The organism is Pseudomonas sp. GW460-12-10-14-TSB1 (assembly GCF_017349775.1).
Taxonomy (GTDB): Bacteria; Pseudomonadota; Gammaproteobacteria; order Pseudomonadales; family Pseudomonadaceae; genus Aquipseudomonas; species Aquipseudomonas piscium.
Genome location: NZ_JACNAC010000008.1, coordinates 57,376 through 114,928 on the forward strand (window position 1 = coordinate 57,376; position 57,553 = coordinate 114,928).

Genomic DNA, 57,553 nt, shown 5'->3' on the forward strand with positions numbered 1-57,553 from the left:
CGCCACCAGGCTGTAGGTGCCGGCGCTGCTTTGTTCCAGTTGCAGGCCGGTGCCGCGCAGGGCTTCGCGCAGGGCGTCGGTGGCATCGAACTGGCCCTTGACCGGTGCCGAGGTCTTGCCGGCGGCCAGGCTCGGGTTGAGGCTCAGGGCCAGGCCGGCCTGGCTGGCGATCTGGTTCAGGGTGCTGGCCAGGGGCGCGGCCGGCAGGTTATAGGCGCGCACGCTGGACGCCTGTTCGGCGGCGATCAGCGGGGTGCTGGCCAGCGGGGCGCAGAGGGCAATGGCCACGGCCAACAGGCTGGGGCGCAACAGGGTGTCTAGCGAGCGGGACATACGGCGGCTCCTGGATGGAAACATTTCTCAATTGCCTATGTGCCGGACGAGATTCAAAAAGTGATAGGGCGGATTGAAAATAATTTCGATTCACGAAAAGGAGGGCGGTGTTTCGGGTCGGGACAGGCTGTGTCGGAGAGCGTTTTTACGAGCAATCGAGGGGCGATTGCCGTGAGAAAGATCGTCCCGACGCAGCGTTCTAAGGCTTGGCCTTGCTCTCGGCCCGCGCCACCAGGGTGACCCACCAGGGTGTGTGCCGCTCGATGGCCACGGGCAGGGTGGGCAGCAGCGCGCTCAGGGCCAGGTCGGTGTCGTGCAGCGGGAAGCTGCCGGTGATGCGCAGGTCGGCTACGTCGTCGGACACCCCCAGATGGCCGCGGCGGTAGCGCCCCAGCTCGCTGACCAGGTCCGCCAGGCGCGCGTTGTCCACCACCAGCATGCCGCGGGTCCAGGCATCGGCGCCGGGGTTCAGGGCCAGCAGCGGGCCGAGGCCGTCGCGGCGTATCAGCACCTGCTGGCCTTCCTTGAGGATCTGTTCGTCCTGGCCGGACTCCGGCCGTGCGGCCACGGCCGATTGCAACACGCTCAAGCGCGTGCCCTGTTCCTCGCGCTTGACCAGGAACCGCGTGCCCAGCGCACGCATATAGCCTTCGCGGGTCTCGACGATAAAGGGCCGGGCGTCGTTGTGGCCGGTCTCGATCAGGATTTCGCCTTCCTGCAACACGATGCGCCGCTGTTTTTCGTCGAAACGCACATCCACGGCGCTGTGGGTATTGAGGTTGATCAGCGTGCCGTCGGCCAGGCGCAGTGTGCGCTGTTCGCCGGTGGCGGTGCGCTGGTCGGCGAGCCAGTAATCCAACTGGCCGTAACGTTCGCCGGCGAACAGGGCCAGGCCCAGCAGCAGGGCGACGCTGGCCAGCCCGCTGCCGAGCTTGCGCACGCGGCGGCGGAGGCTGTCCCGCGATTGCAGCAGGGCGCTGCGGGCCGGGCCGCTGGCGACGCTGAAACGCTGGTCGAGCATGCCCAGCTGGCGCCAGGCGCGGGCGTGTTCTTCATCGGCGGCGTGCCATTTGGCGAATTCTTCGCGCGCCATCGGGTTGCCCTCGCCGGAGTCCAGCGACAGCTGCCAGGCAATTGCCGCGTCCAGTACCCGGGCGGACACCGGTTTGGCGTTGAGCGGGCTCATACCGGCTCACCGTACAGGGCGATGTAGCACTGGCGAATACCCTGGGCCAGGTACTGCCTGACCCGCGGCACGGACACGCCGAGGCGTTCGGCGATTTCCGCGTGGCCGAGGCCGTCGAGGCGGTTATAGAGGAAGGCGGCGCGGGCCTTGCTCGACAGCTTGCCCAGCAGGCGGTCGATGGCCTTGAGGTCTTCGAGGATCAACTGCTGTTCTTCCGGGGAGGGTTGTTCCTCCTCCGGAACCAGCATCAGCTCGGTGAGGTAGGCCTGTTCCAGCGCGGCGCGGCGGAAGTAGTCGAACAGCAGGCCCTTGGCGATGGCCACCAGGAACGCCCGCGGCTCGCGCGGGGCTTTCAGTTCGTCGCGGCCCAGCAGGCGGACGAAGGTGTCCTGGCTCAGGTCCTCGGCCCGTTGCGGGCAGGCCACGTTGCGTCGCAGCCAGGCCAGCAGCCAGCCGCGATGGTCGCGATACAACGCGCCAACGAGGTCACTGTGGGGGCTTTGGGCTGACGACACCTGGGGATTCCAATCGAGAAGTTGAAACTAACGAGAATTATTCGCGATTGTGGCAGGGCGCAAAGAGCCGCGCAATGGGCGCTGGTCGGCCGGGTGTAGCCAATGTTTGCGGGGGAATGCGGGAAACCCGGACTGTAGCCGCTGTCGCAGATCCGGCAACGCGGTCGGTCAGGCACGCCGCGTTATGCGGATTACGACTGCTGCGCAGTCGATCGCAGGCTGCGCCAGCGGCTACAAGGGGTTGGTTTTTGGGGTCAGAAGGAGTGCGTCTGTTGCCGGCGCTTCCATTGGCTGAGCCGCTGTTGCAGGTTCAGCGGGCTGTGGATCTGCTGCTGGCGGGCGCGGCTGAACAGGATCAGCGCCAGTTCGGCGGTGGCCTGGGCGTCGGCGGCGGCATGGTGGCGTTCGCCGGCCTGCAGCTTGAAGTAGCCCATCCAGTCATCCAGCCCGGCTTCGCGGATATGCGTATGCGGGCAGAGCAGCGGGGCCATCTCGGCGACGTCGAGGAACGGATGCTGCAGGCGATAACCCAGGCTGTCCTTCAGGGCCCGGCCGAGCATGTGCTGGTCGAACGGCGCATGGAAGGCCAGCAGCGGGCTGTCGCCGACGAACTCCATGAAATCCAGCAAGGCCTCCACCGGATCGCTGCCCGCGGCGATCGCACTCGGGCCGAGGCCGTGAATCAGCACGCTGGGACTGAGCTTGTGATCGGTACGCTGCAAGGTGCGTTCGAACTGCTGGCCGAAGTCGATGGCGCCGTCTTCGATCACCACCGCGCCAATGGACAGCACCTGGTCGCGGTTGAGGTTGAGCCCGGTGGTTTCCAGGTCCAGCACCACCCAGCGCTGTTCGCGCAGGCTGCATTCGCCCAGCGGCGGGGCGACGCGCAGGCGTTCGCGGCGTTGTTGCTGTTCGGCGTTGAGCGCCGCGTTGGCCGGGCGCAACCAGGCGAACAGGCTCATAACTGATACCTCAGCGCCAGGCTGCTCTGCAGGCGCTGGGCCTGGCGCAGCGACTCGCGCAGGATCCGCCGGTCCAGGTGGTTGAGGCTGTCCGGGTCGACGCGGTTGGAGTAAGGCAGGTTCTGCCGGGTCTGCAATTGGTGCTGTTGCATGCGGGTCTGCTGGATGAAGTGATAGGCCTCTTCATACGCGGCGCCGTCGAGGGTTTCGATGACTTCCTTGGCCACCAGCTGGCGCAGGCGCTCCAGGGTGTTGTTGGCGTCGATACCATTGGCCAGGGCCAGCAGTCGGGCACCGTCGACGAAGGGGGTGAGGCCCTGGACCTTGAGGTCGAGGGTGGCTTTTTCGCCGTTCTTCCTGGCCAGGACGAATTCGCGGAAACGCCCTACCGGCGGGCGCTGACGCAGCGCGTTCTCGGCCATCATGCGCTGGAACAGGCGGTTGTCGCCGACCTGGTCGAGGATGCCACGGCGCAGTTGGGCACAGCCTTGCTCGTCGCCCCAGACCACCCGCAGGTCGAAATAGATGCTCGAACCCAGCAGGTTCTCCGGCGTGGCCTCCCGGATGAAGGCGGCGAAGCGCCGTGCCCATTCGGCGCGGGACAGGCACAGCTCGGGGTTGCCGGCCATGATGTTGCCCTTGCACAGGGTGAAGCCGCACAGCGCCAGGCTCTGGTTGATCTGCTGCGCCAGGGGCAGCAGCTTGCCGCGGATCTGTGCCGCATGGGCCGCGTCGCGCGCTTCGAACAGGATGCCGTTGTCCTGGTCGGTGTGCAGGGTCTGCTCGCGCCGGCCTTCGCTGCCGAAACACAGCCAGCTGAACGGCACGCCCGGGTCGCCCTTGTCGGCCAGGGTCAGTTCGATGACCCGGCACACGGTGTGGTCGTTGAGCAGGGTGATGATGTGGGTGATCTGGGTCGAGGACGCGCCGTGGGCCAGCATGCGCTCCACCAACTGGCCGATCTCGCCGCGAATCGCCACCAGGTTGTCGATGCGTGGCGCGTTGCGGATGGTCCGCGCCAGGTGCACCAGGTCGACCCGCTGCAGGGAAAACAGGTCGCGCTCGGAAACCACGCCACACAGGCGCTGCTCTTTTACCAGGCAGACGTGGGCGATGTGCCGCTCGGTCATGGCGATGGCGGCGTCGAATGCGCTGTGGTCCGGCGACAGGGCGAACGGCGCCTGGGTCATGTGCCGTTCGATGCCCTGGTTGAAGTCGCTGGTGCCGTCGGCCACCACCTGGCGCAGGTCACGCAGGGTGAAGATGCCGAGCGGTGCTTTTTGTTCATCCACCACCACAATGCTGCCGACCTGCTGCTCGTGCATCAGGCTCACGGCTTCGCGCAGCGGGGTGGACGGGTTGCAGGTCACCGGGTGGCGCATCGCCAGTTCGCCCAGCCGGGTGTTGAGGGAGTACTGGGTGCCGAGGGTTTCCACGGCCTTTTGCTGGACTTGCTGGTTGACCTGGTCCAGCAGGCTGCTGACGCCGCGCAGGGCGAAATCGCGAAACACCGCGCAGAGGGCGAACAGCTTGATGAAGGCCGGCTTGTTCAGTTGCAGGCAGAAGGTGTCCTCGGCCGCCAGGTGTTCGGTGCGGGTGGCGCGCTCGCCCAGCAGCGCGGCGAGGGGGAAACACTCGCCGGCGGTGATCTCGAAGGTGGTTTCGGTACCGCCCTTGAGCGCGTGCTGGCGCTCGCCGACCACCCGGCCCTGCTTGACGATATAGAAGTGTTCGACCGGTCCGTCGGCGGGTTTGATGATGCTCTCGCCGGGGCCGTAGAAACGCAGTTGGCATTGCTCGACCAGGTACGCCAGGTGAGCGTTTTCCATCTGATTGAAAGGGGGGAACCGCTGGAGAAACTGCATCGTGCCGTGGATGTTCTGCAACACCGCGGTTTTCCCTGCCTGGGTGAAGGCATCCGCTTTACTCATAACCATTACCGCAGTCTTTTTGGATTTGTTGTGGTCGGGTCTTGGGTCATGGTCGGTCTCACGCTGCCAGGTGCCCATTGGACGTAAGTCTAGGTAGCGGGTTTGCACCTGTTAATTCGCTTCAAGCAGGTGTCAAAACCGTGAAAAAAGTACTTATCCGACCTCTTGGAAAAAAATCCGACGAAGTGCACATTGGAGGCCTGCTTAGCGATGTCTGACCACTGTGCTAGGGGATCGATTTGAATATGTAGAGAAAGCCATGTCCGACCACGATATTTTGAGTGATGCCGAGCGCGAGGCGCTGAACGCCGTGATGCTCGAGCCCGATCTGCCGCCGCAGCGCGTGTTGATCGCCGATGATGACAAGGATGCCCGTGAGTTGCTGTCGGAGATTCTCGGACTCGATGGTATTCGCTGCATGACCGCAGCCAGTGGCAAGGCAGCGCTTGAACTGTTGAACTCGAACAAATCGATCGGACTGCTGATCACCGATCTGCGCATGGCTCCCTGCAACGGCCTGGACCTGATACGCCAGGTGCGCGAATCGGAGCGGGCGGCGCTGCCGATCATTATCATTTCCGGGGATGCCGATGTGCGTGACGCCATCGCGGCCATGCACCTGAGCGTGGTGGACTTCCTGCTCAAGCCGATCGATACCAGCAAGCTGCTGGCGCTGGTCAAGCATGAGCTGGGCGTGGTGCGCTAAGTATGTGCCCCACGTCCCCCCTGTAGGAGCGAGCTTGCTCGCGATAGCTGCCTCGGCCCCAAACAAAAAAGCCCTGATCTTGCGACCAGGGCTTTTTCTTTTACCGCGTTAACGCCAGATCACAGGCCGTTGCGGGCCTTGAACTCGCGACGACGACGGTGCAGCACTGGCTCGGTGTAGCCATTTGGCTGCTTGGTGCCTTCGATCACCAGTTCGACCGCCGCCTGGAAGGCGATGTTGCTGTCGAAGTTCGGTGCCAGCGGACGGTACAGGGTGTCGCCGGCGTTCTGCCGGTCCACCACGGGCGCCATGCGCTTGAGGCTTTCCATGACCTGGGCTTCGGTAACGACGCCATGGCGCAGCCAGTTGGCGATGTGCTGGCTGGAAATACGCAGGGTGGCGCGGTCTTCCATCAGGCCGACATCGTTGATGTCCGGCACCTTGGAACAGCCGACGCCCTGGTCGATCCAGCGCACCACGTAACCGAGAATGCCCTGGGCGTTGTTGTCCAGTTCGTTCTTGATCTCTTCGGCCGACCAGTTGGTGTTGCTGGCCAATGGGATGGTCAGGATGTCGTCCACCGAGGCGCGGGCGCGCTTGGCCAACTCGGCCTGGCGGGCGAACACATCGACCTTGTGGTAGTGCAGGGCGTGCAGGGCCGCGGCGGTAGGCGAGGGTACCCAGGCGGTGTTGGCGCCGGCCAGCGGGTGGGCGATTTTCTGTTCGAGCATGGCGGCCATCAGGTCCGGCATGGCCCACATGCCTTTACCGATCTGCGCGCGACCTTGCAGGCCGGTGCTCAGGCCGATATCGACGTTCCAGTTCTCGTAGGCGCCGATCCACTTGGCGGCCTTCATCTCGGCCTTGCGCACCACGGCGCCGGCTTCCATGGAGGTGTGGATCTCGTCGCCGGTACGGTCGAGGAAGCCGGTGTTGATGAACACCACGCGCTCGCTGGCGGCCTTGATGCAGGCCTTGAGGTTGACCGTGGTGCGGCGCTCCTCGTCCATGATCCCGACTTTCAGGGTGTTGCGCGGCAGTTCCAGCACGTCTTCGATGCGCCCGAACAGCTCGTTGGTGAACGCGGCTTCTTCCGGACCGTGCATCTTCGGTTTCACGATGTACACCGAGCCGGTGCGGCTGTTGGTGCGCGAGGTGTTGCCGTTGAGGTTGTGGATCGCCGCCAGGCTGGTGACCAGGCCGTCGAGGATGCCTTCCGGCACTTCGTTGCCTTGACTGTCGAGGATTGCGTCGATGGTCATCAGGTGGCCGACGTTGCGCACGAACAGCAGCGAGCGACCGTGCAGCTTCACGCTGCCGCCGTTGGGCGCGGTGTATTCGCGGTCGGCGTTCATGGTGCGGGTGAAGGTCTGGCCGCCCTTGGCCACTTCTTCGGCCAGGTCGCCCTTCATCAGGCCGAGCCAGTTGCGGTAGATCACCACCTTGTCATCGGCGTCGACGGCGGCGACCGAGTCTTCGCAGTCCATGATGGTGGTCAGGGCCGCTTCCATCAGCACGTCTTTGACACCGGCGGCGTCGGTCTGGCCGACCGGGCTGCTGGCGTCGATCTGGATCTCGAAATGCAGGCCGTTGTGTTTCAGCAGGACCGCGGTCGGTGCCGCGGCATCGCCGTGGTAGCCGATCAGTTGGGCGTCGTCGCGCAGACCGCTGTTGCTGCCACCCTTGAGGGCGACCACCAGCTTGCCGTCGACGATCTTGTAGCCGGTGGAGTCGACATGGGAGCCGGCGGCCAATGGCGCGGCTTCGTCGAGGAAGGCGCGGGCGAAGGCGATGACCTTGTCGCCGCGCACCTTGTTGTAGCCTTTGCCTTTTTCTGCGCCGTCGGCTTCGCTGATGGCGTCGGTGCCATAAAGCGCGTCGTACAGCGAGCCCCAACGGGCGTTGGAGGCGTTGAGGGCGAAACGGGCATTCATCACCGGGACCACCAGCTGCGGGCCGGCCGTGCGGGCGATCTCGTCATCGACGTTTTGCGTCGTGGCCTGGAAGTCAGCCGCTTCTGGCAGCAGATAACCGATGTCTTGCAGGAAGGCTTTGTAGGCCACGGCGTCGTGGGCCTGGCCGGCGCGGGATTGGTGCCAGGCATCGATACGCGCCTGGAAATCGTCGCGTTTGGCGAGTAGGGCTTTGTTCTTCGGTGCCAGGTCGTGGATGACCTTGTCGGCGCCGGCCCAGAACTTGTCGGCGGTGAGGCCGGTACCGGGAATGGCTTCGTTGTTCACGAAGTCGAACAGGACTTTGGCGACCTGCAGGCCACCGACTTGAACGTGTTCAGTCATTGCTTGCCTCACTCTGCTCAGCTATTTCGCTTTTCAGCTCTTCAAATTAACAATGAAGCCTCTGGCCATTTAAACCACAAACCCCTCTACCAGTACATGCCATCGCTGGCGGCTGGGATGGTTCCAATCAACGGCTTGAAGCCTTGCTGACAGGGCTTTCAGGGTTGCGACTGCGCCTTGGCAGACATCGATCCAACGTTATGTAGTGCGCGCTGCGGCATACTACATGATGAATTGCGGTTGTGAAAATTAGACTAAATACGTCGTTCCGCGACTCAAGTTCGCTGAACGGTCACGCTGGGGAGCAGGATGTTCTCAAAAAACTATTGAATTGTTCCATATAAATCTAAGGAGTTGTACACGATTTATATTCCGACAGCCGGAGCGCGCCGTTTTCCTGCTTTGCGCTTTGCCTGTGGGCACAAGGGAAGCGGCAGGATGAGCCTTGCCTATACTTGATTTTCTATAACAAAAGTCCTGACAGAGGGTTGCGCCATGGACCACCTCGTACTCACCGTATTCGCCCCGGACAAGCCCGGACAGGTCGAGCGCATCGCCCAATGCATCGCCGCGCACGGCGGTAACTGGCTGGAGAGCCGCATGTCGCGCATGGCGGGCCAGTTCGCCGGCATCCTGCGGGTCGGCGTGCCGGCGGAAGCCTACGACGAGCTGGTGGACGCCCTGCAAGGCTTGGCGGCCCAGGGCATTCGGGTGCTGATCGCCGAAAGCGGTATCGAACAATCCTGCACCTGGAAACCGATCGCCATGGAACTGGTGGGCAACGACCGGCCGGGCATCGTGCGCGACATCACCCGCCTGTTGAGCGAGCAGGGGGTGAACCTGGAGCGGCTGGTAACCGAAGTGCGCCCGGCGCCCATGAGCAGCGAGCCGCTGTTCCACGCCGAAGCGATCCTGGCGGTGCCGCTGACCTTGTCCCTCGATGTCTTGCAGTCGCGCCTGGAAACCCTGGCGGATGATTTGATGGTGGAGTTGGTGCTGCGCAGCGAGGTGTGAACCTGAAAGGGCGGGTTATCCAGTTTTAGCGTGCATGCGCCTGTGGATAACCTGTAGAGAGCCGCCGCCAGCCCAGGCCGGTTAAGGCTTTGCGGAATCTGATCAAAAAACCAGCAGTTTCAAGGGCTTGTGCACAAACGGCGGGGATCACGCTGTGGATAACCTTGGGAAGGATAGATGCAGGCCACGCCAACCGTGGCCTGTAGAGGTTTGTACGTTTATTGATCAGCTGCGTTTGCGCAGGCTCAACCAGGCATCCACGCTGTACACCGCCAGGCCGGCCCAGATAAACATGAACGCTACCAATGTGCTCGACGACAGGTGCTCGCCGAACAGCAGTACCGCCTGCAGCAGCACCAGGGTTGGCGCCAGGTACTGCAAGAAGCCCAGGGTGGTGTAGGGCAGGTGGCGGGCAGCGGCGTTGAAGCACACCAGCGGTACCAGGGTGACGGGGCCGGCCGCCACCAGCCACCAGGCCTCGGAACTGGTCCAGAAGGCCGCCTGGGCACTGGTGGCGGTGGGGTTGAACAAGAGCCAGGCGAGGGCGATCGGCACCAGCATCCAGGTTTCCACCACCAGCCCCGGCAGCGCCTTGACTGGCGCCTGTTTGCGGATCAGCCCGTAGAAACCGAAGGTCAGCGCCAGCACCAGCGAGACCCAGGGCAGGCTGCCGACCTGCCACACCTGCTGCGCCACGCCGACCGCCGCCAGGCCCACTGCCAGCCACTGCATGCGTCGCAGCCGCTCACCGAGGATCAGCATGCCCAGCAGCACGTTCACCAGCGGGTTGATGTAGTAACCCAGGCTGGCTTCGAGCATGCGTCCGTTGTTCACCGACCAGACATAGGTCAGCCAGTTGGCCGCGATCAGGGTGCCGCTCAGGGCCAGGATCGCCAGGCGCCTGGGGTTGTCCCGCAGCTCGCGCCACCAGCCGGGATGCTTCCAGACCATCAGCAGCAGCGCACCGAACAGCGCGGACCAGAGCACCCGGTGGATGATGATTTCCACGGCGGGCACGTTGGCGATGGCTTTGAAGTAGATCGGGAACAGGCCCCAGATGATGTAGGCGCTCAGGCCCAGGATGTACCCGCGACGGGGGTTGGCGGCTTGCATGCAGAATCCTTGCTTAGGCAGCTAACTAAAGGCGGTGATTGTAAGGAGGTTTGTCAGGCTGTGTCTTTGTCGGTGTCATCCCGGTGACCCGCCGTTGTGATCGATCCGGGTTCTGTAGGAGCGAGGCTTGCCCGCGATCAAGATACCGCGGTGCATCAGACTCATCGCGGCGAGGCTATCGCGGGCAAGCCTCGCTCCTACAGGTCAGATAAAGGCTGGGTGTCAGAACAGCTTCAAGGGTTCTTCGTTGAGCGCCGCAAGTTGTTCGCGCAATGCCAGCACCTGGTCGCCCCAATAACGCTCGCTGCCGAACCAGGGGAAGCTGCGCGGGAAGGCCGGGTCGTCCCAGCGCCGGGCCAGCCAGGCGCTGTAGTGCATCAGGCGCAGGGCGCGCAGCGGTTCGATCAGCGCCAGTTCGCGCGAGTCGAAGTCGTGGAATTCGCTGTAGCCATCCATCAGCTCCGACAGCTGCCCCAGGCACTCCTGGCGATTGCCGGCGAGCATCATCCACAGATCCTGTACCGCCGGGCCCATGCGGCAGTCGTCGAGGTCGACGATATGGAACACCTCGTCGCGGCACATCATGTTGCCGGGATGGCAGTCGCCATGCATGCGGATGTTCTGGTGCGGAGTGGCCTGGTAGACCTCTTCCACACGCTTGAGCAGGTCGCGGGCCACCGACTCGTAGGCCGGCAGCAGGCTCTTGGGCACGAAGTCGCCTTCCAGCAGGGTGGTCAGCGAGTCGTGGCCGAAATTCTTCACCCCCAGCGCTTCGCGATGCTCGAACGGGCGGGTGGCGCCGACCGCATGCAGGCGGCCGAGCAATTGCCCCAGGCGATACAGCTGGTCGAGGTTGCCAGGTTCCGGCGCCCGGCCGCCACGGCGCGGGAACAGGGTGAAGCGGAAGCCTTGATGTTCGAACAGGCTTTCGCCCTGGTGAATCAGCGGCGCCACCACTGGCACTTCGCATTCGGCGAGTTCGAAGGTGAAGCGGTGTTCCTCGAGGATCGCCTCGTTGGTCCAGCGCTGCGGGCGGTAGAACTTGGCGATCAGCGGCTCGCCGTCTTCGATGCCGACCTGATAGACACGGTTTTCGTAACTGTTGAGTGCCAGAACGCGGGCGTCGCTGAGAAAACCGATACTTTCGACGGCATCGAGGACTAGATCAGGGGTAAGGGTTTCGAACGGGTGAGACATGCTGACTCCTGCGCGCAGCAGGCTGCTGCGTCCGGCCAAGCATGGTAGCGCACGAAGGATGGCAGGTGGTGACTGTGAGGGCGCTATCGTGGGCAAGCTTCGCTCCTACAGATCCTTGTAGGAGCGAGCTTGCTCGCGAAGCGGTCTATCAGGCGCCGACGATGCCGCCGTCTTCCCGGGTGATCACCATCACCGAGGAACGCGGCTTGCCGTTGGGCAGGTGCTCGGGGAAGGTCGAACCGCCGTTCTCGCCCGGATGCTGGATGCCCACGAACAGGCTGCGCTGATCCGGCGAGAAGGTGATGCCGGTGACTTCGCAGCCCACTGGCCCGACCATGAAGCGGCGGATTTCACCGGTGTCCGGGTCGGCACAGAGCATCTGGTTGTTGCCCATGCCGGCAAAGTCGCCAGCGTTGCTGGAGTCACCGTCGGTGAGGATCCACAACCGGCCAGCCTTGTCGAAACCCAGGCCGTCGGGGCTGTTGAACATGTTCTGCGGGGTGATGTTCGACGAACCGCCTTTCGGCTGGCCGGCGTGTACGGCCGGGTTGCCGGCGACCACGAACAGGTCCCAGGTGAAGTCCATCGAGCCGTGGTCGCCACGGCCGGTCTGCCAGCGCAGGATCTGCCCGTAGACGTTTTTCTCCCGCGGGTTCGGGCCGCCCGCTGGCTGGCCGTCTTCGCCGCGTTTGGAGTTGTTGGTCAGGGTGCAGTAGACCTGGCCGTCTTTCGGGCTGACCACGATCCATTCCGGACGGTCCATGCGCGTGGCCTTGACCACGCTGGCCGCCAGGCGGGCGTGGATCAGCACTTCGGCCTGATCGGCGAAACCGCTGCTGGCGTCGATGCCGTTCTTGCCATGGCTCAGCTCGACCCATTTACCCTTGCCTTTCGGGTGGTCCGGGTTGCCGTCGCCATTGTCGAAGATCGCCACGTACAGGGTGCCGTGGTCCAGCAGGTCACGGTTGGCCTTGGGGTTTCGGTGGTTGATGCGGTCGCGGCTGACGAACTTGTAGATGAATTCGCCACGCTCGTCGTCGCCCATGTAGACCACGGCGCGCCCGTCGCGGGTTTCGGCCAGGGCGGCGTTCTCATGCTTGAAGCGGCCCAGGGCGGTACGCTTGATCGGTTTGGATTGCGGGTCGAACGGGTCGATCTCCACGACCCAGCCGTGCCGGTTGAGTTCGTTGGGGTTTTTCGCCAGGTCGAAGCGTGGGTCGAACTGATGCCAGTTGATGTCGCGGCTGCTCGCCGAGGCGCCATAACGCTTTTGCGCGGCATCGAACGTCTGCTGGGCGTTGCTGCTGCCGAAGCAGTCGGTGAAGTTTTCTTCACAGGTCAGGTAAGTGCCCCATGGCGTCTTGCCGTTGGCGCAGTTCTGGAAGGTGCCAAGGACTTTCCTGCCGCTCTTGTCGGCGCTGGTTTTCATCAGCGTGTGGCCAGCGGCCGGGCCACTCAGGCGAATAGGCGCGTTGCCGTGGATGCGCCGGTTGTAGCGCGAGCCCTGGACGAACTGCCATTGACCGCTGCGGCGCTGCACTTCGATCACCGACACGCCTTCGCTGGCCAGGGCCTTGCGCACGTCTTCCGCCGACTGCGGCATGCCGCCGTGGGGGTAGAGGTAGCGGTAGTTGGTGTATTCGTTGTTGATCGCCATCAGCGCGCGATTCTTGTCGTCCGGGAAGGCGAACAGGCTCATGCCGTCGTTGTTGTCACCGAACTGCACTTCTTGGGCCGCCGCGGTGCCATTGCCGCTCGGGTCGAAGGCCGGGCCGTTCTTCTGCAGGGGCTGGCCCCAGCTGATCAGGACCGAGGACTTGTAGCCCGGCGGCAGGGTGATGGTGTCGCTGGTGGCGGCGGCAATGCCTTCAAAGCCCAGCAGCTTGCTGGAACCGGCGCTGACGCTGGCGGCCAGCACGCTGCGGCTCAGCAGGTTGCCACCGAGGAACATGGCCGCGCCGCACAGGGCACCGGCGCTGATGAAACCACGGCGGCTGAGGCCGACCATCTTCTCGAGGTCGGTAGGTTGGTCTTCTTCTAGTAGGCTCATCACAGGCTTCCTGCAGGGTTTTGCAGCCACCTTAATCAGCGTCGATGACGAACGTATTGCAGCGACGGACGCATTTCGCCGCTTTGTGTAGCCGCTGCCGTAGGCTGCGATAGGTCCGCAGGACCTCCTGCGAGATCAGAAGCGCCGCCCGCTGCGTCGGCATGCCGCCCAGATCGAACGCAGCCTCGCGTTGCTCGGCAGCGGCTACATGGGGCCGTGGATTATTCGGACTGGTTTACAGCGGCGTGCCGAGCAGCACATTGGACGGCGAGAACTGCACCCGCACCGGCTTGCCGGCGCTCAAGCCAAGGTTTCGCAGTTGCAGCGGTTCGGCCAGGGCGCAGAGGGTCTGGCCGCTGGGCAGGACGATGCGGATTTCGCTGGGGCCGTCTTCGGCGTCGAGGATCGCTTCCAGGGTGCCTTGCAGGCAATTGTGTCCGGGTGTTGCGGGCTGATCGATAGCCAGCAGTTCCAGCCAACCGGCCTTGATCAAGGCCACCACTCCGGTGCCGGGTTCCAGTTCCAGATGCAGGGTGCTGTCATGGGTGATCTGCGCCTGGATCACCAGGTCTTCCGCGAGCGCCAGGCGCACCAGGTCGTTGCGCCCTTGGGCTTCGACGGCCTGCACCGTGCCGTGCAGCTGGTTGCGGGCGCTGGTCCGGAGCATCAGGCGTCCCAGCAGATCGAGATCGGCGGCGTCTTCGGCGGCTTCCAGCACCTGGGCCTGCAACGCCTGCAAGCGCTGGTAGAGACGCAGCACCCGCTCGCCTTCGGCGGAGAGCCTGGCGCCACCGCCGCCTTTGCCGCCGACACTGCGTTCGACCAGGGGTTTCTGCGCCAGGTTGTTCAACTCGTCGATGGCGTCCCAGGCGGCCTTGTAGCTCAGGCCAGCGCTTTTCGCGGCGCGGGTGATCGAGCCCTGTTCGGCGATGTGCTGCAGCAGGGCAATGCGCTGCGGGCGACGGACGATGTGCTGGGTCAACAAGGTGGGCAAGGACATGGCTGAACGCTTTGAACGCTGGGAATGGAAAGGGAGTTTGCGGCTTGAGGGCCGAGAGTCAAGTTCAGTCGGGCTCGCCGGGTTTTGGCGTGCGTGCCAGGCAATAGACATCGACCCGTCGCGCCCCGGCCGTGAGCAGCAGCCGCGCCAGGGCGTGGGCGGTCGCGCCGGTGGTGAGCACGTCGTCCACCAGCGCCAGGTGCCGGCCACGGACCACTGACCCGGGCATCAGGGCGAAGGCGTGGCGCAGGTTGCGTTGCCGCGCCCTGGCATCCAGGCCTTGTTGCGATGGCGTGTCCTGGGTGCGTTGCAACGAGGTTTCGTCGCAGGGGATCTGCAGAATCTCACCCAGCCAACGTGCGAGCATCGCCGCCTGGTTATAGCCGCGCTGACGCAGGCGCTTGCGGGCCAGGGGCACCGGCAGCAGGGCGTCGGGTCGCATCAGGTCCTCGCTAAAGCGATGTTGCAGCGATTGCGCGAGAAGTTCGGCCAAAAGACGGCCAAAGGGCCATTTGCCGTTGTGCTTGAAACGGCTGACCAGGCTGTCGACCGGAAAGCCATAACGCCAGGGCGCCACCACCTGGGCGAAGGCGGGCGGCTGCTTGAGGCACTGGCCGCAGGTCAGGCCGGCCGCGGGCAAGGGCAGGGCGCATACCTGGCAATGATCGCCGAGCCACGGCAGTTCGGTTTCACAGGCGGTACAAATGGCTTGGGGCGTGTCGGTCGGCTCGTCGCAGAGTAAACAGGTCTGTTTGTTTTTTAACCAGATGTAAACCTGTCCTTGGTAATATGGTTGACACTGCATGGCGCTTCCTTAAATATGCCCAACATCCGTGTCGCGGCTGTGGGTATTCCCTTCCCGCCGCCGCTTGCCAAGCATAATCAAGGAATCGCCCATGAGCGCCAGCACCACCGCCAATCTGCGTCATGACTGGACTTTGGCTGAAGTCAAAGCCCTCTTCGTCCAGCCGTTCAATGACTTGCTGTTCCAGGCGCAGACGGTGCACCGCGCGCATTTCGACGCCAACCGCGTCCAGGTTTCCACCCTGTTGTCGATCAAGACCGGCGCCTGCCCGGAAGATTGCAAATATTGTCCGCAGTCCGGTCACTACAACACCGGCCTGGAAAAAGAAAAGCTGATGGAAGTGCAGAAGGTCCTCGAAGAGGCCGCACGCGCCAAGGCCATAGGTTCGACCCGTTTCTGCATGGGCGCGGCCTGGAAACACCCGTCGGCCAAAGACATGCCGTACGTGCTGGAAATGGTCAAAGGCGTGAAAGCCATGGGCCTGGAAACCTGCATGACCCTCGGTCGCCTGGACCAGGACCAGACCGAAGCGCTGGCCAAGGCCGGCCTGGACTACTACAACCACAACCTCGATACCTCGCCGGAGTTCTACGGCAGCATCATCACCACCCGCACCTACAGCGAGCGCCTGCAGACCCTGGCCTACGTGCGCGATGCCGGGATGAAGATCTGCTCCGGCGGCATCCTCGGCATGGGCGAGTCCCTCGATGATCGCGCCGGCCTGCTGATTCAATTGGCCAACCTGCCGGAGCATCCGGAGTCGGTACCGATCAACATGCTGGTGAAAGTGGCCGGCACGCCGTTGGAAAACTCCGAGGATGTCGATCCGTTCGACTTCATCCGCATGCTCGCCGTGGCTCGTATCCTGATGCCGAAATCCCACGTGCGCCTGTCCGCCGGCCGCGAAGCGATGAACGAGCAGATGCAGGCCCTGGCGTTCTTCGCCGGTGCCAACTCGATCTTCTACGGCGAGAAGTTGCTGACCACCGCCAACCCGCAGGCCGACAAGGACATGCAACTGTTCGCGCGCCTGGGCATCCAGCCGGAAGCCCGCGAAGAGCACGCCGACGAGGTGCACCAGGCCGCCATCGAGCAGGCATTGGTGGAGCAGAAGAGCAGCGAGCAGTTCTATAACGCTGCCGTCTGATCTGCTGCCTCTGTAGGAGCGAGGCTTGCCCGCGAATGGTTCACCGCGTGAGCCAGGGACACAGAGGTGTCTGGATTGCGGGCAAGCCTCGCTCCTACAAGGATGATGTTTCTTTTCTTGCCTGCGAGGCCTGCATGTCTTTCGATCTCCGCGCGCGTCTCGCTGCCCGTCGTGCCGAAAACCTCTACCGTCAGCGCCCACTGCTGGAAAGCCCGCAAGGGCCGCAAGTGGTGGTCGACGGCCAGCCGTTGCTGGCGTTCTGCAACAACGATTACCTGGGCCTGGCCAATCACCCGCAAGTGATCGAAGCCTGGCGCGCCGGCGCGTTCCGCTGGGGCGTGGGCGGTGGCGCTTCGCACCTGGTGATCGGCCACAGCACGCCCCACCACCAGTTGGAAGAAGCCCTGGCCGAGTTCACCGGTCGCCCGCGGGCATTGCTGTTCACCACCGGTTACATGGCCAATCTCGGCGCGGTCACAGCGTTGGTGGGGCAGGGCGACACGGTGCTGGAAGACCGCCTCAACCACGCTTCGTTGCTGGACGCCGGCCTGCTTTCCGGCGCGCGTTTCAACCGTTACCTGCACAACGATGCCGAGAGCCTGGCCAAGCGCCTGGAGAAAGCCACTGGCAATACCCTGGTGGTCACCGATGGCGTGTTCAGCATGGACGGCGACCTGGCCGACTTGCCGGCGCTGGCCCGCGAAACCCGGGCCAAGGGCGCCTGGCTGATGGTGGACGACGCCCATGGGTTCGGACCGCTGGGGGCCAACGGCGGAGGTATCGTCGAGCACTTCGGCTTGAGTCAGGAAGATGTGCCGGTCCTGGTGGGCACCCTCGGCAAGGCGTTCGGCACCGCCGGCGCCTTTGTCGCCGGCAGCGAGGAACTGATCGAAAGCCTGATCCAGTTCGCCCGTCCCTATATCTACACCACCAGCCAGCCGCCGGCCCTGGCCTGCGCCACCCTGAAAAGCCTGGAGTTGCTGCGCAGCGAACACTGGCGGCGTGAGCACCTGAACACGCTGATCCGCCAGTTCCGCCTGGGCGCCGAGCAGATCGGGCTGACCCTGATGGACAGCTTCACGCCGATCCAGCCGATCCTGATCGGCGACAGCGCGCGGGCGATTCGCCTGTCGCAGAGGCTGCGCGAACGCGGCCTGATGGTCACCGCGATTCGTCCGCCTACCGTGCCTGCGGGGAGCGCCCGCCTGCGGGTGACCCTGTCCGCCGCCCACAGTGAGGCTCAGGTCCAGCTATTGTTGAATGCACTGGCGGATTGTTTTAGCGAACTGGGACCGGAGCCAAGCCATGCGTGATCGACTGATTCTGCTGCCCGGTTGGGGTCTTGGCGTATCGCCGCTGGAGCCCTTGGCAGCGGCGCTGCAGGGGCTGGACGAACACCTGCGGGTCGAGATCGAGCCGTTGCCGGAGCTGGAGTCCAGCGACCTGAATGAGTGGCTCGACGAACTGGACGCCAGTGTGCCGGACAACGCCTGGCTCGGTGGTTGGTCACTGGGCGGCATGCTGGCTTCCGAGCTGGCGGCGCGTCGTGGCGAGCGCTGTTGCGGTCTGCTGACGTTGGCCAGCAATCCCTGTTTCGTGGCGCATGCCGAATGGGCGAGCGCGATGCCGGGGGAGACCTTTGACGGGTTTCTGGCCGGCTGTAACGCCGACCCGCGTGCCACCCTCAAGCGCTTCAGCCTGTTGTGCGCCCAGGGCGCCGAAGATCCACGCGGTCTGTCGCGCCTGCTGTCTGGCGGCGCGCCGCATACCTCGGGCGCGGTGTTGATGGCCGGTCTGGAGCTGTTGGCGCAGTTGGACACTCGCCATGCCCTGCAGGCGTTTCGTGGGCCGCAGTTGCATCTGTTCGCCGGGCTCGACGGCTTGGTGCCGGCCGAAGCCGCGGGGGAATTGCTGGCGTTGTTGCCCGATGTCGAAATTGGTCTGATTGAACAGGCCAGCCACGCGTTTCTTCTGGAGGATCCCCACGGTGTGGCGGGGGCGATCCAGGCTTTTTTGCATGAGTCCGGTGATGACTGATCTGTCCCTTCCCAAACTGCCCGGCAGCTTGCCCGACAAGCGCCAGGTGGCGGCTTCCTTTTCCCGCGCGGCATCCAGTTACGACAGCGTGGCGCAACTGCAGCGCGACGTCGGTAACGAGTTGTTGAGCCGCTTGCCGCAAGACCGCGAGCCTGGCCGCTGGCTGGACATGGGCTGCGGCACCGGTTATTTCAGCCGTCTGCTGGGCGAGCGTTTCCAGGCCAGCGAAGGGCTGGCGCTGGACATCGCCGAAGGCATGCTTGAGCACGCCCGTCCGCTGGGCGGGGCGCAGCATTTCATTGCCGGCGATGCCGAGCGTTTGCCGTTGCAGGGGCAGAGCTGCGAGCTGATCTTTTCCAGCCTGGCGGTGCAGTGGTGCGCGGATTTCCGTTCGGTCCTCAGCGAGGCGCATCGGGTGCTGAAGCCGGGTGGCGTGCTGGCATTTGCCAGCCTGTGCGTCGGTACGTTGTACGAATTGCGCGACAGTTGGCGTCAGGTCGACGGCATGGTGCATGTCAACCGCTTCCGTGAGTTCAGCACTTATCAACAGCTGTGCGCGGCGAGCGGTTTGCATGTACTCAGCCTGGAGACCCGCCCTCATGTGCTGCACTACCCAGATGTGCGCAGCCTGACCCATGAGTTGAAAGCGCTGGGGGCACACAACCTCAACCCAGGACGGCCCGGTGGGTTGACAGGGCGGGCGCGGATCAAGGGCCTGATCGACGCTTATGAACAGTTTCGTCAAGCGCAGGGACTGCCCGCGACGTACCAGGTGGTCTACGCCGTATTGGAGAAGCCGCTATGAGCCAAGCCTATTTCGTTACCGGAACAGACACCGATGTTGGCAAGACCACCATCGCCGCTGGCTTGCTGCATGCCGCGCGCCTTTCGGGGCTGAGCACGGCGGCGGGGAAACCGGTGGCTTCGGGCTGCGAGCTGACCCCCAAGGGGCTGCGTAACGCCGATGCCTTGGCCCTGTTGGCCGAATGTTCGTTGCCGTTGACCTACGACGAGGTCAATCCACTGGCCTTCGAACCGGCGATCGCTCCTCATCTGGCGGCTCGCGAGGCCGGCGTAGCGTTGACTGTGCAAACCTTGCTGGCGCCCATGCGCCAGGTGCTGGCCAAGGGGGCGGACTTCACTCTGATCGAAGGGGCCGGCGGCTGGCGTGTACCGCTGGCCGACCAGGACAACCTGTCCGACCTGGCCATGGCCCTGGATCTGCCGGTGATCCTGGTGGTGGGCGTGCGTCTGGGCTGCATCAACCATGCCCTGCTGACAGCCGAGGCGATTGCCCAGGACGGTTTGCAGCTGGCGGGCTGGGTGGCGAACATCATCGAGCCGAAGACTTCGCGGCTCGAGGAGAACCTCGCCACGCTGGCGGAGCGTTTGCCCGCACCTTGTCTGGGCCGGGTCCCAAGATTGAAGACGGTCAGCGCCGAAGCGGTGGCCGAGCATCTGCAACTGGACCTGCTTGACTAGATTTTGCCTATGGTAAGGCACTGTGCCATTAGTGTTTTTGACGGGTCTTTTCCTGGCGCGTCTGGTTCAATAGCCACTGTTCATTCTTTGCAGGGTCGAGTTCTCCCATGGAAATTTCCGGGAATACCGCTTTCTACGCCGGCCTGAGTACCGTGCAGACCGGGCAGAACCGTGTCGATCAGGCTGCCAGCCAGATCGCCAGCACGACCATCGAACGTTCTGTCACCAGCCAGTCTTCCGAAGTCCAGGTCGAGCGCTTGCGATCCGTCGACCGCAGCCAGCAATCGGACCTGGCCAGCAACATGGTCGAGATGTCCATGGGCAAGCTCCAGGCGGAGCTGGGTGTGAAAGTCGCCAAGGCCGCCGATGAAGTGCTCGGTACGCTGATCGACACCTACGCTTGACCCTCCTTCGGTAGCCCTGCCCGTTTTTGTGGGCAGGCTGACCCGCGCAAAAATCTCCTGCACAGCCTCATCTTCCGTCTTGCTGGCCTGCCAGCTCCTACACTCAATTTAGCTTCCAAATATTTCACGGCATTCGCTGTGGGCCTTTGCGTGCAAGGCTTGCAGAGGAGCGATGACGAACGGTGTTTGCGTGGTGCTTGACAAGGTTTGGGCGTAAACGTATGTTTCAAACAACTGTTTGACCGCCACAATAAATCAACGCGGTCGTTCATTCCCGGTTACATCAGCAGAGGTTTATCGCTATGCCTGACTACAAGGCCCCCTTGCGTGATATTCGCTTCGTTCGTGACGAGCTGCTCGGCTATGAAGCGCACTATCAGAGCCTGCCGGCTTGCCAGGACGCTACTCCAGACATGGTTGACGCCATCCTCGAGGAAGGCGCGAAGTTTTGTGAGCAGGTACTGGCCCCTCTGAACCGTGTGGGTGACCTGGAAGGCTGCACCTGGAGCGAGTCCGGCGTTAAGACCCCGACTGGCTTCAAAGAGGCTTACAAGCAATTCGTCGAAGGCGGCTGGCCAAGCCTGGCTCACGATGTCGAGCATGGCGGTCAAGGCCTGCCGGAGTCCCTGGGCCTGGCTGTCAGCGAAATGGTCGGCGAAGCCAACTGGTCGTGGGGCATGTACCCAGGCCTGTCCCATGGCGCGATGAACACCATCTCCGAACACGGCACGCCTGAGCAGCAAGAGGCTTACCTGACCAAGCTGGTATCCGGCGAGTGGACCGGCACCATGTGCCTGACCGAACCGCACTGCGGCACCGACCTGGGCATGCTGCGCACCAAGGCCGAACCTCAGGCCGACGGTTCCTACAAAGTCACCGGCACCAAGATCTTCATCTCGGCCGGTGAGCACGACATGGCCGACAACATCGTCCATATCGTTCTGGCCCGCCTGCCGGATGCGCCGGCTGGCACCAAAGGCATCTCGCTGTTCATCGTGCCGAAGTTCCTGCCGAACGCCGATGGCACTGTCGGCCAGCGCAACGCCGTGAGCTGTGGTTCCCTGGAACACAAGATGGGTATCCACGGCAACGCCACCTGCGTGATGAACTTCGACGCGGCCACCGGTTTCCTGATCGGCCCGGCGAACAAAGGCCTGAACTGCATGTTCACCTTCATGAACACCGCTCGCCTGGGCACCGCGCTGCAAGGCCTGGCCCACGCCGAGATCGGTTTCCAGGGCGGCTTGAAATACGCTCGCGATCGTCTGCAAATGCGTTCCCTGACTGGCCCGAAAGCGCCGGACAAGGCCGCTGACCCGATCATCGTGCACCCTGACGTACGCCGCATGCTGTTGACCATGAAGGCTTTCGCCGAAGGCAACCGTGCCATGGTCTACTTCACCGCCAAGCAGGTCGACATCGTCAAATACGGCGTGGACGAAGAAGAGAAGAAGAAAGCCGACGCACTGCTGGCCTTCATGACTCCGATCGCCAAGGCCTTCATGACCGAAGTCGGCTTCGAAGCCGCCAACCACGGTGTGCAGATCTACGGTGGCCACGGCTTCATCGCCGAGTGGGGCATGGAGCAGAACGTTCGCGACAGCCGCATTTCCATGCTGTACGAAGGCACCACCGGCATCCAGGCGCTGGACCTGCTGGGCCGTAAAGTGCTGATGACCCAAGGCGAAGCTTTGAAAGGCTTCACCAAGATCGTCCACAAGTTCTGCCAGAGCAACGAAGGCAACGAGTCGGTCAAAGAGTTCGTCGCACCGCTGGCTGCACTGAACAAGGAATGGGGCGAGCTGACCATGAAGGTCGGTATGGCTGCCATGAAAGACCGTGAAGAAGTCGGTGCCGCGTCCGTGGACTACCTGATGTACTCCGGTTATGCCTGCCTGGCTTACTTCTGGGCCGACATGGCGCGTCTGGCTGCCGAGAAGCTGGCTGCCGGTACCACCGAAGAGGCGTTCTACACCGCCAAGCTGCAGACCGCGCGCTTCTACTTCCAGCGCATCCTGCCGCGTACCCGCACTCACGTTGCGGCCATGCTGTCGGGTGCCAACAACCTGATGGACATGAAAGAAGAAGATTTCGGCCTGGCTTACTAAGCCTTACCGAGGTCCATTCAGAAGCCGCTTCTCCTTCGGGAGAAGCGGCTTTTTTATGCGCGGGATGAATCTGAAAATAATCCGACTAAAACGTTAAGAAGAAGCCGATCCCTGCCGTTACAGAGGTGGCAATGTGACACGTGTCACATTTGTCGTGTTTTACTGCGCCTGATGAAGGCATAGTGCCATCTACTGTTTAGCCGCGTCGGAGCTTTACCCTTGCCGCGTTCTTCAGCTGTACGTTTCAGCCATTTTCTACCCTCATTGTTACTCTTGCTTGCGGGGCTCGCGGCTGCCTACGTCAAGGATCTCAACGTCTTCTTCACCTCACTGTTCAACGTCTTGCCTACCTTGGTGCTGTTGCTCGGCGGTGCCTACTGCGCGGTGTATCGGCGTCAGCGTGAACTGTTCCTGATGGTCACGGTGTACATCGCCTATTTCCTGCTCGATACCCAGACCGACTATTACCGCGACAACGGCAAGGTGCGCGAGGATGCGGCCGTGGTGTTCCACTTGGTCTGCCTGCTGCTGCCGCTGCTGTTCGGCCTGTTCGCGGCCTGGCAGGAGCGCACCCACCTGTTCCAGGACATGGTGGCGCGCTTTGCCGTACTGCTCGCCTTTGGCAGTGTGGCGCTGGGGTTGGAGCAGAGTTATCCCCAGGCGTTGCTGGCCTGGCTGGCGGAAATTCGTTGGCCGGCCCTGCATGGCGCCTGGATGAGCCTGATCCAGTTGTCGTACCCGGTGTTTCTTGCGGCCTTCCTGTTGCTGGCGATCCAGTACTGGCGCAACCCGCGCCCGCTGCATGCGGCGCAGTTGGTGGGGTTGCTGGGCTTGTTCTGGATGCTGCCCAAGACCTTCATCCTGCCCTTTACCCTGAACATCATGTGCAGCCAGGTGATGTTGATGATCGCCGCGGCCGTTGCCCATGAGGCGTATCAGATGGCCTTCCGCGACGAGCTGACCGGCTTGCCGGGCCGCCGCGCCTTGAACGAACGCATGCAGCGCCTGGGCCGCAACTATGTGCTGGCGATGAGTGATGTCGATCACTTCAAGAAATTCAACGACACCCACGGCCACGATGTGGGTGACCAGGTGCTGCGCCTGGTCGCCAGCAAGCTGTCGAAAGTCAGTGGTGGCGGTCGCGCCTACCGTTATGGCGGCGAGGAGTTTGCAGTGGTGTTCGCCGGCAAGACCCTCGAGGAATGCATGCCGCACCTGGAAGTCATTCGCGAGACCATCGCCAACTACAACATCCAGTTGCGCAATCAGGAGAACCGCCCCCAGGACGACCAGCAAGGGCGTCAGCGCCGGGGCGCGGCCGGGGCGTCCAGTGTGTCGGTGACCGTCAGTATCGGTGTCGCCGAGCGGCAGATGGAGCACCGCACGCCGGAAGAGGTGCTCAAGTCTGCCGACCAGGCGCTGTACAGCGCCAAGGGCGCGGGGCGTAACTGCGTCATGGCCTTCGGTCAGAACCGCCGTGGCGCAGTGCGCATGGACACCGCTGCGGGTTGAGTGATAACGGCGCATTCAGCGTCTGGACTGTGATTGGCAGGTCTTATGAGCGGCAGTAGGTTGGATCGATCTGCTGCCGGAGAAACCACCATGCCCGAGTACAAAGCTCCCCTGCGCGACATGCGTTTTCTGATCGATCACGTCTTCGACTTTCACGCCAGCTACGCCACTCTGGGGGCCAGCGATGCCAGCCCGGACATGGTGGCCGCGATTCTCGAAGAAGGGGCGAAGTTCTGTGAGAACGTGCTGGCGCCGCTGAACCGCTCCGGCGACGAAGAAGGCTGCCATTTCGACAATGGCGTGGTCACCACGCCCAAAGGCTTCAAGCAGGCTTTCGCCCAGTATGTCGAAGGCGGCTGGCACGGCCTGGCGGCGGACCCAAACTACGGCGGCCAGGGCCTGCCGCATTCACTGGGACTGGTGATCAGCGAGATGGTCGGCTCCAGCAACACCTCCTGGGGCATGTACCCGGGCCTGACCCACGGTGCCATGTCGGCGATTCACGCCCACGGCAGCGAAGAGCAGAAGCAGACCTACCTGAGCAAGCTCACCGCCGGCCAATGGACCGGCACCATGTGCCTGACCGAAGCCCATTGCGGCACCGACCTGGGCATCATCAAGACCCGTGCCGTGCCCCAGGCCGACGGCAGCTATGCGGTCTCCGGCAGCAAGATTTTCATCTCGGCCGGCGAGCACGACATGAGTGAAAACATCATCCACCTGGTGCTGGCCAAGCTGCCGGATGCGCCGGCGGGCACCAAGGGCATTTCGCTGTTCATCGTGCCCAAGTTTTTGCCCAACGCCGAAGGCGAGGCGGGCGAGCGCAATGCTGTGAGTTGCGGCTCCATCGAACACAAGATGGGCATCAAGGCTTCGGCCACCTGCGTGCTGAACTTCGATGGCGCCAAGGGATTTCTGATCGGTGAGGCCAACAAAGGCCTGAACTGCATGTTCACCATGATGAACCACGCGCGTCTCGGTACCGGAATGCAGGGGCTGTGCCTGGGCGAGGCAAGCTTCCAGGGCGCGATCAAATACGCCAACGACCGCCTGCAGATGCGCTCCCTGACCGGGCCGAAGGCGCCGGACAAGGCCGCCGACCCGATTATTGTCCACCCCGATGTGCGGCGCATGCTGCTGACTATGAAGGCCTTCAACGAAGGCAATCGCGCCCTGGCCTATTTCACCGCGCAGTTGCTGGATGTGGCGCACTTGGCCGCTGATGAAACCCAGCGTCAGGATGCCGAGAACCTGTTGGCCTTCCTGACACCGATCTGCAAGGCCTTCATGACTGAAACCGGGCTGGAAGTGACCAACCACGGCATGCAGGTGTTTGGCGGTCATGGCTTCATCCGCGAATGGGGCATGGAGCAACTGGTGCGCGACTGCCGCATCGCCCCGATCTATGAAGGCACCAACGGCATCCAGGCCCTGGACCTGCTGGGGCGCAAGGTGCTTGGCAGCCAAGGCAAGCTGCTGATGGGCTTCACCAAGATCGTCCACAAGTTCTGTGCGGCCAATGCCGAGCATCCACAGCTCAAGGGGCATGTGGCGCAGCTCAATGGGCTCAACCAGCAGTGGGGCGCGTTGACCACCAAGGTCGGGATGGCGGCGATGAAGAACCCCGACGAAGTCGGCGCTGCGGCGCTGGATTACCTGATGTACAGCGGTTACATCATTCTCGCCTACCTGTGGCTGCGCATGGCGTTGGTGGCCCAGGCCCGGCTGGATGCCGGTGAAGAGGATGCCGATTATTGCCAGGCCAAGCTGGTGACCTGCGAGTTCTACTTCAAGCGCCTGCTGCCGCGCACGGCGGCCCATCAGGCAGCGATCGAGGCGGGCAGCGACTGTCTGATGAAGTTGCCGGCGGAGCTGTTTGCACTCTAGGTTTTCATGTAATCGTCCATCGCGGGCAAACCCATTCCTGCAGACTTTTGCGGGGGTGGGTTTGTCTGCGATTTGGCGTGACTAAAAATTACATAAAAGTCATGAGTTGACCCTATGTGTCGCAAAAGTTGTTCGGGTACACTCGAGGTTTCGTAAATGGGGCCGTTCGGGCCCACTTGTTTAGATCTTGCGAGGTTTGCCATGGCTGACTACAAAGCGCCCCTGCGCGATATGCGCTTCGTCCTCAATGAAGTTTTCGAGGTCGCCAAACTCTGGGCCGAACTGCCTGCTCTGGCCGACACTGTCGACGCTGAAACCGTCGAAGCGATTCTTGAGGAAGCCGGCAAGGTCACCGGCAAAAGTATCGCCCCGCTGAGCCGCGGCGCGGATGAAGAGGGCTGCCACTGGAGCGACGGCGCGGTCACCACGCCCGCAGGTTTTCCACAGGCCTATCAGACTTATGCCGAAGGCGGCTGGGTCGGCGTCGGTGGCGATCCGACCTACGGCGGCATGGGCATGCCCAAGGCGGTATCGGCCCAGGTCGAGGAAATGGTCAACTCGGCCAGCCTGTCGTTCGGCCTCTATCCGATGCTGACCGCGGGCGCCTGCCTGTCGATCAACGCCCACGCCAGCGAAGAATTGAAGGCGGCCTACCTGCCGAACATGTATGCGGGCGTCTGGGCCGGCTCCATGTGCCTCACCGAGCCCCATGCCGGCACCGACCTGGGGATCATCCGCACCAAGGCCGAACCGCAGGCCGATGGCTCCTACAAGGTCAGCGGTACCAAGATCTTCATCACCGGCGGTGAGCATGACCTGACCGAGAACATCATCCACCTGGTGCTGGCCAAGCTGCCGGACGCACCGGCGGGGCCGAAGGGCATTTCGCTGTTCCTGGTGCCGAAGTTCCTGGTCAACGTCGACGGCAGTCTGGGCGCGCGCAACCCGGCGAACTGCGGGTCGATCGAACACAAGATGGGCATCCAGGCCTCGGCCACCTGCGTGATGAACTTCGACGAAGCCGTCGGTTACATCGTCGGCGAGCCGAACAAAGGCCTGGCGGCGATGTTCACCATGATGAACTACGAACGTCTGGGCGTCGGTATCCAAGGCCTGGCCTCGGGCGAGCGTTCCTACCAGAACGCCGTGGAGTACGCCCGCGATCGCCTGCAAAGCCGTTCGCCCACCGGCCCGCAAGCCAAGGACAAGGTCGCTGACCCGATCATCGTGCACCCCGATGTGCGTCGCATGCTGCTGACCATGAAGGCCGCGAACGAAGGCGGCCGTGCGTTCTCCACCTATGTGGCCATGCAGCTGGATACCGCCAAGTTCAGCGAAGACGCTGTAGTACGTAAGCGCGCGGAAGATCTGGTGGCCCTGCTGACGCCGGTGGCCAAGGCCTTCCTCACCGACCTGGGGTTGGAAACCACGGTTCACGGCCAGCAGATCTTCGGCGGCCACGGCTACATCCGCGAGTGGGGCCAGGAACAGCTGGTGCGCGATGTGCGCATTACCCAGATCTATGAAGGCACCAACGGCATCCAGGCGCTGGACCTGGTCGGGCGCAAGATCGTCGGCAGCGGCGGGGCGTTCTACAAGCTGTTTGCGGACGAGATTCGCCATTTCACTGCGACCGCCAGCGCTGATCTGGCCGAGTTCACCAAGCCATTGAATGATGCGCTGGATAACCTCGACGAACTGACTGCCTGGCTGCTGGATCGGGCCAAGACCAATCCGAACGAAATCGGCGCGGCCTCGGTCGAATACCTGCAAGCGTTCGGATACACGGCGTACGCCTACATGTGGGCGTTGATGGCGAAAGCCGCGCTGGGCAAGGAGTCGCAAGACGATTTCTACGCCAGCAAGCTGGGAACCGCGCGCTTCTACTTCGCCCGTCTGCTGCCGCGTATTCACTCGCTGAGCGCATCGGTGAAGGCGGGTAGCGAATCACTGTTCCTGCTGGATGCGGCGCAGTTCTGAGTACATGGGTGTCATGTAAGCATTCTCTTACATGACGTGCTGCTAATCACCCATATCGGCAGATTGGATCCAGAGCTAATCTACTTCACATGGACGTCGCGCAGGAAGCGCAAAGCAATAACACGGACACGTAGGATTCCGCCAGGATGGTGGAGTGAAAAGGATGTCAGGGAAACAGTCTGCAAAGCCCCGCTTCGGCGGGGTTTTCTTTTGCCCGCGTTTTTTATCTGCGCTGCTTCAGCCTAGCCCCTCCAGCGTCGCCGGGCCTGTCATCCGCCCATCCGGGCCGCTCATTTCTTCTTCCAGCAAGGTTCTCAGCAACTCCAGGGTTGCCTGCTGACGCTGCACATCACGACATACCAGCCCCACTTTCAACGGCACCCTCGGTTCGCTCAGCGGTTTCCATAACAGGTCCGTATGGCTATGGGTCTGACGTGAGCGCCCCGGCAGGACCGTCGCCAGGCGGGTGTTGGGCAGGCTGTCGAGAATCCCCGCCATATTGTTCAGTTCCGCCTGCACCTGTGGCCGGCGTCCGAGATTGGCCAGTTGCGCCTGCCAGATCTGGCGTATCTGGAACTCCTCGCCCAGCAACAGCATGGGCAGTTCCGCAGCCTGGCTCATGGAAACTTTCTTGAATTCGCGCAGGGGATGTTCGGCGGGAATCACCAGGGTCAACTCATCTTCGTACAACTGCACACCGTGCAACCCTGGCTGGCGCGGCGGCAGGTAACTGATGCCGATATCCAACGAGCCATTGAGCAGGCGCCGTTCGATTTCCAGGCCGGTCAGTTCATAGATCTGCACCACCAGATGCGGCTGGGCCTTGCGCACCCGCTCGAGCATTTGCGGCACCAGGCTGCTGTGCACGGTTTGCAGTACGCCGATCGCCAGCGTGCGCAGGGCCTGGCCCTTGAAGTTACCCAAGGCTTCGCGAGCCCGCTGCATGCCGTCGAGCAAGGGCAGGGCATGGTTGTACAGGGTATGGGCCGCCAGGGTCGGCAGCAGGCGCTTGCTGCTGCGCTCGAACAGGCTGACGTCGAGGTTCTGTTCCAACTGACGGATCTGTTGCGAGAGCGCGGGTTGGGAGATCGACAGGCGCTCGGCGGCACGTCCCACGTGGCCTTCTTCATACACCGCGACGAAATAACGCAGTTGTTTAAAATCCATAAGTTCTGCTTATCGAAAAAGCTGGAAAATCGAAATGGCCCGATATGCCACAGAAGCCTAGTCTAACCCCTATTCACAGGGCTTACAGGGCCAGAAGGCGCGATGAATACCGTTTACGTGGATGGCGTTTACATAGGCAAGGCAAAAAACCTCGGACAGGGTTTGATCAGTGATACGGACAAACGTCCGGTTGCAAACCGGCTCTGGTTATGGCCGCAGGGCCTGGGCAGCGACGAACACGGCGACCCACGGTTTCATACCGGCCCGGAGCGGGCGCTGCACCATTATCCCGCCGAGCACTACAGCTACTGGCGCAAGCGTCATCCACAGATCGACTGGTGCGCCCCGGCCTTTGGCGAAAACCTGTCTACCCACTGCCTGACCGAAGAGCAGGTCTGCCTGGGCGATATGTTCCGCTGGGGCGGCGCGCTGCTGCAGGTCAGCCAGCCACGTTCGCCCTGTTATCGCCTGAGCCACCGCTGGGGCATCCCCGACCTGCCACAACAGGCGCAAAACAATGGTCGCTGCGGCTGGTTCTACCGGGTGCTCAAACCCGGCTTCGTCAGTGCCGATCAGCCCTTCGAGCTGATCCAGCGCAGTTATCCGGGGTTGACCGTGGCCTGGGCCCTGCGCTGTTTTTATCGAGAACCTCTGGAGCATGCGGGCTTGAAGAAACTGGTGGACTGTCCGGCACTGGCGTCGCGTTGGCGCGACATCGCGATCAAGCGCATGCGCACCGGCCTGGTCGAGGATTGGTCCTCGCGGTTGCTGGGCCTGCCGCTGGAGGGGTTGAGCGCATGAACCTGTTCAGCCTGCGTCGCCCTCAGCCGAGCCTTGATGATCTGGCGGCCGAGCCCTGCCTGTCGCCGACGAGCGACAACCTTTCCAGTGAGTGCCTGATGCCCAGCGTCCAGCGACCCCATCCAGTATTTGTACGCGGCCAGGGCTCATGGTTGTGGGACAGTGATGACCGCGCCTATCTCGATTTCGTCCAGGGCAACGCCGCCAACAGTCTTGGCCATAGCCCCTCGGCGCTGGTCAAGGCGCTGACGGCCCAGGCCCAGTCGCTGATCAACCCCGGCTCGGGCTTTTACAACCGCGGCATGCTCAACCTCAGCGAGCGCTTGTGCCGCAGCACTGGCAGCGACCAGGCCTATCTGCTGAGCAGTGGCAGCGAAGCCTGCGAGGCAGCGATCAAGCTGGCCCGCAAATGGGGCCAGCTGCATCGCGGTGGGGCCGCGAAGATCATCACCGCCACCGGTAGCTGTCACGGTCGCAGCTTCGCGGCAATGTCGGCGTCGGCAAGCCCGAACATCGCCAATCGTTTCGAGCCACAGTTGGCGGGTTTCAGCCATGTTCCTTTCAACGACCTGCCGGCTTTGCATGCTGCGGTGGACGCGCAAACCGTGGCGATCATGCTCGAGCCGATCCAGGGCGAGGCCGGGGTGATTCCGGCGACCGAGCATTACCTCAAGGGTGTCGAGCGCCTGTGTCGCGAGCTGGGCATCCTGCTGATCCTGGATGAAGTGCAGACAGGCGTCGGCCGCTGCGGCACCTTGCTGGCCGAACAGGTCTATGGCGTGCGCGCCGACATCGTTGTCCTGGGTAAAGGCCTCGGCGGTGGTGTGCCCTTGGCGGCCTTGCTGGCGCGGGGCAAGGCCTGCTGCTTCGAGGTGGGAGAGCTGAATGGCACCCATCACGGCAATGCCCTGATGACTGCCGCGGGCCTGGCGGTGCTCGATAGCGTGCTGGACAACAGCTTTCTCGAGCATGTACGGGAAAACGGTCAGTACTTACGCGAAGGGCTGGCCCGCCTGGCTAACCGTTATGCCCAGGGAGAGCTGCGCGGGCAGGGCTTGTTCTGGGGGCTGAGCCTGGCTGACGACTCGGCCGAGGCTGTGGTCAAGGCAGCCCGCTACGAGGGGCTGTTGCTGGCCGCGACGCAGTCGGACTGCCTGCGGTTCACCCCGGCGCTGACGGTGAGCAAAGCCAATATCGACGAAATGCTGCTGCGCCTGGCGCGGGCCTTTTCGCGAGTACGTACCGCGCAGCTGCAATGCCGCAAGGGGCTGGTGGTTTGAAGCCGGCCCTGATCCCGACATATCCGATCTTGCCCTGACAGAATTCCCGAACCGTCTCGCGGTATAACGCATCGCCCCGTGTCCGATTTTTCGCACGGGGCGTTTTTTTGTCTCGGGCTTTTGCAAAACCGCCATCAGGTCTTGAAGGCCATCATCCAGGGAGGGTTCCTTAGGCCCATCCGCCAGGACGGTGGGGCTGCATGGGTGAAAGACCACCGGGCAGCTTGGGTTGAATCTATATATCACTGAGTGGTATGTTTTTTGGAAGGGAAGCCATGACCATCAGGTTGTTCAAAACCAAAGGTTTTGCTGTCGCGGCGAAAAAAGCCTTGATCCATGACGACGAGTTGCTGGCCGCATTCGGCGAGTTATGCCGCGGCCAGGCTGACGATCTGGGTGGTGGGGTCTGGAAAAAACGCCTGAACGCCAACCGCCATCGTTCGATCGTCCTGGCCAGAGGCCGGCGTTACTGGGTGTTCCAGTTCCTGTTCGCCAAGCAGGACCAGAGCAATATCAGCCACCAGGAACTGCAGGCGTTCCGCGCGCTGGCCAAGGCTTACGAAGGGCTGGATGGCTGGCAGATCCAGCAGCTACTCGAGATGAAAGCGTTTGTGGAGATCAGACATGAGCAAGCCATTCAAGACTGAAGCCCTTGAATCGATACATGAGTCGGCCAGTGCCCTGCACGCCATCGGCGCCATTGGCAAAACCACCATGCGCCAGTTCGATGAGGCCTGTATCGCGCCAGTCCCGGCGAATATTCCCGCGGAGCAGATCAAGCTGCTGCGCGAGCGGAGCAACGTCAGCCAGCCGGTCTTTGCCCGCTACCTGAACACCAGCGCGTCCACGGTGAAGCAGTGGGAGTCCGGAGAGAAACACCCGAGCGGCATGGCGCTCAAGCTGCTGAGCATCGTGCAAAAACATGGCCTGGAAATACTGGCGTGAGCCGGCACTGAAACGCCGGCCAGCCTGGGGATAAAAACTGGCCCTTGGCCAGAATCGACTGAACCCCGCCGAACGCCACGGGTCGACTAGCTGTGAGGCTCGTACGAGTCGATTTCTATCAGGAGCTACCCCATGGACTTTATCCGCATCATCATCGCCATTCTGTTGCCGCCATTGGGAGTGTTTCTGCAGGTGGGGTTCGGCGGTGCGTTCTGGCTGAATATCCTGCTAACCCTGTGCGGCTACATCCCGGGCATCGTGCATGCGGTGTACATCATCGCCAAGCGCTGAGCCTGACGCCCGCTCCCGTACAGGAGCGGGCTTGTCTCCCTTGGGCGCCGACTACTGCGGTGTGCCCGTCTGTTCCATTACCCGTCGATAAAACAGCCATTCCTGTTCCAGGGCGTGGGCCTGATTGGCGGCCTTGCGAAAGCCATGGCGTTCATCCGGGTAATAGTGCGCTTCTGCCGCAATGCCGTTGTCCTGCAGGGCCTCGAGCATGTCCCGGGTCTGCTGGGGCACCACCACGGCGTCGAGTTCGCCCTGGAAGAAAATCACCGGTACGCGAATATTGCCGGCATGCAACAGCGGGGTGCGGGCCTTGTAGCGTTCGGCATCCTGTTCGGGGTCGCCGATCAGCCAGTCCAGGTAGTCGCCTTCGAACTTGTGGGTGGCTCGCCCCAGGGCGATTGGGTCGCTGACGCCATACAGGCTGGCGCCGGCACGGAACACATCGGCGAAGGCCAGGGCGCAAAGGGTGGTGTAGCCGCCGGCACTGCCACCGCGAATGAATGCCTGGTCGCCATCGATCAGGCCTTGTCGGGCCAGATAGGCGACCACCGCGCAGGCGTCCTGCACATCCACCTCGCCCCAACTCAGGTGCAGGGCCTGTCGGTACTCGCGGCCATAGCCGGTGCTGCCGCGATAGTTCAGGTCGGCCACGGCGAAACCCCGTTGCGCCCAGTACTGGATGCGCGGGTCGAGTATCGGGTAACAGGCCGAGGTCGGGCCGCCATGGATGAACACCACCAGCGGCGGCCGATCGCCATCGCTCATGGCTGGGTAGAAAAAGCCGTGGGCCTCGCCCTGGCCGCTGGGGTAGCGCAGAGTTTGCGGGCGGCTGATCTGTTCGGGCAGCAGAGGCGCCACACCGCCTGCCAGGACTGTGACCTGCTGCGACTGACGATCAATGGCGATGATTGCGGACGGACTGACAGGTGAAGCCGCTATGCAGTAGATAAACCGCTCATCCAGCGCCAGGTTGCGGAAGCGGCTGTAGTCACCGCTGAAGTCCTGCTGTGAACCCTCGGCCAGGCGCAGCCCCAGACGGCCGAAGCCGTCTTGCGTCCAGGTACCCAGCCAGCTGTCGCCACCCAGCGGCAGCCAGGTGCAGCCGCCCAATTGCCAGGGCGCCGGGGCGTGATCGGCGGCGGCGCAGGGCAGCGCCTGCAGGCCGCTTGGGGTTTCACCCCAGGGCTGCCAGAAGCCGGCGCGGTCGGTCAGGCAATACAGGCGGCCGGTTTCATCGAAGCGTGGCTGTTGCAGCGACTCTTCTACACCGTCGCCAGCCAGGCACCTTGGGTCATCCCAACGGCCATTGGCCAGGTGCTCGGTGACCATCAGGCGGGTGGAGGTCCAGGGCTGATGCGGTCGATCCCATTCGATCCAGGCCAGGCGTTGACCGTTCGGGCTCAAGGCGGGAGCAGCGTAGAAGTCGGCCCCTTCGGCCAGCAACTGGCGCTTGCCGTTATCGGAGTCGATGGCCACCAGGCGATGCTGGTTGTTGTGTTCTTCCACCGCCAGCACCTGGCCGGCGGCGAACTGCAGGTCGCCATAACGGCACTCGCCGGAGGTCAGGGCTACCGGCGTTTCGCCTTGCAGCGACTGTCGGTAGAGCTGCTGATCCGCTTCGTTGACGAATACCAGCCCGTCATCGCTCAGGCAAAAGGCGCCGCCGCCGTATTCGTAGACCCGGCTGCGCACGCTGAAACCTTGCGGCGTCAGGCAGCGGACCTGGTTGTCGCGCCAGTGCCAGATCCGGCAGGCGGCATCTTCGGGGCGGTATTCGTTCCAGAACAGGCCGCTGGCGCCGAGCCGCAGCTCGGCGAAATCGATGCCGGCGGCGACGGCTTGGGCGGCGCTGAAGGATTCAGCCTTTGGCGATGAGGCGCGAGTTTCGTTCATTACGGAAGGCCAGTTGCTCGATGGTCTGGGTAGCGTGCTCGGCTTCTTCGCGGGCCTTGAGGATCACGCCGTGATGGTGCGATTTGCTGCACACCGGGTCGGCATTGCTGGCGTCGCCCGTGAGCATGAAGGCCTGGCAGCGGCAGCCGCCGAAGTCCTTTTCCTTTTCATCGCAGGAGCGGCACGGCTCGGGCATCCAGTCGTAGCCACGGAAGCGGTTGAAGCCGAAGGAGTCGTACCAGATGTGTTGCATGCTGTGGTCGCGCACATTGGGGAACTGCACGGGCATCTGCCGGGCGCCGTGGCAGGGCAGGGCGGTGCCGTCCGGCGTGACCGTGAGGAAGATGCTGCCCCAGCCGTTCATGCAGGCTTTCGGGCGTTCCTCGTAATAATCCGGGGTGACGAAAATCAGTTTGCACGGATGCCCTTCGGCTTCCAGCTTGGCACGGTATTCGTTGGTGATGCGTTCGGCGCGCACCAGTTGCTCCTTGGTCGGCAACAGGCCGACGCGGTTGAGCTGGGCCCAGCCGTAGAACTGGCAGGTGGCAAGCTCGACGAAGTCGGCTTCCAGAGCGATGCACAGCTCGATGATGCGGTCGATCCGGTCGATGTTGTGCCGATGGGTGACGAAATTCAGCACCATCGGGTAGCCGTGGGCTTTCACTGCCCGGGCCATTTCCAGCTTCTGGGCGAAGGCTTTCTTCGAGCCGGCCAGCAGGTTGTTCACCTGCTCGTCGCTGGCCTGGAAACTGATCTGGATGTGATCGAGCCCGGCCTTCTTGAAGTCGCTGATCTTCTGCTCGGTCAGGCCAATGCCCGAGGTAATAAGGTTGGTGTAGAACCCCAGCTTGCGCGCCTCGCCGATCAGTTCGGCGAGGTCCTGGCGCACCAGCGGCTCGCCACCGGAAAAGCCCAGCTGCGCGGCGCCCATTTCCCGGGCTTCGCGAAACACCTTGAGCCACTGCTCGGTGCTCAACTCCTTGCCCTGCTCGGCGAAATCCAGCGGGTTGGAGCAATACGGGCATTGCAGCGGGCAGCGGTAGGTCAGCTCGGCCAGCAGCCACAGCGGCAGGCCGACTTCCGGTTTGGGCGGTATCGGCGCTGGCGAATCAGCCAAGTTCGATCCAGTGCTGTGCACGGGCGACCTCCATGAATTGCTCTATGTCGTCACCGAGTTCGGGCACGCCGGGGAACTGGATCTCCAGCTCCTTGATGATCGCCGCGACATCCCGCTCGCCGTCGATCAACCCGCCGATCAGTGCGGCGCTCTCGTTGAGCTTGATCATGCCTTCAGGGTAGAGCAGTACATGGCCCTTCTGCGCCGGTTCGTACTGGAAGCGGTAGCCGGGGCGCCAGGTCGGGGTCTTGCTGCGATCGAAGCTCATAGGGTGATTCCTTTATGCCAGACCCGTTGTGCGGTGACGCTGTGATACGGCGGGCGATTGAGTTCGTAGGCCATGCTCATGGCGTCGAGCATGCTCCAAAGGATGTCCAGTTTGAACTGGAGAATTTCCAGCATGCGCTCCTGCCCGGCGCGGGTGGTGTAGTGCTGCAGGGTGATCGCCAGGCCGTGTTCGACATCGCGCCGCGCCTGGCCCAGGCGCGTGCGGAAGTATTCATAGCCGGCCGGGTCGATCCACGGGTAATGCTGGGGCCAGCTGTCGAGACGTGATTGGTGGATCTGCGGTGCGAACAGCTCGGTCAGCGAGCTGCTGGCGGCTTCCTGCCAGCTGGCGCGGCGGGCGAAGTTGACGTAGGCGTCGACGGCGAAACGCACGCCCGGCAGCACCAGCTCTTGCGAGCGCAGTTGGTCCGGATCGAGACCGACAGCCTGCCCCAGGCGCAACCAGGCTTCGATGCCACCGTCTTCGCCGGGGGCGCCGTCGTGGTCCAGCAGGCGCTGAATCCACTCGCGACGAATCTCCCGATCCGGGCAGTTGGCGAGGATCGCCGCGTCCTTGAGCGGGATGTTCACCTGGTAGTAGAAGCGGTTGGCGACCCAGCCCTGGATCTGCTCGCGGGTCGCCCGGCCTTCGTACATCGCCACGTGGTACGGATGGTGGATGTGGTAGTAGGCGCCCTTGGCCCGCAGGGCCTGCTCGAATTCGGCGGGGGACATTGCTGTGTCAGTCATTGCGGTTCTCCGGGGAACAACCGTGGATAGTGTTGCCTGATCGGGCCTCATCGCGGGCAAGCCTCGCTCCTACGGACAGCGCTACCTGTAGGAGCGAGCGGGCGGCGATCCGACTTGCCCGCGATAGCTCCTGTGGTTACAGCTCGATACTCATGCCGTCGTAAGCCACTTCAACGTTACGCCGCGCCAGCTCCGCGCGTTCGGCGGAATCCTCGTCGAGGATCGGGTTGGTGTTGTTGATGTGGATAAGAATCTTGCGCTGCTCTGGCAACTGCTCCAGCACTTCCAGCATGCCGCCGGGGCCGTTCTGCGCCAGGTGGCCCATTTCCCGCCCGGTCCGGGTGCCGACGCCGCGGCGCTGCATCTCGTCGTCTTCCCACAGGGTGCCGTCCACCAGCAGGCAGTTGCTACCGCTCATGATTTCCAGCAGCGCTGCGTCGACCTTGCCCAGTCCTGGGGCGTAGAACAGCTTGCCGCCGGTGCGCAGGTCTTCGACGATCAGGCCGATGTTATCGCCCGGGTGCGGGTCGAAGCGATGGGGCGAATAGGGCGGTGCGGCGCTGCGCAACGGCAGCGGGCTGAAACGCAGGTTCGGGCAGGCCGGGATGGTGAAGCTCTGGTCGAGTTCGATGCGGTTCCAGTTCAGCCCGCCGTTCCAGTGGGTGAGCATGGTGAACAGCGGGAAGCCGCTGCTGAGGTCTTCATGGACCATGTCGGTGCACCAGACCTGATGCGGGCAGCCTTCGCGCAGGCTGAGCAGGCCGGTGGTGTGGTCGATCTGACTGTCCATCAGGATGATCGCGCTGATCCCGGTGTCGCGCAGGGCGCGGCCCGGTTGCATCGGGGCGAAGCTCTGGAGCTGGGCGCGGATGTCCGGCGAGGCGTTGCACAGGACCCAGTTCACACTGTCATCGGAAATGGCGATGGACGATTGGGTGCGAGCCTTTGCCCGCAGGCTGCCGTCGCGAAAGCCCGCGCAGTTCGCGCAGTTGCAGTTCCACTGCGGAAAACCGCCACCGGCGGCGGAACCTAGAATCTGGACAAACATGGCCGCTCCATCAGGTTAAAGCTGAAAATAAAAACGCCCCGGCGAGCCGAGGCGTTGCACTGCGCGAGCAATCAACGGCTGGCGAAGTACATGGTGACTTCAAAGCCGATACGCAGGTCGGTGTAAGCAGGTTTGGACCAGGACATAGAGGTGCTCCTTCAGGTGGGTGGGACGGTTGAGATCTATACATATAGTCCACCTCCAACCGGAGATGTTCAGATGCTTAGGGGGCTATCTTACTAAATTCCCCCTGGGGAATGACCGCAATTGTTGAAGAAAGCTCGTTGCAGCCAGGGTAATGATCATTTTGCCGCTTGCCAGGGTTCCCCCGGGCAGGCACCGCTGGCCAGACAGCGCCAGCCGCCTTGCACCTGTTGCAACTGTTCGGCCGCGAGCAACAGCTGTGGCCGGGGCGCCGCCATAATCTCCTGTTGCAATTGTTCCAGGTAATCCGACGGATGGCCGGCCAGTCGCCCCTGCCAGAGCAGTTCGGCCAGTTGCGCCACGGGCAACGCACGGGCATCGAACTGGGCGGCCAGGTTAGCTTTCAAGTCGTCCAGGGAGGCGTCATCCAGTGCCTCGATCAACTCGGGCAACTGCGCCAGGAACGCCCGGATATGCTCGAGGATCTCGCTCAGCGAAGTGCTGGGCGACTGCACGCCGAACAGCAGGCCGGTCTGGCCGTTGATCTGCCGCACGCCGCTGAACACCGCATAGCCCAGTTGTAACTCGACCCGCAGGCGCTGATAGAACGGCATCTGGCCAAGTTGCCCCAGCAGCCGCCAGCTGGCTTCCTGCTGAAGGGTGGTGTCCGGTGCCGGGCAAAACAGCAGCAGGGCCTGCTCGCCGGAGCCGGTTGCGATCTCATGCCAGTGCTGCTGCGCGGCTATCGAGGGCGGCGCTGAAAGCTGGCTGTCGGCGATCCCCGGGGCTTTGCTCAGTGCCGCGCCGATCGCGCTTTGGGCATGAGCCAGGCCGATGGCCAGGCCATCCCAGCGGGCGTCATTCCACAGTGCTTGCCAGCCTTGCTCATCCAGATGCGGCTCCTCGGAGGCGGGTATCTCCAGGCAGAGCTCGGGCAGTTTCTGGAGCAATTGGCGGATCGGTAACAGCGGCGTGGGAGCAGCGGGGGGCATTTGCCAGAACGCCGCACCGGGTTGGCTCAGTTCCAGCAGAGCCTGCTGGAGCATGGCCGGCATCGGCTCGGGAAGGCCTTTCAGCGTCAACAGACACTGGTTGCCCGAGACACCGAAAGACAACTCGACGCCCGCCTGAAGTCCGTCGTCCCGCAGGTTGCGCAGGTGGTTTTGCAAGCGGCTGCGCAGTTCCTGTGGCAACAGGTTTTGCAGGCGCCAGCGCAAGTACAGGGCGGCCTCGCCGGAGTCGTCGGCGAGGGTCTGGCTGAACGTCATGGCCGATGATTCGCGACGTTGGCGCAAGCGGTCCTGGGCGAAGGTCCGCAAGCCGCGGTGGGCGCTGGTTTGCCCGCGAATCAGACCAGTCCGGGCGGCTGGCGCGGAGCTGCGCAGGAACGGATTGGGCGCAGGCAGTTGCCAGCTGATGCCGCGACTGGCTGCCCGCGGGGTTTGAAGTTGCGACAGCAGGGCCTTGAGGGCCGTGACGCCGCGGTTGGACAACTGCGCTTCCAACTGCTCGTTGTTCAGTCTTGCCAACGCCAGTGCGCTGGCCACCTGGCGTTGGCGCTGTTGCAGCAGGGCGTACTCTTCGCGCAATGCCGGCCAGTCGTCCTGGCTGCTGAAAAAGGCCAGCCAATCGAAGAGCAGCTCACTCACCTGTTCCGGCTGTTGGGCGCCTTGCTCGGTCAAGTCGAACTGGATATGCAGCAGCGCCTGACCGGCAAACTGATACAGCGGCGCGGCCTTCAACCCTTCGACCAGCTTGCGCTCCTTGAGCGTGGCCAGCAGCCCGCCGGGTTTGCCGGAGGCCAGCCAGGTACCGAGAAAATCCAGCGCTTCGCGTGCGGCTGCGGGCAGTTGCTCGCAGGCGAACAGCAGGTTCAGGTGGTTCCCTTCGAGCTGCTGATAATACGGCTGCGCAGATGTCAGCAAGGGCATAGGAGCCTCTTGCGGTTGCGCTTTACCGACGGCGAGGACGGCGCCAAAACCCTGCGCCAAGGCTTTCAGCTCCTCCAGGGATTGTGGGCCGGCCAGGCTCAGGGTCATTTGCCCGCTGTGGTAGTGAGCCTGATAGAAGGCCCGCAGTGCTTGTTGAAACGCTGGGCGCGGCACCTTGAGGCTATAGCGATTGCCGGCGTGGAATGCTCGCAGTGGGTGCTCCGCAGACAGGCCGTCGAGCAAGGCGAACTGCTGTTGCGCCGCGGCATCCCGCGACCAGGCGATGAATTCGGCATGCAGCACTTCACGCTCGCGCAACTGGTCTTCCTGGCTCATGCGCGGGTGGGTGAGCATGTCGGCCAGACGCTCCAGCCCGCCGGCGAAGTCCAATGGGGGCAGTTCGAAGAAAAAGTCGGTGTGGCGTTCGCCGGTGCTGGCGTTCACCTGGCCGCCGTGGCGTTGCACATAAGCCATCAGGCCCTGTTCCGCGGGAAAGCGCTCGGTGCCGAGAAACAGCAGGTGTTCGAGAAAGTGTGCCAGCCCGGGCCAGGCCAGCGGTACGTCGTGACTGCCGGCCGAGACCTGCAGGGCTGCCGCGCAGCGCTTCAATCGAGGAACGTGGTGCAGTGAAACCCGCAGGCCGTTGGCCAGGGTTTCTTGATGAGGCAGAGGGTGGTTCAGCGCGGGCATGAGCACTTCCAGAACAGTGAAGCGCCCATGCTAGCGGATAATCCCGGATCAGCGCTTGTTCAGGTCGTCGTAAAGCTCCGGGCGACGGTCATGGAAGTAGCGGTTGGCGGCGCGGGAATCGAGCATCAACTGGCGGTCCAGCGTGCCGGCTATCAGGGCCTCATCCAGCCCGGCGAGGGCAATCCGCTGGCCGTCGGGGGCGGCAATGCTGCTCTGGCCACAGTAGTGGATCTCGTCTTCGTGGCCGCAGTAGTTGGCGTAGGCCACATAACATTGGTTTTCGAAGGCGCGCGAACGCACGGTGACATCAGCGACGAAGTCGTAAGGCAGCATGTTGGCGGTGGGCACCAGAATCAGCTCGGCCCCGGCCAGTGCCAGGCGCCTGGCGTTCTCCGGGAACTCGATGTCGTAGCAGATCAGGAAACCGAGCTTCCAGCCATTGAGCTCCACCAATGGGAAATCGTCTGGACCGGGGCTGAACATCGAGCGGTCGAGATCGCCGAACAGGTGGGTCTTGCGATAGTTGCACAGGCGCTGGCCGTTACGGTCGATCAGTTGCACGGCGTTATAGATCTGGCCGTCGTCGGCGCGTTCCGGGTAGCCATACAGGATCGCGATACCCGCCGACTGGGCAACGTTGGCGATGTATTGCGCCGACGGACCGTCCTGGGCCTCGGCCAGGGCGCCCACGGCCTCTACGCCAATGTTGTAGCCGCTGAGGAACATCTCCGGCAGCACCAGCAGGTCGGCGCCGGAAGCTTCCACGGCGACTTTCTGCAGGCGTTGCAGGTTGCCGGCGACATCCAGTGGTTGTGGGGCACATTGATAAAGCGCGACACGCATGGCGATGACTCCTCTGTGCGCTGGACTGTTACTGTAGCCGTTGCCGCGGGCTGCTCAAAGGCCACGAGCGTTGCGCTCGATCGCAGCCTGCGGGCGGCTACAGGTTCAGTCGGCCAGGGCGATCGGGCCGATTTCGTGGAACACGTCGCCCGGTCCCGGGTTCTCGGCGTGGGTCTGCCCGCCGAAGTGCTTCATGATGCCCCAGACCGCGTTGAGCGAGGTCTGTACCGCGCCTTCCACCCAGGCCGGAGTCCAGGACACATCGTCGCCGGCGATGAAGATGCCGCGCTGTTCGGCGGGCAGGTCGTCCTGCATGAAGTGCGCGTACATGCGTTGGTTGTAGCGATAGTGGCCGGGCAGCGCGCCCTTGAACGCGCCGAGGAAGTGCGGATCGGCTTCCCAGGACACGGTGATCGGGTCGCCGATGATGCGCCCGGCGATATCGACTTTCGGGTAGATCTTCTTCAGGGCGTCGAGGGCCAGCTTGACCCGTTTTTCCACCGGGTGCGGCAGCATCTTCAGGGCGTCGCTCATCCACGAATAGGACAGGCAGATGACCCCTGGCTTGTCGTCGCCGTTATCAAACAGATAAGTACCACGGGTCAGGCGGTCGGTGAGGGTCATGCTCATCAGGTCGCGACCGGTTTCCGGATCTTTGTCTTTCCAGAACGGCCGGTCGACCATGACGAAGGTCTTCGACGACTGCATGTAGCGGGTGCGGTCCAGGGCCATCCACATCTTCTGCGAGAACAGCGACTCTTCGCATTCGATCTGGGTGGTCAGCAGCCAGCTCTGGCAGGTGGTCAGCACCGCCGCGTATTCGCGGGTATCGCCCCAGTTGTCGGTGACGCTGAAGCGGCCATCGGCGGCCCGGGCGATACGCTTCACCCCGGGACGCGGCGCGCCATGGTGCAGCGAACTGAGGCTGGTGCCTTGCGGCCAGTGGGCGCAGCGCTCCGGCACATGGCGCCAGATGCCCAGCGGCACCTGCTCGACGCCGCCGACCACCAGGTGCTGGTGATCGTCGCAGTTGGTCATCACCACGCGGAAGATTTCCAGCATCGAATTGGGGAAGTCCGAATCCCAGCCGCCGGTGCCGAAGCCTACCTGGCCGAACACTTCGCGGTGATGGAACGACAGCTTGGCGAAGGCTTTCGAGGTGGCGACGAAGTCATAGAAGGTGCGGTCGTCCCACAGCGGCACCAGGGTGTTCCACAGCTCCTTGAGGCGCGGCACGTCGCGATCGCGAATGGCCTGCTGGATTTCGCCGAAGCGCGAACCGTCTTCCAGGGCATCGGCCCAGGCGTCGGCCACTTCCTGGAACAGCGCTGGCAGGTCGGCGAGCTTCTGCGCGTAGTGAGTCTGGCCTTCGAGGTCGATCACGGTGCTGCCAGAAGCCGGCGTCAGCGGGTTGGGAAAGGGCTTGGTCTCCAGGCCCAGCTTGTCGACGTAGTGATAGAAGGCCGTGGAGGACACTGGAAAGCGCATGCCGCCCAGTTCGGCGATGATCCCTTCGGCGCCTTCGAATGCCTGGGAACGCAGCCGGCCACCCATTTTCGAGGCTTCGTACACCACCGGCTTGAGGCCCAGCTTCATCAGCTCGTAGGCCGCTACCAGCCCGGCGATACCGGCACCGACAATCGCCACTTCGGCGCCATGGTTGGCCTCGGGGATGCTGCCCAGGCCGGCCGGGTGCTCGATCCAGTCGTCGAAGGCGAACGGGAAGTCCGGGCCGAAAATGGTGATGGGTTTCTTACCGTCTGCAGGATGGCGATTGTTCTTGTTCATGGCTGACCTTGCTGGCAACTCGAGCAGAGCGCTGAGTATAGGAAAAGATGGCAGCCATTCTAGGGAGCGTTGCGCACGTTAATAAGACGCAAAGTGTCGTCGTTTTGAATGATCGACGACCAATATGACGGTTCTATTGTGCGAAATGACGAGCTATGGGGGCGGAGCAGGGAAAGTCTCTTCAGACGGGATGCCCGCGGTCGATCTTGCTGCTGAGGATGATCGAGGTGGTGGTCTTTTCCACGCCGTCGACGCTGCCGATCTGGTCGAGCAACTGGTCCAGCTGCTCCGGCGAATCGGTGCGCAGCCAGGCGACATAGTCGAATTCCCCACTCACCGCGCAGAGCTGCTGGACCTGGGCCATGGCGCTCAGGCGCCGCAGTACCTCCTTGCCGGAACGCGGCTGCACCTTGATCCCCACGTAGGCCTGCAAGCCGCCATCGATGACCCGCTGACCCAGGCGCACGCCATAGCCGGTAATCACCCGTGCCTTTTCCAGCCGCGCCAGGCGCGAGGTCACGGTGGTACGGGCGATCCCCAGCTGCCTGGCGAGCATGGCCACGCTTTCGCGGGCATTGATCTGCAAGGCCGCGATCAGTTGGCGGTCGATTTCGTCGAGGACGGGAGGGCGGCTGTCAGACAAGGTGAACTCCGGCGCGGGCAACGGTGGCCGAGCATGTTACAGGCTCGCTGGGGGCGATGCTCGTGGCATGGCGTATTGGCTGCGGGCTGCGCTGTGACGGCTAGGCTCAATGGCATGCATGAGATTTTTTGCCACGAACTGCCTGCGACAAGTTGTCATAAGTAACTGGTTAGTACATTCTTGCGCCACGCAAAGAATGGGAGAAATTTCCGACATGAATAATTCTGGGGCTGCCACCGGCAGCAAATGGCTGCTGTGGGCGCTGGGTGTGCTGATCGCACTGATCGGCCTGGGACTGGCTGGCGGGGGCGGGTACCTGGTCAGTCTGGGCGGCAGCTGGTTCTTCCTGCTGATGGGCCTGGCGATGATCGTTTCCGGGCTGCTGATCGCCCGGCGTAACCCGCGCGGCGCCTGGCTGTATGGGGCGGCGCTGGTGCTGACGGCGATCTGGGCGGTCTGGGATGCCGGGCTGGAGTACTGGCCGCTGGTTTCCCGGGTGCTGACCTTCGCCGTTATCGGCCTGGTGGTGGCGCTTATCTATCCAACCCTGGTGCGTGCTTCGGGCGCGACCGCCGGCCGTGGCGCTTATGGCCTGGCGGGTGTGCTGGGCATTGGCGTCGCGGCGACCCTGGCCTACATGTTCGTGCCGACCCATGTGGTCAAGGCCAGCAGCGAGCCGGTGATCAAGCCTGTGGTTCCAGGTACCGAGCAGAAGGACTGGGCCCATTGGGGCAACACCACCGCCGGCAATCGTTTTGCCGCGCTGGATCAGATCAACAAGGGCAACATTGATCAGTTGCAGGTGGCCTGGACTTTCCGCACTGGCGATATTCCGCAAAGCACCGGCGCGGGCGCCGAAGACCAGAACACACCGCTGCAGATCGGTGACAGGGTCTATACCTGCACCGCCTACGGCAAGGTGTTCGCCCTGGACGCCGACACCGGCGCCGAACGCTGGAAGTTCGATCCGCAAGGCTCGGCGCCCAACTGGCAGCGTTGCCGCGGCCTGGGTTACTTCGATGCCTCCGCCGAGTCTGCTGCCGAACCCTCGGCCACTCCGGCCGCCTGCGCCAAGCGTTTGTTCCTGCCGACCGGCGATGCGCGCCTGATTGCGATCAACGCAGAAACCGGCAAGCCGTGCGAAGACTTCGGCGATAAAGGCACGGTCGACCTGAAAACCGACATGGGCGAAGTGAAGCCTGGCTACTACCAGCAGACCTCGACTCCGCTGGTGGCCGGCAATGTGGTCATAGTTGGCGGCCGGGTGGCGGACAACTACTCCATCGGCGAGCCACCGGGCGTGGTCCGCGCCTTCGACATGCGCAGCGGCGAACTGGTCTGGGCCTGGGATCCGGGCAACCCGAACACCACCAAGCGTCCGCCGGCGGGCGAGACCTATACCCGCGGAACGCCAAACGTCTGGTCGGCCATGTCCTATGACGCCAAGCTCGGTCTGGTCTACCTGCCGACCGGCAACGCCACACCAGATTTCTTCGCCGGCCAGCGCACGGAATTCGACGACAAATGGAGTTCCTCCATCGTCGCCCTGGACGTGAAAACCGGTCAGGTGCGCTGGCACTTCCAGACCACTCACCACGATTTGTGGGACTTCGACCTGCCGGCGCAGCCGCTGCTGTACGACGTGCCGGACGACAAGGGCGGAGTCCAGCCGGCGCTGGCGCAGGTCACCAAGCAGGGTGAGATCTTCCTGCTCAACCGCGAAACCGGAGTGCCTATCGCCCGGGTGGAAGAGCGTCCGGTGCCGCAGGGCAATATGCCGGGCGAACGCTACTCGCCAACCCAGCCGTTCTCGGTGGAGATGCCGTCGATCGGCAACCAGACCCTCACCGAGTCGGACATGTGGGGCGCTACGCCGTTCGACCAGTTGATGTGCCGCATCCAGTTCAAGGGCATGCGCCATGAAGGCGTCTACACCCCGCCGGGCATGGATCACGCCTTGCAGTTCCCGGGCTCCCTGGGTGGCATGAACTGGGGCAGCGTGTCGGTGGACCCGAACAGCAACTATATGTTCGTCAACGATATGCGCCTGGGCCTGGCCAACTACATGATCCCGCGCGCGAAGATCGCGGCTGGGGCCAGCGGCATCGAAATGGGCGTAGTGCCTCAGGACGGCACGCCGTTTGGGGCGATGCGCCAGCGTTTCCTCTCGCCTGCCGGTATTCCGTGCCAGAAGCCACCGTTCGGCACCATGTCGGCCATCGACCTGAAAACCAAGAAGCTGGTGTGGCAGGTGCCGGTCGGTACCGTACAGGACACTGGTCCCCTGGGCATTCGCATGCATATGCCAATCCCGATCGGCATGCCGACCCTGGGCGCGTCCCTGGCAACCCAGTCCGGCCTGTTGTTCTTCGCCGGCACCCAGGACTTCTACCTGCGCGCCTTCGATACCGGCAACGGCAACGAAATCTGGAAAGCCCGCCTGCCGGTGGGTAGCCAGTCGGGGCCCATGACCTACGTTTCGCCGAAGACCGGCCGGCAGTACATCCTGCTGACCGCTGGCGGCGCGCGTCAGTCGCCGGACCGTGGGGACTATGTGATCGCTTATGCATTGCCCGAATAACGGCTGATCCAGGCCTTACAGAAAAACCGCGCCTTGCGCGGTTTTTTTGTGGGCGGATACAGCCCGTCCATTCACCTGCAAAAAAACTCAGCGATCAACCAGTTTGCCGAGCTCGTCGAGGCTGATGTTGGGAATGATCGAGGTGGGAATACGCGACGTGGGGGACAGGTTGTACACCGAGAAGTCCTTGCCCATGACCTTGTCCGACATCAGCTTCAAGGACGGCAGGATCCGTGATTGCAGGTGCTGGTCCAGACCGCAGGGCGACTTGAAGCTGTCTGGCGTTTCATAAAAGCGCCCCTGGGCAGGGCTCAGGTCGACGCCCACCAGGATCGCCGTATCGAAGCCTGCGTGATAGGCGAGTTGCAGCGCCAGATAGGCCACCGTGCGGGCATCGAAGAAACCCAGCTCGAGATTCTTGCTGAAGCCGATGGTCCGGCTCCTGTTGCCCGAGAGGAGGGGAGGGCGAACCAGATCGCTGTTGCTCTTGAGCAACAGCTCCTTCCAGGTCTGTCGTGGCGCCTTCTTCAGCAGAAACAGCTCGCCGCGAGGCTGGATCGGAATCATCCGGGCATGTTCTTCCCAGAGCGCCACACGCTGGCTGAGATCCATCGCCTGGGCGAAGAGTTCGGGTTGCTGGAGGGAGAAACTGGTATCGGAGCAGGCATAAAAAAAAGGCCGTATGCCGGTCCCGCGGAACATCGAGATGGCCCCGTTCATGGTGATCATCGGGATGTTCGCAAAGGCTTCGATGGGAAAATCCTTTGCCGAACTACCGGATGCAATGATGAAAACAGGGCCTTGCTGAATATTCCGGCAACGTGCGAACCCCGTTACCGGGCCAGGCGAAGGCGCCGTAGATATTACTTCCATGTGTTGTGTCCGAATCATCAGGCCACTCTGATTATTATGGGTGGCTTAGGTGGTGCATCACGCCGGGGAAAGGACAGGCTCTCCCCCATTGATAGAAATGCAGTCTAGGACTGAACGGAGGTCACGCGCGACTTCCGCGCGGTTATGACCGTCGCGGTTTTTAATAGTTGTGCGCTAGGGCTGATTTCTTGGGAGAAATGATCGGCTGCTTTGCCGGCCTGGCGGCCGAATCGAGGGGGAGTACAGCGCTTTAAATACGCAAAAGCCGCGCAATGCGCGGCTTTCAAAGATGGTGGGCCCACACGGACTCGAACCGTGGACCAAAGGATTATGAGTCCTCTGCTCTAACCGACTGAGCTATAGGCCCTCAGTAGGCCGCGAATTATAGCGACGGTTTCTCGGCTGTGCTATCCGAAAAATCCGAAACGGGGAGGCGCAGAAAGGTCGCGGCGAATTCGTCGGCGCTCAGCGGCAGGCTGATGATGTAGCCCTGGATCTGTTCGCAACCTTCGTTCCCGAGGAATACCTGCTGCTCATGGGTTTCCACGCCTTCGGCGATCACGGTGAATTGCATGCTGCGACCCAGGGCGATGATGGCCCGCACTATCGCCACATCGTGGGGGTCATCGGGCAGGCCACGGACAAAGGATTGATCGATTTTCAGGAAATCCAGCGGCAGGCGCTTGAGGTAGCTCAGGGACGAGTAGCCGGTACCGAAATCGTCGATTGCCAGCTGAACGCCCAGGCGCTTGAGCTGGTGCAGGACTGCCAGGGCTTCCTCGGCCTGGCTCATGATGAAGTTCTCGGTGATTTCCAGCTGCAGGAAGCCGGGTTTGAGGCGGTTGTCTTTCAGCAGTTGTTCAATCCGCCCCAGCAGGTTCGGCTGGCGCAACTGGGCGCCGGCGAGGTTGACCGAGAGCGGGCCGAAGCTCTCGTAGCATTCGTTCCACTCACGCAGCTGCTGGCAGGCGTGTTCCAGTACCCAGTCGCCGATCTGCAGGATCATGCCGTTCTCTTCGGCCAGGGGGATGAAGTGCTCGGGCGGGACATCGCCAAAGGTCGGGTGATGCCAGCGAATCAGTGCTTCGGCGCCCACCAGCTCTTGGTCGACCAGCCTGATCTTGGGCTGGTAGTAGAGGTACAGCTCGTTGCGCTCGATGGCTCGCCGCAGTTCATGTTCCAGGGCCACGCGCTCGCTGGCCTGGGCGGTCAGGTCGCGGGTGTAGCTTTCGACCCGGTTGCGACCCTTGGCCTTGGAGCGGTACATGGCAGCGTCGGCATTCTTGACCAGCGTGGCCACGTCGCAACCGTCCTTGGGGTAGAGGCTGGTGCCGATGCTGGCACTGATGAAGAACTCATGCTCGCCCGCCTGGAACGGAGCGGTGAAGCAGTTCAGCAGCTTGTTGGCGATATGGTCGGCATCGCTGGGCTGCTGTAGCCCGGGCAGCAGGATGATGAACTCGTCTCCACCCAGGCGGGCGACGGTGTCGATATCCCGCAACTGTTCTTTCAGGCGCACGGCGATGCCTTTGAGCAGCAGGTCGCCGACCGGGTGGCCGAGGCTGTCATTGATGTGCTTGAAGCGGTCCAGGTCGAGAAACAGCACGGCGCCCTGGCCGCCGTTCTCCTGCTGGCTGTTGAGCGCGGTCAGCAGGCGGCTTTCGAACAGGGTGCGGTTCGGCAGACCGGTCAGCGGATCATGGTGCGCCTGGTAATCGAGCTTGGCCTGGGCGTGCTTGAGGCTGGAGATATCGGCGAATACCGCGACGAAGTGGGTGATGAAGCGGTCTTTGTTGCGCACGGCGCTGATGGTCAGCCAACTGGGGTACAGCTCGCCATTTTTGCGTCGATTGCAGATTTCCCCCTGCCAATGACCTTCGGCGGTCAGTTGGTGCCACATGGCGGCGTAGAAGGCGCTGTCATGCAGGCCGGAAGCCAGCAGGCGCGGGGTGTGGCCCAGGGCTTCGGTTTCGCTGTAGCCGGTGATTTCGGTGAACGCCCGGTTGACCGCGCTGATGTGCTGCTGGGTATCGGTGATCAGTACGCCTTCAGCTGTGCTCTCGAACACGGTGGCGGCCTGCTGCAGCTTCTCCTGCATCAGGTGGCGCTCGGTAATGTCGCGGGCGATGGTCAGCATGCAATCTTCGTCGCCGATCGGCAGCGGCCGGCTGGAGAGCTCACAGAGGCGGATCTGACCGTCATTGCGGCGAATATGGCAGCTGAAGTCCCGCACGAAGCCATCCCGTTGCATCAGGTCGAGCATCTGCCGGCGTTCGTTGAGGTTGACCCAGATGCCCAGGTCCAGCGTGGAACGGTCGACGGACATGGCGCTGTTGAAGCCGGTGATGCGGCTGAAACCTTCGTTGACCTCTATCAGCAAGCCGTCACGCTGGCGGCTTAGCAGCAGGCCGTCGGGCGAGGCGTGAAAAGCCTTGGCGAACTTCTCTTCGGAGGTTTGCAATTGCTGCTGGGTTTCCTTCAACTGACTGATGTCGCGAACCACCACGACCAGGGCGGGCGTAGTGTCGAGGTCGAAGGGTTCGGCGGAGATCAGTCCGGTGAACAGCTGGCCGTTGCTGCGCCGAAAGGGCATTTCCAGGTTGCGGATGCTGCCGGCCTGCAAGCGTTGCAGAAGCCCGGGGCCGACCCCCTGGATGCCCCAGATGTTCAGTTCGGTGGCCGTCTGGCCCACGACTTGCCCGGCACTCAGGCCAATCTGTTCTTCGAACGCCTCGTTGACCTCCAGCAGGCAGCCATCCGACAGGCGGGCAATGACCAGGATGTCCGGGCACTGCTGGAAGACCGAGGCGAACTTCTGTTCCGAGAGCTGCAGGGCCTCTTCGGTGCGTTTTGTTTCGCTGATGTCGATCATCAGGCCGCGCATGATCGGTTCATGCCCGTGCTCGATCAGGCTGACGATGTCGCGAACCCATAGGCAGCGGCCATCGGCGGTGATCACCCGGTAATCCAGGCTGTGATCGCGCCCGGCCAGGACTTCATGGTCGCAGAAATGCTGGGCGCGCGTCAGGTCGGCGGGGTGGATGATATTTCTCCAGAACCCGGGAATCAGCCAATGGGAAAGGGGATAGCCCAGCAGTTGCTCGGCATGGGGCGACACGTAGCTGTAGGTGAAGTCGCTGATGCGCGCCTCCCAGGCAATCGCCGAAAGGCTTTCGACCAGGCCGCGGTAATGGTATTCGCTGCTGCGCAGTTCCTGCTCCAGGGCCACGCGCCGTGCAATCTCGGAGCTCAGCCGGCGATTGATGCGGATCACCGCCGCCAGCACGGCAAACAGCAGGAGCAGCCCTGGCAGGCCATAAAACAGCAAGTCCGACCAGAACGAACGATGGTCGAGCACATTGCCAACCCAGCGCTGCTGGATTTCGTTGACCTCCGCCGGGCTTATGTCAGCCAGCACCTTGTCGAGAATGCTTACCAGTATCTTGCTGTCGCGGGGGACGCCCATGGCCAGCTGATAGCGGTAGGGCGTTTCGCCGCTGACATAGAGCCCGTCCAGCTTCTGCTGCCGCAGGCTCCATACGCTGGAGGCCAGATCGCCGACCACGGCATCGACCTGATTGAGGGCCAGCGCCTGCAAGGCCGAACTCACATTGGGCAAGGCGACCAGGTTCAGGTCGGGATGGTGAGTGCGCAGCAGTTCGTGGGGGGCGTAATTCTCCACGACGGCGATCTTCAGGCCATACAGGTCCGTGAGCTTGCGAGGTTGCGCGCCGCCTTTATGGGCCAGGATCACGATGGGGAAGTCGAGGTACGGGCGGGTGAAGGCCAGGTAATTTTGCCGTTCCGGGGTCGACATGATGCCTGGCAGCAGGTCCAGCTTGCCCTTTTTCGCGGCTTCGAGCACTTCGCTCCAACTGGCGGGTTCTATCGGCTTGAGCGTGATCGCCAGGCGATCCTGGATCAGATGGATATAGTCCGCCGCAAGGCCCTGGTAGCGCCCCTCCTCATCGCGATATTCGAAGGGCGGCCATGAGGCATCGACGCCCAGGCGCAATTCCGGGTGAGCGGAAAGCCAGCCACGTTCTTCATCGGTGAGCGTCAGCGCGCCGGCCGTTGCGGTCCAGGCGAGCAGCGACAGCACCAGCACGGTCGGCAGTCTGGGCATAACGGTCTCGTTATGGCACGGGGGAATGTTTCGAGTGTAGACGGGCAATCCGCAGGGAGTGAGGCGTGGGGACGTTTTAAACTGCACAAAACAAAACCCCCAGCAGGGCTGGGGGGCTTGGTATTACTCGTCGAGGAAGGAGCGCAGATGCTCGCTTCTCGTCGGGTGGCGCAGCTTGCGCAGCGCCTTGGCTTCGATCTGACGAATCCGCTCACGGGTAACGTCGAACTGCTTACCGACTTCCTCAAGGGTGTGATCGGTATTCATGTCGATGCCGAAGCGCATGCGCAGTACCTTGGCTTCACGGGCAGTGAGGCCGGAGAGGACTTCGCGAGTCGCTTCCTTGAGGCTCTCAACGGTGGCGACATCGATTGGCGACTGCATGGTCGAGTCTTCGATGAAGTCACCCAGATGGGAGTCTTCGTCATCACCGATCGGGGTTTCCATGGAGATCGGCTCTTTAGCGATCTTCAATACCTTGCGGATCTTGTCCTCAGGCATTTCCATGCGTTCGCCCAGCTCTTCCGGAGTCGGTTCGCGACCCATTTCCTGCAACATCTGCCGGGAAATACGGTTGAGCTTGTTGATCGTCTCGATCATGTGCACCGGAATACGGATGGTGCGGGCCTGGTCGGCGATCGAGCGAGTGATCGCCTGACGGATCCACCAGGTGGCATAAGTCGAGAACTTGTAGCCGCGACGGTATTCGAACTTGTCTACCGCTTTCATCAAACCGATGTTGCCTTCCTGGATCAGGTCGAGGAACTGCAGGCCACGGTTGGTGTACTTCTTGGCGATGGAGATCACCAGACGCAAGTTGGCTTCGACCATCTCTTTCTTCGCGCGACGGGCCTTGGCCTCGCCGATCGACATGCGACGGTTGATGTCCTTGATCTCGGCGATCGTCAGGCCGGTCTCGGTCTCGAGCGCGGTCAGCTTCTGCTGGCAACGGATGATGTCCGGCTGCAGGCGGCCGATGGCTTCGGCGTATTTGGCCTTGCCTTTGGCCAGCGCGTCGGACCAGCTTTCGTCCACTTCATTGCCAGGGAACTGGCGCAGGAAGTCGGCGCGTGGCATGCGGGCATCACGAACACAGAGCTGCATGATCGCGCGCTCTTGCTGACGCAGGCGATCCAGGGCGCTACGAACACGCTCAACCAGGCCTTCGAATTGCTTCGGAACCAGTTTGATCGGCATGAACAGTTCAGCCAGGGCCAGCATTTCAGCCAGGGCTTGCTTGTGTTCACGACCGTGCTTTTTCAGCGCCTTGCGGGTGATTTCCATCTGGTCGGCAACGGCGCCAAAGCGCTGGGCTGCGATGACCGGATCCGGACCGCTTTCGGCTTCTTCTTCGTCGTCACTGGCTTCGGCGTCATCGTCGTCGGTGTCGTCGTCCGCTTTCGCGGCCTTGGCATCGACAGGCGGTGGTACTTCGGCGGCAGGCGGTGCAATGCCGTCGTCCGGGTCGATGTAACCGCTCAGGACGTCGGACAGGCGGCCACCTTCGGTGGTGACGCGAGTGTATTCGGAGAGGATGTGCTCAACCGTGCCAGGGAAGTGCGCGATCGCGCCCATCACTTCACGGATGCCCTCTTCGATACGCTTGGCGATTTCGATTTCGCCTTCACGTGTGAGCAGCTCTACCGTGCCCATTTCGCGCATGTACATACGCACTGGGTCGGTAGTGCGACCAATGTCGGTTTCCACAGCCGCCAACGCTGCGGCGGCTTCTTCAGCTGCTGCTTCGTCGGTATCGGCTTCGGCCAACAAAAGGGCATCCGCATCCGGAGCACTCTCGAATACGTTGATCCCCATGTCGTTGATCATGCGGATGATGTCTTCCACCTGTTCCGGATCTGAAATATCCTCCGGCAGGTGGTCGTTGACCTCCGCGTAAGTCAGGTAACCCTGCTCACGACCACGGCTGATCAACTCTTTGAGGCGAGACTGCTGTTGCGCTTTTCCGGACATAACACCCTATCCACTGAAGGTCTTGGCGGGCAAAAAACAAGCCGAGGATTATACCCGAGCTATGACCTCACGCGCCAGTTGAGGTCGGGTTTGATGCGGGAACATTGCGTTTTAAAAGCTCGAGTAGCTGAATTTTTTCTTCGCCACTCAATTCGCTTTGACGCGATTTCCTGAGAAGTTGTTCCAAAACACGCTCACGTTGACGAGCGGACAAGCTTTTAATGGTGTCGAAAAACTGTTGTTCAAGGTTGTCGCCCTCAATCAACCACTCCTTTTCCGCCAGCGCCTTGATCAGACGGCCCTGTTCGGTGCCGTGCCAACGCGCCATCAGTTGATGAATAGAGCGTAGCTTAGGATTTTTCTGCACGGCTTCGATCAGGGCGACCAGCAACTGGGTATTTGTGTTGTCGTCGGCGGCGAAATGCCCGGCGTCTTCAACTTTCTCGGCCAGTTGCGGGTGATGCAGCAATGTTCGAAGGGCTGACAGTGTTGGTGGTTCGACGGCGGCCGGGACGCGCGGGGCACGTGGCTGATCACGATCGCCATTACGCTTGCCCTTTTTGTCCCAGGGCTTGTTCTCCCACTTCTTGCCGCCGGCACCGCTTTTCTTCGGCGTCCATTCTTGCTGCGGCACATAGGCTTCTTGCGGCTCGTGGTAGTCGGCGTAGTCCGGTATGCCGTCGTAGTCGATGCCGGCGTCGTACACCGGAGGTGCTTCTTGTGGGGCGCTGTGCACCAACTGCTTGACGGTCTCGTTGTTGAGCCCGGTAATTTCGCTGAGGCGCTGGCGCATCAGGGTCCGCAGGTTGGCCCCGGGAACCTTGTCGATCAACGGTGCCGCCAGGGTGGCCAGATGGGCCTTGCCCTCGAGCGAGCGTGGATCCGCTTCGTCGGTCAGCTGCTGGAAAAAGTAATCGGCCAGCGGTTGAGCATGTTGATTGATGCGTGCGCGAAAGGCGTCTGTGCCCTCGGAGCGGACCAGGGTGTCCGGGTCTTCCCCTTCGGGAAGAAACAGAAAGCGTGCCCGGCGGCCATCCTGCAAACTGGAAAGGGTCGCTTCCAGCGCACGCCAGGCGGCCTTGCGCCCGGCCTGGTCGCCGTCGAAGCAGAACAGGACGCTGGGCACGATGCGGAACAGGCGCTTGAGGTGTTCTTCGCTGGTGGCTGTGCCCAGGGTCGCAACGGCGTTACGCAAGCCTTGTTGGGCGAGGGCAATCACGTCCATGTAGCCTTCGACGACGATGATTTCGTCGAGGTTGCGGTTGTTCTTGCGGGCTTCGAACAGGCCGTAAAGCTCCTGGCCCTTGTGAAACACCGGGGTCTCCGGCGAGTTCAGGTATTTTGGCTTGTCGTCGCCCAGTACTCGGCCGCCAAAGGCGATGATCCGGCCGCGGCTGTCGCGGATTGGAAACATCACCCGGTCGCGGAAGCGATCGTAGCGTTTGCCGGTTTCGGCATTTTCGATCAGCAGGCCAGCATCGATCATGGCTTTCTGCTGCAGGGTATCGCTGCTCAGGTGCTTGAACAGATTGTCCCAGCCGGGCGGAGCGAAGCCGAGGCCGAAATCGCGGGCGATCTCGCCGGTCAGGCCGCGGCCCTTGAGGTAATCGACTGCTGCCTTGCGGGCCGGATGGCTTTTCAGGGCCTGGCGATAGTAATCGGCGGCGGCGGTCAGCAGCGGGTAGAGCGGCGAGTCGGTCGGCTGTCGGGGCTTGTGCGAGCGACCGCTTTCTTCGCGCGGGACTTCCATGCCGGCGGCTTTGGCCAGTTCCTCGACTGCCTGGGGGAAGTCCAGGTTGTCGTGGTCCATGATGAAGCCGAGGGCGTTCCCGCCTGCGCCACAGCCGAAGCAGTAGTAGAACTGCTTGTCGGGGCTGACGCTGAAGGAGGGGGTCTTTTCCTTGTGGAACGGGCAGCAGGCGGTGTAGTTCTTACCGGCCTTTTTCATCTGCAGGCGCGAGCTGACAACATCGACGATGTCGGTGCGGTTCAGAAGGTCGTCAATAAAGCTCTGGGGAATCAGCCCGGCCATGGCGTTCTCGTCATCACTGCGCGAAAGAAATGGACCAATGCGAAGGCTTCGAAAGTGGGCTGTTCGAGGCGCAACGGCTGCGCGTTCGACCATCTGTCGTTGGCTTGATCGCTATCGGGAAGTGTATCTGCCGAAAGTCCACTGACGTTAGTTTCAATCAGTCTTCGACTATTTGAAGATATTGCTCTGAGTCCGACAGGTCTCGGATGGCTCATAAGCGGGCGCTGGAGAAGGGCACCTTGGGCTGAGTCTGTTGAGGAATCAGAATAAAAGTGTGCTCGTCAGTAGCCTTGGAAGGCTCGTCAGAAGAGACGTGCACCGCTGGCAGGAAGCCAGGTCTGACGTGGTGAAGCGGATTGTCTCGGTCGCATGGGCGGCGTTGACGGTGAAGCATCAAGCGTTGTCCGCAAATGCCATTAGCCCGGCTGAGGGCCGGGCTTGGCAGAAGCTTGCAGCGAACGTCTGTGTATTAGTACAGACGTACGGCGCGGCGCTGTTCGCGCTGAACTTTCTTGGCGTGACGCTTAACAGCAGCAGCTGCTTTGCGCTTACGCTCGGAAGTCGGCTTCTCGTAAAATTCGCGGCTACGAACTTCAGCCAGAACACCGGCTTTTTCGCAGGAGCGCTTGAAACGACGCAGAGCTACGTCGAAGGGTTCGTTCTCTTTAACTTTGACGGCTGGCATCCAGAGCTACCTTCATTCATTACCGGGGTCAACGTTCTCGTCGCAAAAATCGCGGCTGAGGTCGTCGGTTTTTAAGGGTTGCGGATGTTAACCCCTCATCGCTCGGAATGCAAAGCCTCTGATCGAAAACCGCTGGTCGGCTGAGGGAGTGGCGACTATTATGCGCGCCTTCGAATTTAGCCTCTACAAGGCGCAAACCCATGCTAGTACTGGGATTAGAAACTTCCTGCGACGAAACCGGCGTCGCGCTTTATGACAGCGAGCGAGGCCTGCTGGCCGACGCGCTGTTCAGTCAGATCGACCTGCATCGGGCCTACGGTGGCGTGGTGCCGGAGCTGGCCTCTCGCGATCACGTCAAGCGCATGCTGCCCCTGATCCGTCAGGTTCTGGCCGAGGCGGACTGTGTGCCGACCGAAATCGACGCCATTGCCTATACCGCGGGCCCTGGCCTGGTCGGAGCCCTTCTGGTAGGCGCCTCCTGCGCCCAGGCGCTGGCCTTTGCCTGGGGTATCCCGGCGCTGGGTGTGCATCATATGGAAGGCCACTTGCTGGCCCCGATGCTGGAAGAACAACCGCCGGAGTTTCCGTTCGTCGCTTTGTTGGTTTCCGGCGGCCATACGCAGCTGGTGCGGGTCGATGGCATCGGCCAATACGAGCTGATGGGCGAAACCCTGGATGATGCTGCTGGTGAAGCCTTCGACAAGACGGCGAAGATGATCGGCCTGAATTACCCGGGCGGTCCGGAAATTGCGCGCCTGGCCGCGCAAGGCGTGGCTGGGCGCTTTGTCTTCCCGCGGCCGATGACCGATCGTCCAGGGCTGGATTTCAGTTTCAGCGGCTTGAAAACCTTCGCCCTGAACACCTGGCAGCAATGCGTCAGCGCTGGGGACGACGGCGAGCAAACCCGTTGCGACATCTCGCTCGCCTTCCAGCAGGCGGTGGTGGAAACTCTGACCATCAAATGCAAGCGAGCCTTGAAGCAGGCGGGACTCAAACGTCTTGTCATCGCTGGTGGCGTGAGTGCCAACAAGGCTCTGCGGGCATCGCTGGAAAAAATGCTCGGCGAGATGAAAGGGAATGTATTTTACGCCCGTCCGGAGTTCTGCACTGACAACGGCGCGATGATCGCGTTTGCCGGTTGCCAGCGTTTGCAGGCCGGTCAGCAGGAGAGCCTGGCGATCAGTGTGCAGGCGCGTTGGCCGATGGAGCAGCTATCGCCGTTGTGAGGTGGCAATGGCTCGACCTGAGTCCGGCTTATCTTCAGTATTCAGAAATGCCGTTCGCGCCCGGCAAACAGGTCGCGTAGATTGCCGCGGTGGCGCCAGACGATGAGCAGTGTGAGTACGCTCATCGGCAGCAGCGCCGCCGGCGCCTGCCAAGCCAGCAATGGCAATGTCAAGGGTGTGGCGATCAACGCCGCCAGCGAGCTGGTGCGGGTCAGGTAGAAGGTCAGGAGCCAAGCGGCAATGGCCAGGAGCGCCGCTGGCGGGTAAAGCCCCAGCAGCATCCCGGCGGCGGTGGCGACACCTTTGCCGCCGCGAAAGCGAAAATACACCGGGAACAGATGGCCCAGTACGGCGTAGAGCCCGATCCAGGCCTGTTGTTGAAGCGAAAGGCCTGCGAGACTGGCGATCAGCACGGGCAACAGCCCTTTGAGCAGATCGCCGAGCAAGGTTAGTACAGCAAGTTTCTTGCCGGCCAGGCGCAGCATGTTGGTGGCGCCGGCATTGCCCGAACCACTCATTCGCGGATCGGGTGTACCGGTCAGGCGGCTGAGCAAGATGGCGAAGGACAGCGAGCCGAGCAGGTAGGCGAAGATCGCCAGTAACCAAAACATGCTAACTATTCCGGGCGAGGACGCCCTGATTCTAACGGCGCATTGCGCCCTTGTCGTGCTGCGGAGAAGAGTGCTTGGACAGAGTGTTTATCGAGGGCCTGGAAGTCGACACGGTGATCGGTGCCTACGACTGGGAGCGAGGCATCCGGCAGTGCCTGCGCCTTGACCTGAGCTTCGCCTGGGA

The 57,553-nt window shown here is 62.6% G+C and carries 48 protein-coding genes and 1 tRNA gene (2 of these 49 running past the window's edge); 20 read left to right on the plus strand and 29 right to left on the minus strand.

Translation table 11 applies throughout. The features are described from left to right. The 5 genes from J4D52_RS07745 to J4D52_RS07765 all read right to left on the minus strand — a co-directional run. Nucleotides 1–333, minus strand: partial view of a TonB-dependent siderophore receptor gene (locus J4D52_RS07745; RefSeq protein WP_063433234.1) — the 5' portion only. It extends 2,097 nt beyond the left edge of the window; the window shows 333 of its 2,430 coding nt (coding positions 1–333); the start codon lies at nt 331–333; its stop codon lies off the left edge, out of view. A gap of 199 nt (nt 334–532) precedes the next feature. Beyond that, a complete protein-coding gene (locus J4D52_RS07750; protein WP_102676407.1) occupies nt 533–1,519 on the minus strand; it encodes a FecR domain-containing protein in 987 nt (328 codons plus the stop codon). Then, complete coding sequence (locus J4D52_RS07755; protein ID WP_025807304.1) at nt 1,516–2,034, minus strand: RNA polymerase sigma factor; 519 nt, start codon at nt 2,032–2,034, stop codon at nt 1,516–1,518. Before J4D52_RS07755 ends, J4D52_RS07750 begins: the two co-directional genes overlap by 4 nt. 254 nt (nt 2,035–2,288) lie before the next feature. Beyond that, the gene (locus J4D52_RS07760) at nt 2,289–2,996 is read right to left on the minus strand and encodes a PolC-type DNA polymerase III (RefSeq protein WP_102676406.1); all 708 of its coding nucleotides are present in this window, start codon (nt 2,994–2,996) and stop codon (nt 2,289–2,291) included. Continuing rightward, complete coding sequence (locus tag J4D52_RS07765) at nt 2,993–4,933, minus strand: putative nucleotidyltransferase substrate binding domain-containing protein (RefSeq protein ID WP_063433231.1); 1,941 nt, start codon at nt 4,931–4,933, stop codon at nt 2,993–2,995. Before J4D52_RS07765 ends, J4D52_RS07760 begins: the two co-directional genes overlap by 4 nt. 253 nt (nt 4,934–5,186) lie before the next feature. Here J4D52_RS07765 and J4D52_RS07770 point away from each other — a divergent pair, with 253 nt between their 5' ends. Next, a complete protein-coding gene (locus tag J4D52_RS07770; RefSeq protein WP_102676405.1) occupies nt 5,187–5,633 on the plus strand; it encodes a response regulator in 447 nt (148 codons plus the stop codon). Between the two features lie 119 nt (nt 5,634–5,752). Here the strand turns inward: J4D52_RS07770 and J4D52_RS07775 are convergent, their stop codons facing one another. Then, nucleotides 5,753–7,930 (minus strand): malate synthase G, encoded by a 2,178-nt coding sequence (locus J4D52_RS07775; protein WP_102676404.1) that lies wholly within the window; start codon nt 7,928–7,930, stop codon nt 5,753–5,755. A 495-nt stretch (nt 7,931–8,425) separates the two neighbouring features. Here J4D52_RS07775 and J4D52_RS07780 point away from each other — a divergent pair, with 495 nt between their 5' ends. Further along, complete coding sequence (locus J4D52_RS07780) at nt 8,426–8,944, plus strand: glycine cleavage system protein R (RefSeq protein ID WP_007926052.1); 519 nt, start codon at nt 8,426–8,428, stop codon at nt 8,942–8,944. 225 nt (nt 8,945–9,169) lie between these two features. Here J4D52_RS07780 and rarD read toward each other — a convergent pair whose 3' ends face one another. The 5 genes from rarD to J4D52_RS07805 all read right to left on the minus strand — a co-directional run bounded on the left by rarD (nt 9,170) and on the right by J4D52_RS07805 (nt 15,109). Further along, nucleotides 9,170–10,057 (minus strand): EamA family transporter RarD, encoded by an 888-nt coding sequence (gene rarD / locus J4D52_RS07785; protein ID WP_025807310.1) that lies wholly within the window; start codon nt 10,055–10,057, stop codon nt 9,170–9,172. 222 nt (nt 10,058–10,279) lie between these two features. After that, the gene (locus tag J4D52_RS07790) at nt 10,280–11,254 is read right to left on the minus strand and encodes a serine/threonine protein kinase (RefSeq protein WP_063433229.1); all 975 of its coding nucleotides are present in this window, start codon (nt 11,252–11,254) and stop codon (nt 10,280–10,282) included. A 148-nt stretch (nt 11,255–11,402) separates the two neighbouring features. Then, nucleotides 11,403–13,304: a PhoX family phosphatase gene (locus J4D52_RS07795; protein ID WP_102676402.1), complete on the minus strand. Its 1,902-nt coding sequence runs from the start codon at nt 13,302–13,304 to the stop codon at nt 11,403–11,405. 235 nt (nt 13,305–13,539) lie between these two features. Next, on the minus strand, nt 13,540–14,304 hold the full coding sequence (locus J4D52_RS07800) for a TOBE domain-containing protein (protein ID WP_102676401.1): 765 nt from the start codon (nt 14,302–14,304) through the stop codon (nt 13,540–13,542). Between the two features lie 64 nt (nt 14,305–14,368). Next, nucleotides 14,369–15,109 (minus strand): ComF family protein, encoded by a 741-nt coding sequence (locus tag J4D52_RS07805; protein ID WP_102676400.1) that lies wholly within the window; start codon nt 15,107–15,109, stop codon nt 14,369–14,371. 91 nt (nt 15,110–15,200) lie between these two features. Here J4D52_RS07805 and bioB point away from each other — a divergent pair, with 91 nt between their 5' ends. The 10 genes from bioB to J4D52_RS07855 all read left to right on the plus strand — a co-directional run bounded on the left by bioB (nt 15,201) and on the right by J4D52_RS07855 (nt 27,666). Beyond that, nucleotides 15,201–16,256 carry a biotin synthase BioB gene (gene bioB, locus J4D52_RS07810; protein ID WP_007926062.1) on the plus strand — a complete coding sequence of 352 codons (1,056 nt, stop codon included), beginning with the start codon at nt 15,201–15,203 and terminating at the stop codon, nt 16,254–16,256. A gap of 134 nt (nt 16,257–16,390) precedes the next feature. Beyond that, complete coding sequence (bioF, locus tag J4D52_RS07815) at nt 16,391–17,569, plus strand: 8-amino-7-oxononanoate synthase (RefSeq protein WP_025807315.1); 1,179 nt, start codon at nt 16,391–16,393, stop codon at nt 17,567–17,569. After that, complete coding sequence (locus J4D52_RS07820) at nt 17,562–18,293, plus strand: alpha/beta fold hydrolase (protein ID WP_102676399.1); 732 nt, start codon at nt 17,562–17,564, stop codon at nt 18,291–18,293. Before bioF ends, J4D52_RS07820 begins: the two co-directional genes overlap by 8 nt. Continuing rightward, nucleotides 18,286–19,098: a malonyl-ACP O-methyltransferase BioC gene (bioC, locus tag J4D52_RS07825; RefSeq protein ID WP_053281176.1), complete on the plus strand. Its 813-nt coding sequence runs from the start codon at nt 18,286–18,288 to the stop codon at nt 19,096–19,098. The genes J4D52_RS07820 and bioC overlap by 8 nt, the downstream gene beginning before the upstream one ends. After that, complete coding sequence (gene bioD, locus J4D52_RS07830) at nt 19,095–19,775, plus strand: dethiobiotin synthase (RefSeq protein ID WP_053281175.1); 681 nt, start codon at nt 19,095–19,097, stop codon at nt 19,773–19,775. Before bioC ends, bioD begins: the two co-directional genes overlap by 4 nt. A gap of 107 nt (nt 19,776–19,882) precedes the next feature. Continuing rightward, nucleotides 19,883–20,179, plus strand: a complete 297-nt coding sequence (locus J4D52_RS07835) for a pyrroloquinoline quinone biosynthesis protein PqqE (protein ID WP_102676398.1) — start codon at nt 19,883–19,885, stop codon at nt 20,177–20,179. A 302-nt stretch (nt 20,180–20,481) separates the two neighbouring features. Further along, nucleotides 20,482–22,287: a phenylacyl-CoA dehydrogenase gene (locus J4D52_RS07840; RefSeq protein WP_025807319.1), complete on the plus strand. Its 1,806-nt coding sequence runs from the start codon at nt 20,482–20,484 to the stop codon at nt 22,285–22,287. Nucleotides 22,288–22,506: 219 nt separating this feature from the next. Beyond that, on the plus strand, nt 22,507–23,799 hold the full coding sequence (locus tag J4D52_RS07845; protein WP_025807320.1) for a GGDEF domain-containing protein: 1,293 nt from the start codon (nt 22,507–22,509) through the stop codon (nt 23,797–23,799). A 90-nt stretch (nt 23,800–23,889) separates the two neighbouring features. Beyond that, nucleotides 23,890–25,686 carry an acyl-CoA dehydrogenase C-terminal domain-containing protein gene (locus tag J4D52_RS07850; protein WP_102676397.1) on the plus strand — a complete coding sequence of 599 codons (1,797 nt, stop codon included), beginning with the start codon at nt 23,890–23,892 and terminating at the stop codon, nt 25,684–25,686. A 201-nt stretch (nt 25,687–25,887) separates the two neighbouring features. Next, nucleotides 25,888–27,666, plus strand: a complete 1,779-nt coding sequence (locus J4D52_RS07855) for an acyl-CoA dehydrogenase C-terminal domain-containing protein (protein WP_102676396.1) — start codon at nt 25,888–25,890, stop codon at nt 27,664–27,666. Between the two features lie 237 nt (nt 27,667–27,903). Here J4D52_RS07855 and J4D52_RS07860 read toward each other — a convergent pair whose 3' ends face one another. Continuing rightward, the gene (locus J4D52_RS07860; RefSeq protein ID WP_009045905.1) at nt 27,904–28,833 is read right to left on the minus strand and encodes a LysR family transcriptional regulator; all 930 of its coding nucleotides are present in this window, start codon (nt 28,831–28,833) and stop codon (nt 27,904–27,906) included. Nucleotides 28,834–28,935: 102 nt separating this feature from the next. On the opposite strand from J4D52_RS07860, the gene J4D52_RS07865 reads away from it, so the two are divergent. From J4D52_RS07865 to J4D52_RS07885, 5 genes are all read left to right on the plus strand, one after another. Continuing rightward, on the plus strand, nt 28,936–29,634 hold the full coding sequence (locus J4D52_RS07865; protein ID WP_063433220.1) for an MOSC domain-containing protein: 699 nt from the start codon (nt 28,936–28,938) through the stop codon (nt 29,632–29,634). Next, complete coding sequence (locus J4D52_RS07870; protein WP_063433219.1) at nt 29,631–30,914, plus strand: aspartate aminotransferase family protein; 1,284 nt, start codon at nt 29,631–29,633, stop codon at nt 30,912–30,914. The genes J4D52_RS07865 and J4D52_RS07870 overlap by 4 nt, the downstream gene beginning before the upstream one ends. A gap of 275 nt (nt 30,915–31,189) precedes the next feature. Beyond that, nucleotides 31,190–31,561, plus strand: coding sequence for a type II toxin-antitoxin system RelE/ParE family toxin (locus J4D52_RS07875; protein WP_063433218.1), 372 nt, complete (start codon nt 31,190–31,192; stop codon nt 31,559–31,561). Beyond that, a complete protein-coding gene (locus J4D52_RS07880) occupies nt 31,539–31,859 on the plus strand; it encodes a DNA-binding transcriptional regulator (protein WP_007926083.1) in 321 nt (106 codons plus the stop codon). Before J4D52_RS07875 ends, J4D52_RS07880 begins: the two co-directional genes overlap by 23 nt. A 132-nt stretch (nt 31,860–31,991) precedes the next feature. Continuing rightward, nucleotides 31,992–32,150, plus strand: a complete 159-nt coding sequence (locus J4D52_RS07885) for a YqaE/Pmp3 family membrane protein (protein WP_003228885.1) — start codon at nt 31,992–31,994, stop codon at nt 32,148–32,150. A gap of 51 nt (nt 32,151–32,201) precedes the next feature. On the opposite strand, the gene J4D52_RS07890 is transcribed toward J4D52_RS07885, so the two are convergent. The 10 genes from J4D52_RS07890 to J4D52_RS07935 all read right to left on the minus strand — a co-directional run bounded on the left by J4D52_RS07890 (nt 32,202) and on the right by J4D52_RS07935 (nt 43,264). Continuing rightward, on the minus strand, nt 32,202–34,043 hold the full coding sequence (locus J4D52_RS07890) for a S9 family peptidase (protein WP_063433217.1): 1,842 nt from the start codon (nt 34,041–34,043) through the stop codon (nt 32,202–32,204). Continuing rightward, nucleotides 34,009–35,181 (minus strand): pyrroloquinoline quinone biosynthesis protein PqqE, encoded by a 1,173-nt coding sequence (pqqE, locus tag J4D52_RS07895; protein WP_063433216.1) that lies wholly within the window; start codon nt 35,179–35,181, stop codon nt 34,009–34,011. Before pqqE ends, J4D52_RS07890 begins: the two co-directional genes overlap by 35 nt. Further along, the gene (pqqD, locus tag J4D52_RS07900) at nt 35,153–35,428 is read right to left on the minus strand and encodes a pyrroloquinoline quinone biosynthesis peptide chaperone PqqD (protein ID WP_025807331.1); all 276 of its coding nucleotides are present in this window, start codon (nt 35,426–35,428) and stop codon (nt 35,153–35,155) included. Before pqqD ends, pqqE begins: the two co-directional genes overlap by 29 nt. Then, nucleotides 35,425–36,177, minus strand: coding sequence for a pyrroloquinoline-quinone synthase PqqC (gene pqqC, locus J4D52_RS07905; RefSeq protein ID WP_016704071.1), 753 nt, complete (start codon nt 36,175–36,177; stop codon nt 35,425–35,427). Before pqqC ends, pqqD begins: the two co-directional genes overlap by 4 nt. 136 nt (nt 36,178–36,313) lie before the next feature. After that, nucleotides 36,314–37,225, minus strand: coding sequence for a pyrroloquinoline quinone biosynthesis protein PqqB (gene pqqB, locus J4D52_RS07910; RefSeq protein ID WP_063433215.1), 912 nt, complete (start codon nt 37,223–37,225; stop codon nt 36,314–36,316). A 71-nt stretch (nt 37,226–37,296) separates the two neighbouring features. Then, a complete protein-coding gene (gene pqqA / locus J4D52_RS07915) occupies nt 37,297–37,371 on the minus strand; it encodes a pyrroloquinoline quinone precursor peptide PqqA (RefSeq protein WP_009045898.1) in 75 nt (24 codons plus the stop codon). A 156-nt stretch (nt 37,372–37,527) separates the two neighbouring features. After that, a complete protein-coding gene (gene pqqF, locus J4D52_RS07920; protein ID WP_102676395.1) occupies nt 37,528–39,990 on the minus strand; it encodes a pyrroloquinoline quinone biosynthesis protein PqqF in 2,463 nt (820 codons plus the stop codon). A 48-nt stretch (nt 39,991–40,038) separates the two neighbouring features. Beyond that, the gene (locus J4D52_RS07925) at nt 40,039–40,833 is read right to left on the minus strand and encodes a carbon-nitrogen hydrolase family protein (protein WP_063433213.1); all 795 of its coding nucleotides are present in this window, start codon (nt 40,831–40,833) and stop codon (nt 40,039–40,041) included. Between the two features lie 105 nt (nt 40,834–40,938). Next, nucleotides 40,939–42,621: an NAD(P)/FAD-dependent oxidoreductase gene (locus J4D52_RS07930; protein WP_063433212.1), complete on the minus strand. Its 1,683-nt coding sequence runs from the start codon at nt 42,619–42,621 to the stop codon at nt 40,939–40,941. Between the two features lie 181 nt (nt 42,622–42,802). After that, nucleotides 42,803–43,264, minus strand: coding sequence for an Lrp/AsnC family transcriptional regulator (locus J4D52_RS07935; protein WP_009051175.1), 462 nt, complete (start codon nt 43,262–43,264; stop codon nt 42,803–42,805). A 214-nt stretch (nt 43,265–43,478) separates the two neighbouring features. On the opposite strand from J4D52_RS07935, the gene J4D52_RS07940 reads away from it, so the two are divergent. Then, entirely contained in the window at nt 43,479–45,845 is a 2,367-nt protein-coding gene (locus tag J4D52_RS07940; RefSeq protein ID WP_102676394.1) for a glucose/quinate/shikimate family membrane-bound PQQ-dependent dehydrogenase, read from the plus strand. 87 nt (nt 45,846–45,932) lie between these two features. On the opposite strand, the gene J4D52_RS07945 is transcribed toward J4D52_RS07940, so the two are convergent. The 6 genes from J4D52_RS07945 to rpsU form a co-directional block, all read right to left on the minus strand. Next, nucleotides 45,933–46,736, minus strand: a complete 804-nt coding sequence (locus tag J4D52_RS07945; RefSeq protein ID WP_063433210.1) for a hypothetical protein — start codon at nt 46,734–46,736, stop codon at nt 45,933–45,935. Between the two features lie 272 nt (nt 46,737–47,008). Further along, nucleotides 47,009–47,085: transfer RNA gene (locus J4D52_RS07950), tRNA-Ile, on the minus strand. 15 nt (nt 47,086–47,100) lie between these two features. Further along, a complete protein-coding gene (locus J4D52_RS07955; protein ID WP_063433209.1) occupies nt 47,101–50,844 on the minus strand; it encodes a bifunctional diguanylate cyclase/phosphodiesterase in 3,744 nt (1,247 codons plus the stop codon). Between the two features lie 123 nt (nt 50,845–50,967). Further along, a complete protein-coding gene (gene rpoD / locus J4D52_RS07960) occupies nt 50,968–52,815 on the minus strand; it encodes an RNA polymerase sigma factor RpoD (protein ID WP_007926106.1) in 1,848 nt (615 codons plus the stop codon). A gap of 67 nt (nt 52,816–52,882) precedes the next feature. Next, nucleotides 52,883–54,847 (minus strand): DNA primase, encoded by a 1,965-nt coding sequence (gene dnaG, locus J4D52_RS07965; RefSeq protein ID WP_102676393.1) that lies wholly within the window; start codon nt 54,845–54,847, stop codon nt 52,883–52,885. Nucleotides 54,848–55,316: 469 nt separating this feature from the next. Continuing rightward, the gene (gene rpsU / locus J4D52_RS07970) at nt 55,317–55,532 is read right to left on the minus strand and encodes a 30S ribosomal protein S21 (protein ID WP_002551877.1); all 216 of its coding nucleotides are present in this window, start codon (nt 55,530–55,532) and stop codon (nt 55,317–55,319) included. 200 nt (nt 55,533–55,732) lie between these two features. Here rpsU and tsaD point away from each other — a divergent pair, with 200 nt between their 5' ends. Then, nucleotides 55,733–56,758: a tRNA (adenosine(37)-N6)-threonylcarbamoyltransferase complex transferase subunit TsaD gene (tsaD, locus tag J4D52_RS07975; protein WP_009045890.1), complete on the plus strand. Its 1,026-nt coding sequence runs from the start codon at nt 55,733–55,735 to the stop codon at nt 56,756–56,758. A gap of 41 nt (nt 56,759–56,799) precedes the next feature. Here the strand turns inward: tsaD and plsY are convergent, their stop codons facing one another. Next, nucleotides 56,800–57,369: a glycerol-3-phosphate 1-O-acyltransferase PlsY gene (plsY, locus tag J4D52_RS07980; protein ID WP_009051169.1), complete on the minus strand. Its 570-nt coding sequence runs from the start codon at nt 57,367–57,369 to the stop codon at nt 56,800–56,802. A 74-nt stretch (nt 57,370–57,443) separates the two neighbouring features. On the opposite strand from plsY, the gene folB reads away from it, so the two are divergent. Beyond that, on the plus strand, nt 57,444–57,553 hold the beginning of the coding sequence (gene folB / locus J4D52_RS07985) for a dihydroneopterin aldolase (RefSeq protein ID WP_102676392.1). Its footprint extends 244 nt past the window's final position; 110 of the gene's 354 nt are visible here — the first part of the coding sequence; it begins with the start codon at nt 57,444–57,446; the stop codon falls past the right edge of the window.

Bases quoted from the DNA above. Each gene is read 5' to 3' on its own strand.
- J4D52_RS07750 (WP_102676407.1), bottom strand. From the start codon at position 1,519: ATGAGCCCGCTCAACGCCAAACCGGTGTCCGCCCGGGTACTGGACGCG.
- J4D52_RS07760 (WP_102676406.1), bottom strand. From the start codon at position 2,996: ATGAGCCTGTTCGCCTGGTTGCGCCCGGCCAACGCGGCGCTCAACGCC.
- J4D52_RS07765 (WP_063433231.1), bottom strand. From the start codon at position 4,933: ATGGTTATGAGTAAAGCGGATGCCTTCACCCAGGCAGGGAAAACCGCG.
- J4D52_RS07770 (WP_102676405.1), top strand. From the start codon at position 5,187: ATGTCCGACCACGATATTTTGAGTGATGCCGAGCGCGAGGCGCTGAAC.
- J4D52_RS07775 (WP_102676404.1), bottom strand. From the start codon at position 7,930: ATGACTGAACACGTTCAAGTCGGTGGCCTGCAGGTCGCCAAAGTCCTG.
- J4D52_RS07780 (WP_007926052.1), top strand. From the start codon at position 8,426: ATGGACCACCTCGTACTCACCGTATTCGCCCCGGACAAGCCCGGACAG.
- rarD (WP_025807310.1), bottom strand. From the start codon at position 10,057: ATGCAAGCCGCCAACCCCCGTCGCGGGTACATCCTGGGCCTGAGCGCC.
- J4D52_RS07790 (WP_063433229.1), bottom strand. From the start codon at position 11,254: ATGTCTCACCCGTTCGAAACCCTTACCCCTGATCTAGTCCTCGATGCC.
- J4D52_RS07795 (WP_102676402.1), bottom strand. From the start codon at position 13,304: ATGAGCCTACTAGAAGAAGACCAACCTACCGACCTCGAGAAGATGGTC.
- J4D52_RS07800 (WP_102676401.1), bottom strand. From the start codon at position 14,304: ATGTCCTTGCCCACCTTGTTGACCCAGCACATCGTCCGTCGCCCGCAG.
- J4D52_RS07805 (WP_102676400.1), bottom strand. From the start codon at position 15,109: ATGCAGTGTCAACCATATTACCAAGGACAGGTTTACATCTGGTTAAAA.
- bioB (WP_007926062.1), top strand. From the start codon at position 15,201: ATGAGCGCCAGCACCACCGCCAATCTGCGTCATGACTGGACTTTGGCT.
- bioF (WP_025807315.1), top strand. From the start codon at position 16,391: ATGTCTTTCGATCTCCGCGCGCGTCTCGCTGCCCGTCGTGCCGAAAAC.
- J4D52_RS07820 (WP_102676399.1), top strand. From the start codon at position 17,562: ATGCGTGATCGACTGATTCTGCTGCCCGGTTGGGGTCTTGGCGTATCG.
- bioC (WP_053281176.1), top strand. From the start codon at position 18,286: ATGACTGATCTGTCCCTTCCCAAACTGCCCGGCAGCTTGCCCGACAAG.
- bioD (WP_053281175.1), top strand. From the start codon at position 19,095: ATGAGCCAAGCCTATTTCGTTACCGGAACAGACACCGATGTTGGCAAG.
- J4D52_RS07835 (WP_102676398.1), top strand. From the start codon at position 19,883: ATGGAAATTTCCGGGAATACCGCTTTCTACGCCGGCCTGAGTACCGTG.
- J4D52_RS07840 (WP_025807319.1), top strand. From the start codon at position 20,482: ATGCCTGACTACAAGGCCCCCTTGCGTGATATTCGCTTCGTTCGTGAC.
- J4D52_RS07850 (WP_102676397.1), top strand. From the start codon at position 23,890: ATGCCCGAGTACAAAGCTCCCCTGCGCGACATGCGTTTTCTGATCGAT.
- J4D52_RS07855 (WP_102676396.1), top strand. From the start codon at position 25,888: ATGGCTGACTACAAAGCGCCCCTGCGCGATATGCGCTTCGTCCTCAAT.
- J4D52_RS07860 (WP_009045905.1), bottom strand. From the start codon at position 28,833: ATGGATTTTAAACAACTGCGTTATTTCGTCGCGGTGTATGAAGAAGGC.
- J4D52_RS07865 (WP_063433220.1), top strand. From the start codon at position 28,936: ATGAATACCGTTTACGTGGATGGCGTTTACATAGGCAAGGCAAAAAAC.
- J4D52_RS07870 (WP_063433219.1), top strand. From the start codon at position 29,631: ATGAACCTGTTCAGCCTGCGTCGCCCTCAGCCGAGCCTTGATGATCTG.
- J4D52_RS07875 (WP_063433218.1), top strand. From the start codon at position 31,190: ATGACCATCAGGTTGTTCAAAACCAAAGGTTTTGCTGTCGCGGCGAAA.
- J4D52_RS07880 (WP_007926083.1), top strand. From the start codon at position 31,539: ATGAGCAAGCCATTCAAGACTGAAGCCCTTGAATCGATACATGAGTCG.
- J4D52_RS07885 (WP_003228885.1), top strand. From the start codon at position 31,992: ATGGACTTTATCCGCATCATCATCGCCATTCTGTTGCCGCCATTGGGA.
- J4D52_RS07890 (WP_063433217.1), bottom strand. From the start codon at position 34,043: ATGAACGAAACTCGCGCCTCATCGCCAAAGGCTGAATCCTTCAGCGCC.
- pqqD (WP_025807331.1), bottom strand. From the start codon at position 35,428: ATGAGCTTCGATCGCAGCAAGACCCCGACCTGGCGCCCCGGCTACCGC.
- pqqC (WP_016704071.1), bottom strand. From the start codon at position 36,177: ATGACTGACACAGCAATGTCCCCCGCCGAATTCGAGCAGGCCCTGCGG.
- pqqB (WP_063433215.1), bottom strand. From the start codon at position 37,225: ATGTTTGTCCAGATTCTAGGTTCCGCCGCCGGTGGCGGTTTTCCGCAG.
- pqqF (WP_102676395.1), bottom strand. From the start codon at position 39,990: ATGCCCGCGCTGAACCACCCTCTGCCTCATCAAGAAACCCTGGCCAAC.
- J4D52_RS07925 (WP_063433213.1), bottom strand. From the start codon at position 40,833: ATGCGTGTCGCGCTTTATCAATGTGCCCCACAACCACTGGATGTCGCC.
- J4D52_RS07930 (WP_063433212.1), bottom strand. From the start codon at position 42,621: ATGAACAAGAACAATCGCCATCCTGCAGACGGTAAGAAACCCATCACC.
- J4D52_RS07940 (WP_102676394.1), top strand. From the start codon at position 43,479: ATGAATAATTCTGGGGCTGCCACCGGCAGCAAATGGCTGCTGTGGGCG.
- J4D52_RS07945 (WP_063433210.1), bottom strand. From the start codon at position 46,736: ATGATTCGGACACAACACATGGAAGTAATATCTACGGCGCCTTCGCCT.
- J4D52_RS07955 (WP_063433209.1), bottom strand. From the start codon at position 50,844: ATGCCCAGACTGCCGACCGTGCTGGTGCTGTCGCTGCTCGCCTGGACC.
- rpoD (WP_007926106.1), bottom strand. From the start codon at position 52,815: ATGTCCGGAAAAGCGCAACAGCAGTCTCGCCTCAAAGAGTTGATCAGC.
- dnaG (WP_102676393.1), bottom strand. From the start codon at position 54,847: ATGGCCGGGCTGATTCCCCAGAGCTTTATTGACGACCTTCTGAACCGC.
- rpsU (WP_002551877.1), bottom strand. From the start codon at position 55,532: ATGCCAGCCGTCAAAGTTAAAGAGAACGAACCCTTCGACGTAGCTCTG.
- tsaD (WP_009045890.1), top strand. From the start codon at position 55,733: ATGCTAGTACTGGGATTAGAAACTTCCTGCGACGAAACCGGCGTCGCG.
- plsY (WP_009051169.1), bottom strand. From the start codon at position 57,369: ATGTTTTGGTTACTGGCGATCTTCGCCTACCTGCTCGGCTCGCTGTCC.